Source organism: Burkholderia sp. FERM BP-3421, assembly GCF_028657905.1.
Classification (GTDB): domain Bacteria; phylum Pseudomonadota; class Gammaproteobacteria; order Burkholderiales; family Burkholderiaceae; genus Burkholderia.
This window is the reverse complement of sequence record NZ_CP117781.1, coordinates 1777716-1834350: the sequence shown is the minus strand read 5'-3', so window position 1 is coordinate 1834350 and position 56635 is coordinate 1777716. Positions and strand designations below refer to the sequence as shown.

Annotated in this window: 50 protein-coding genes and 1 pseudogene (2 of these 51 only partly in view); 31 read left to right on the top strand and 20 right to left on the bottom strand. The window is 66.0% G+C overall.

Annotation, left to right across the window (positions count from 1 at the left end; all coding sequences use genetic code 11):
* Together Bsp3421_RS11110 and Bsp3421_RS11105 are read right to left on the bottom strand one after the other, a co-directional pair.
* Positions 1 to 3141, bottom strand: partial view of an efflux RND transporter permease subunit gene (locus tag Bsp3421_RS11110; RefSeq protein ID WP_273996016.1) — the 5' portion only. The gene continues 33 nt to the left of window position 1, outside the view; 3141 of the gene's 3174 nt are visible here — the first part of the coding sequence; its start codon is at positions 3139 to 3141; its stop codon lies beyond the left edge, outside the window.
* A 13-nt stretch (positions 3142 to 3154) separates the two neighbouring features.
* Positions 3155 to 4321: an efflux RND transporter periplasmic adaptor subunit gene (locus Bsp3421_RS11105; RefSeq protein WP_443111507.1), complete on the bottom strand. Its 1167-nt coding sequence runs from the start codon at positions 4319 to 4321 to the stop codon at positions 3155 to 3157.
* 89 nt (positions 4322 to 4410) lie between these two features.
* On the opposite strand from Bsp3421_RS11105, the gene soxR reads away from it, so the two are divergent.
* A complete protein-coding gene (gene soxR, locus Bsp3421_RS11100; protein ID WP_273996012.1) occupies positions 4411 to 4881 on the top strand; it encodes a redox-sensitive transcriptional activator SoxR in 471 nt (156 codons plus the stop codon).
* Positions 4882 to 4924: 43 nt separating this feature from the next.
* Here soxR and Bsp3421_RS11095 read toward each other — a convergent pair whose 3' ends face one another.
* From Bsp3421_RS11095 to Bsp3421_RS11085, 3 genes are all read right to left on the bottom strand, one after another.
* Entirely contained in the window at positions 4925 to 5656 is a 732-nt protein-coding gene (locus Bsp3421_RS11095) for a trypsin-like serine peptidase (protein ID WP_273996010.1), read from the bottom strand.
* Positions 5657 to 5700: 44 nt separating this feature from the next.
* Positions 5701 to 6066, bottom strand: a complete 366-nt coding sequence (locus Bsp3421_RS11090; protein WP_273996008.1) for a hypothetical protein — start codon at positions 6064 to 6066, stop codon at positions 5701 to 5703.
* A 333-nt stretch (positions 6067 to 6399) separates the two neighbouring features.
* A complete protein-coding gene (locus Bsp3421_RS11085; RefSeq protein WP_273996006.1) occupies positions 6400 to 7695 on the bottom strand; it encodes a cystathionine gamma-synthase family protein in 1296 nt (431 codons plus the stop codon).
* 176 nt (positions 7696 to 7871) lie between these two features.
* Between Bsp3421_RS11085 and Bsp3421_RS11080 the strand changes: the two genes are divergently transcribed.
* The 5 genes from Bsp3421_RS11080 to Bsp3421_RS11060 all read left to right on the top strand — a co-directional run bounded on the left by Bsp3421_RS11080 (position 7872) and on the right by Bsp3421_RS11060 (position 12870).
* A complete protein-coding gene (locus tag Bsp3421_RS11080) occupies positions 7872 to 8351 on the top strand; it encodes an Lrp/AsnC family transcriptional regulator (protein ID WP_273996004.1) in 480 nt (159 codons plus the stop codon).
* Between the two features lie 113 nt (positions 8352 to 8464).
* Entirely contained in the window at positions 8465 to 9439 is a 975-nt protein-coding gene (locus Bsp3421_RS11075; RefSeq protein WP_443111431.1) for a zinc-dependent alcohol dehydrogenase, read from the top strand.
* A 125-nt stretch (positions 9440 to 9564) separates the two neighbouring features.
* Entirely contained in the window at positions 9565 to 10020 is a 456-nt protein-coding gene (locus tag Bsp3421_RS11070) for a universal stress protein (RefSeq protein ID WP_273996003.1), read from the top strand.
* A gap of 58 nt (positions 10021 to 10078) precedes the next feature.
* Positions 10079 to 10318 (top strand): hypothetical protein, encoded by a 240-nt coding sequence (locus Bsp3421_RS11065; RefSeq protein ID WP_273996002.1) that lies wholly within the window; start codon positions 10079 to 10081, stop codon positions 10316 to 10318.
* A gap of 734 nt (positions 10319 to 11052) precedes the next feature.
* The gene (locus Bsp3421_RS11060) at positions 11053 to 12870 is read left to right on the top strand and encodes a S53 family peptidase (RefSeq protein ID WP_273996001.1); all 1818 of its coding nucleotides are present in this window, start codon (positions 11053 to 11055) and stop codon (positions 12868 to 12870) included.
* 88 nt (positions 12871 to 12958) lie between these two features.
* On the opposite strand, the gene Bsp3421_RS11055 is transcribed toward Bsp3421_RS11060, so the two are convergent.
* Positions 12959 to 13630, bottom strand: a complete 672-nt coding sequence (locus Bsp3421_RS11055; protein WP_273996000.1) for a TetR/AcrR family transcriptional regulator — start codon at positions 13628 to 13630, stop codon at positions 12959 to 12961.
* Positions 13631 to 13691: 61 nt separating this feature from the next.
* Between Bsp3421_RS11055 and shc the strand changes: the two genes are divergently transcribed.
* The 9 genes from shc (at position 13692) to Bsp3421_RS11010 (ending at position 21529) form a co-directional block, all read left to right on the top strand.
* Positions 13692 to 15695, top strand: a complete 2004-nt coding sequence (gene shc / locus Bsp3421_RS11050; RefSeq protein WP_273995999.1) for a squalene--hopene cyclase — start codon at positions 13692 to 13694, stop codon at positions 15693 to 15695.
* Between the two features lie 145 nt (positions 15696 to 15840).
* A complete protein-coding gene (locus Bsp3421_RS11045; RefSeq protein WP_273995997.1) occupies positions 15841 to 16440 on the top strand; it encodes a TetR/AcrR family transcriptional regulator in 600 nt (199 codons plus the stop codon).
* A 151-nt stretch (positions 16441 to 16591) separates the two neighbouring features.
* The gene (locus tag Bsp3421_RS11040) at positions 16592 to 17749 is read left to right on the top strand and encodes an iron-containing alcohol dehydrogenase (protein ID WP_273995996.1); all 1158 of its coding nucleotides are present in this window, start codon (positions 16592 to 16594) and stop codon (positions 17747 to 17749) included.
* 37 nt (positions 17750 to 17786) lie between these two features.
* Complete coding sequence (locus Bsp3421_RS11035) at positions 17787 to 18821, top strand: NADP-dependent oxidoreductase (protein ID WP_273998349.1); 1035 nt, start codon at positions 17787 to 17789, stop codon at positions 18819 to 18821.
* Between the two features lie 31 nt (positions 18822 to 18852).
* Positions 18853 to 19059, top strand: coding sequence for a putative quinol monooxygenase (locus Bsp3421_RS11030; RefSeq protein WP_443111430.1), 207 nt, complete (start codon positions 18853 to 18855; stop codon positions 19057 to 19059).
* Between the two features lie 167 nt (positions 19060 to 19226).
* Positions 19227 to 19475, top strand: coding sequence for a DUF4148 domain-containing protein (locus Bsp3421_RS11025; RefSeq protein WP_273995995.1), 249 nt, complete (start codon positions 19227 to 19229; stop codon positions 19473 to 19475).
* Positions 19476 to 19583: 108 nt separating this feature from the next.
* Entirely contained in the window at positions 19584 to 19712 is a 129-nt protein-coding gene (locus tag Bsp3421_RS11020; RefSeq protein ID WP_273995994.1) for a hypothetical protein, read from the top strand.
* Positions 19713 to 19803: 91 nt separating this feature from the next.
* On the top strand, positions 19804 to 21009 hold the full coding sequence (locus Bsp3421_RS11015) for an MFS transporter (RefSeq protein WP_337995256.1): 1206 nt from the start codon (positions 19804 to 19806) through the stop codon (positions 21007 to 21009).
* Positions 21010 to 21091: 82 nt separating this feature from the next.
* Positions 21092 to 21529 carry a nuclear transport factor 2 family protein gene (locus tag Bsp3421_RS11010; RefSeq protein WP_273995993.1) on the top strand — a complete coding sequence of 146 codons (438 nt, stop codon included), beginning with the start codon at positions 21092 to 21094 and terminating at the stop codon, positions 21527 to 21529.
* A gap of 61 nt (positions 21530 to 21590) precedes the next feature.
* Here the strand turns inward: Bsp3421_RS11010 and Bsp3421_RS11005 are convergent, their stop codons facing one another.
* The gene (locus Bsp3421_RS11005; protein WP_273995992.1) at positions 21591 to 23285 is read right to left on the bottom strand and encodes a tetratricopeptide repeat protein; all 1695 of its coding nucleotides are present in this window, start codon (positions 23283 to 23285) and stop codon (positions 21591 to 21593) included.
* A gap of 376 nt (positions 23286 to 23661) precedes the next feature.
* Positions 23662 to 24372 carry a response regulator transcription factor gene (locus tag Bsp3421_RS10995; protein ID WP_273995991.1) on the bottom strand — a complete coding sequence of 237 codons (711 nt, stop codon included), beginning with the start codon at positions 24370 to 24372 and terminating at the stop codon, positions 23662 to 23664.
* A 499-nt stretch (positions 24373 to 24871) separates the two neighbouring features.
* Here Bsp3421_RS10995 and Bsp3421_RS10990 point away from each other — a divergent pair, with 499 nt between their 5' ends.
* The 3 genes and pseudogenes from Bsp3421_RS10990 to Bsp3421_RS10980 all read left to right on the top strand — a co-directional run bounded on the left by Bsp3421_RS10990 (position 24872) and on the right by Bsp3421_RS10980 (position 33013).
* Positions 24872 to 25159: an H-NS histone family protein gene (locus tag Bsp3421_RS10990; protein WP_273995990.1), complete on the top strand. Its 288-nt coding sequence runs from the start codon at positions 24872 to 24874 to the stop codon at positions 25157 to 25159.
* A 1492-nt stretch (positions 25160 to 26651) separates the two neighbouring features.
* Positions 26652 to 31763, top strand: a pseudogene (locus Bsp3421_RS10985) (beta strand repeat-containing protein); the annotation flags it as partial.
* Positions 31764 to 32164: 401 nt separating this feature from the next.
* Positions 32165 to 33013 carry an EAL domain-containing protein gene (locus Bsp3421_RS10980; RefSeq protein ID WP_273995987.1) on the top strand — a complete coding sequence of 283 codons (849 nt, stop codon included), beginning with the start codon at positions 32165 to 32167 and terminating at the stop codon, positions 33011 to 33013.
* A 13-nt stretch (positions 33014 to 33026) separates the two neighbouring features.
* Here the strand turns inward: Bsp3421_RS10980 and Bsp3421_RS10975 are convergent, their stop codons facing one another.
* Complete coding sequence (locus Bsp3421_RS10975) at positions 33027 to 33635, bottom strand: GntR family transcriptional regulator (RefSeq protein ID WP_273995985.1); 609 nt, start codon at positions 33633 to 33635, stop codon at positions 33027 to 33029.
* A gap of 598 nt (positions 33636 to 34233) precedes the next feature.
* Here Bsp3421_RS10975 and Bsp3421_RS10970 point away from each other — a divergent pair.
* Entirely contained in the window at positions 34234 to 34959 is a 726-nt protein-coding gene (locus tag Bsp3421_RS10970; protein WP_273995983.1) for a response regulator transcription factor, read from the top strand.
* 260 nt (positions 34960 to 35219) lie between these two features.
* Here Bsp3421_RS10970 and Bsp3421_RS10965 read toward each other — a convergent pair whose 3' ends face one another.
* The 3 genes from Bsp3421_RS10965 to Bsp3421_RS10955 all read right to left on the bottom strand — a co-directional run bounded on the left by Bsp3421_RS10965 (position 35220) and on the right by Bsp3421_RS10955 (position 36793).
* Positions 35220 to 35420 (bottom strand): hypothetical protein, encoded by a 201-nt coding sequence (locus Bsp3421_RS10965; protein ID WP_273995982.1) that lies wholly within the window; start codon positions 35418 to 35420, stop codon positions 35220 to 35222.
* Positions 35421 to 35759: 339 nt separating this feature from the next.
* Entirely contained in the window at positions 35760 to 36236 is a 477-nt protein-coding gene (locus Bsp3421_RS10960) for a hypothetical protein (protein WP_273995980.1), read from the bottom strand.
* Positions 36237 to 36385: 149 nt separating this feature from the next.
* Complete coding sequence (locus tag Bsp3421_RS10955; RefSeq protein WP_273995978.1) at positions 36386 to 36793, bottom strand: hypothetical protein; 408 nt, start codon at positions 36791 to 36793, stop codon at positions 36386 to 36388.
* A gap of 150 nt (positions 36794 to 36943) precedes the next feature.
* On the opposite strand from Bsp3421_RS10955, the gene Bsp3421_RS10950 reads away from it, so the two are divergent.
* The gene (locus Bsp3421_RS10950) at positions 36944 to 37174 is read left to right on the top strand and encodes a hypothetical protein (protein WP_273995976.1); all 231 of its coding nucleotides are present in this window, start codon (positions 36944 to 36946) and stop codon (positions 37172 to 37174) included.
* Positions 37175 to 37290: 116 nt separating this feature from the next.
* Here the strand turns inward: Bsp3421_RS10950 and Bsp3421_RS10945 are convergent, their stop codons facing one another.
* Positions 37291 to 38004 (bottom strand): methyltransferase family protein, encoded by a 714-nt coding sequence (locus tag Bsp3421_RS10945; protein WP_443111429.1) that lies wholly within the window; start codon positions 38002 to 38004, stop codon positions 37291 to 37293.
* A 605-nt stretch (positions 38005 to 38609) separates the two neighbouring features.
* Between Bsp3421_RS10945 and Bsp3421_RS10940 the strand changes: the two genes are divergently transcribed.
* From Bsp3421_RS10940 to Bsp3421_RS10925, 4 genes are read left to right on the top strand one after another with little or no spacing between them, the layout of a single operon-like run.
* Positions 38610 to 39653, top strand: coding sequence for a sugar ABC transporter substrate-binding protein (locus Bsp3421_RS10940; RefSeq protein ID WP_273995974.1), 1044 nt, complete (start codon positions 38610 to 38612; stop codon positions 39651 to 39653).
* Entirely contained in the window at positions 39650 to 41203 is a 1554-nt protein-coding gene (locus Bsp3421_RS10935) for a sugar ABC transporter ATP-binding protein (protein WP_273995973.1), read from the top strand. Before Bsp3421_RS10940 ends, Bsp3421_RS10935 begins: the two co-directional genes overlap by 4 nt.
* Entirely contained in the window at positions 41200 to 42213 is a 1014-nt protein-coding gene (locus tag Bsp3421_RS10930; RefSeq protein WP_443111428.1) for an ABC transporter permease, read from the top strand. Before Bsp3421_RS10935 ends, Bsp3421_RS10930 begins: the two co-directional genes overlap by 4 nt.
* Positions 42206 to 43177: an ABC transporter permease gene (locus Bsp3421_RS10925; RefSeq protein WP_273995972.1), complete on the top strand. Its 972-nt coding sequence runs from the start codon at positions 42206 to 42208 to the stop codon at positions 43175 to 43177. The genes Bsp3421_RS10930 and Bsp3421_RS10925 overlap by 8 nt, the downstream gene beginning before the upstream one ends.
* A gap of 12 nt (positions 43178 to 43189) precedes the next feature.
* Here Bsp3421_RS10925 and Bsp3421_RS10920 read toward each other — a convergent pair whose 3' ends face one another.
* From Bsp3421_RS10920 to Bsp3421_RS10905, 4 genes are all read right to left on the bottom strand, one after another.
* On the bottom strand, positions 43190 to 43936 hold the full coding sequence (locus tag Bsp3421_RS10920) for a hypothetical protein (protein ID WP_273995971.1): 747 nt from the start codon (positions 43934 to 43936) through the stop codon (positions 43190 to 43192).
* Positions 43937 to 43970: 34 nt separating this feature from the next.
* Positions 43971 to 46442, bottom strand: a complete 2472-nt coding sequence (locus tag Bsp3421_RS10915) for a TonB-dependent siderophore receptor (RefSeq protein WP_273995970.1) — start codon at positions 46440 to 46442, stop codon at positions 43971 to 43973.
* Between the two features lie 103 nt (positions 46443 to 46545).
* A complete protein-coding gene (locus tag Bsp3421_RS10910) occupies positions 46546 to 47529 on the bottom strand; it encodes a FecR domain-containing protein (RefSeq protein WP_273995968.1) in 984 nt (327 codons plus the stop codon).
* The gene (locus Bsp3421_RS10905) at positions 47526 to 48035 is read right to left on the bottom strand and encodes a sigma-70 family RNA polymerase sigma factor (protein WP_273995967.1); all 510 of its coding nucleotides are present in this window, start codon (positions 48033 to 48035) and stop codon (positions 47526 to 47528) included. The genes Bsp3421_RS10910 and Bsp3421_RS10905 overlap by 4 nt, the downstream gene beginning before the upstream one ends.
* Positions 48036 to 48247: 212 nt before the next feature.
* Here Bsp3421_RS10905 and Bsp3421_RS10900 point away from each other — a divergent pair, with 212 nt between their 5' ends.
* The 4 genes from Bsp3421_RS10900 (at position 48248) to Bsp3421_RS10885 (ending at position 52217) form a co-directional block, all read left to right on the top strand.
* Positions 48248 to 49168 (top strand): AraC family transcriptional regulator, encoded by a 921-nt coding sequence (locus Bsp3421_RS10900; protein ID WP_273995966.1) that lies wholly within the window; start codon positions 48248 to 48250, stop codon positions 49166 to 49168.
* A gap of 127 nt (positions 49169 to 49295) precedes the next feature.
* Positions 49296 to 49997, top strand: a complete 702-nt coding sequence (locus Bsp3421_RS10895; protein WP_273995964.1) for a fumarylacetoacetate hydrolase family protein — start codon at positions 49296 to 49298, stop codon at positions 49995 to 49997.
* 469 nt (positions 49998 to 50466) lie between these two features.
* Positions 50467 to 51255 carry a DUF3050 domain-containing protein gene (locus tag Bsp3421_RS10890; protein ID WP_273995962.1) on the top strand — a complete coding sequence of 263 codons (789 nt, stop codon included), beginning with the start codon at positions 50467 to 50469 and terminating at the stop codon, positions 51253 to 51255.
* A gap of 95 nt (positions 51256 to 51350) precedes the next feature.
* Positions 51351 to 52217, top strand: coding sequence for a CPBP family glutamic-type intramembrane protease (locus Bsp3421_RS10885; RefSeq protein ID WP_273995960.1), 867 nt, complete (start codon positions 51351 to 51353; stop codon positions 52215 to 52217).
* 15 nt (positions 52218 to 52232) lie between these two features.
* On the opposite strand, the gene Bsp3421_RS10880 is transcribed toward Bsp3421_RS10885, so the two are convergent.
* Positions 52233 to 52901, bottom strand: coding sequence for a MarC family protein (locus tag Bsp3421_RS10880; RefSeq protein ID WP_273995959.1), 669 nt, complete (start codon positions 52899 to 52901; stop codon positions 52233 to 52235).
* A gap of 252 nt (positions 52902 to 53153) precedes the next feature.
* Between Bsp3421_RS10880 and Bsp3421_RS10875 the strand changes: the two genes are divergently transcribed.
* On the top strand, positions 53154 to 53432 hold the full coding sequence (locus Bsp3421_RS10875; RefSeq protein ID WP_273995957.1) for a type II toxin-antitoxin system RelE/ParE family toxin: 279 nt from the start codon (positions 53154 to 53156) through the stop codon (positions 53430 to 53432).
* Positions 53433 to 53453: 21 nt separating this feature from the next.
* Positions 53454 to 53759 carry a HigA family addiction module antitoxin gene (locus Bsp3421_RS10870; protein WP_273995955.1) on the top strand — a complete coding sequence of 102 codons (306 nt, stop codon included), beginning with the start codon at positions 53454 to 53456 and terminating at the stop codon, positions 53757 to 53759.
* 126 nt (positions 53760 to 53885) lie between these two features.
* Here the strand turns inward: Bsp3421_RS10870 and Bsp3421_RS10865 are convergent, their stop codons facing one another.
* Together Bsp3421_RS10865 and paaH are read right to left on the bottom strand one after the other, a co-directional pair.
* The gene (locus tag Bsp3421_RS10865) at positions 53886 to 54689 is read right to left on the bottom strand and encodes an enoyl-CoA hydratase-related protein (protein ID WP_273995954.1); all 804 of its coding nucleotides are present in this window, start codon (positions 54687 to 54689) and stop codon (positions 53886 to 53888) included.
* 73 nt (positions 54690 to 54762) lie between these two features.
* The gene (gene paaH / locus Bsp3421_RS10860; protein ID WP_273995953.1) at positions 54763 to 56352 is read right to left on the bottom strand and encodes a 3-hydroxyacyl-CoA dehydrogenase PaaH; all 1590 of its coding nucleotides are present in this window, start codon (positions 56350 to 56352) and stop codon (positions 54763 to 54765) included.
* Between the two features lie 251 nt (positions 56353 to 56603).
* Here paaH and Bsp3421_RS10855 point away from each other — a divergent pair, with 251 nt between their 5' ends.
* On the top strand, positions 56604 to 56635 hold the 5' end (the start) of the coding sequence (locus Bsp3421_RS10855; RefSeq protein WP_273995952.1) for a calcium:proton antiporter. 1054 nt of this gene lie beyond the right edge of the window; 32 of the gene's 1086 nt are visible here — the first part of the coding sequence; it begins with the start codon at positions 56604 to 56606; its stop codon lies off the right edge, out of view.

The following is a 56635-nucleotide window of genomic DNA, read 5'->3' as shown; positions in this document are numbered from 1 at the left end:
ATCCTGTCGTGCGATGAGCTTGCGGTGCGCGAGCTTGCGGATCGTGACGTAGAACACGGGCGTCAGGAACAGGCCGAACAAGGTCACGCCGAGCATGCCGGCGAACACCGTGATGCCGGTGGCCGCGCGCACCTCGCTGCCTGCGCCGGTGCCGATCAGGAGCGGCACCGAGCCCGCGATGAACGCGACCGAGGTCATCACGATCGGGCGCAGCCGCAGGCGGCAGGCCTCGAGCGCGGCGTCGACGATGTTCATGCCCTGCATCTCCAGCTCGCGGGCGAACTCGACGATCAGGATCGCGTTCTTGCATGCGAGCCCCATCAGCACGACCAACCCGACCTGCACGAACACATTGTTGTCGCCGCCGGACAGCCACACGCCGAACAGCGCCGCGAACATGCAGACCGGCACGATCAGGATCACCGCCAGCGGCAGGGTCCAGCTCTCGTACAGCGCGGCGAGCACGAGGAACGCGAGCATCACGGCGAGCGGGAACACGATGACCGCCGCGTTGCTCTGCGTGACCTGCTGGTAGCTCAGGTCGCTCCATTCGAGCGTGATGCCGGGCGGCAGCACCTGTTTCGCGATCTGCTGAAGCTTGGCGATCGTCTGCCCCGACGACAGCTGCCGCGGATCGGCTTCGCCGATCAGGTCGGCGGCCGGATAGCCGTTGTAGCGCACGACCGGATCGGGTCCGTAGGTCGGCGCGATCGTCACCATCGAGCCGATCGGCACCATCTCGCCCGCCGCGTTGCGCACGCGCAGGTTGCCGATGTCCTCGGGCGTCTGCCGGTGCGGCGCGTCGGCCTGCGCCATGACCCGGTAGACCCGCCCGAACAGGTTGAAGTCGTTCACGTACACCGAGCCGAGGTACACCTGCAGCGTGCTGAACAGATCGGTCAGCGACACGCCCTGCGCCTTTGCCTTCACGCGGTCGACCTTGATTTCGAGCTGCGGGATGTTCGCCTGATACGAACTGACGGGGTAGGTCATGCCCGGCGTCTTGGCGACGGCCGCCTGGAACGCGCCGAGCGCATCCTGCAGCGCGCCGTAGCCGAGCCCCGCGCGATCTTCCAGGTACAGCGAGTAGCCGGAGCCGTTGCCGAGGCCCTGGATCGGCGGCGGCAGCAGCGCGTAGGCGAAGCCGTCCTTGATGCCGGCGAAGCGCGCGTTCAGCTCGGCGCTGATCTGGGCGGCGCTGCGATGGCGTTCGCCGAACGGCTTGAGGATGATGTACGAGTTGGTGATGTTCGGCGTGTTGACGCCTTGCAGCGCATTGAGGCCGGCATAGGCGGGCACCATCGACACGCCGTCCACCTGGTGCGCGATCTCGACCATCTGACGCGTGACCGCATCGGTGCGCGCGAGCGAGGCGCCTTCCGGCAGCTTCGCGCCCGCGAACAGGTAGAGCTTGTCCTGGGTCGGGATGAAGCCGCCCGGCACCCGCTGGAACAGCAGCGCGGTCGCGCCGAGCAGCACGACGTACACGACGAACACCATGCCGCGCCGTCCGAGCGAGCGTGCGACCGCGCCGTGATAGCGATCCGAGCTGCGCTGGAAGAAGCGGTTGAACGGCGCGAACAGCCAGCCGAAGCCGCGCTCGATCGCGCGCGACAGCGCGTCCTTCGGCGCGTCGTGCGGCCGCAGCAGCTTGGCCGCGAGCGCGGGCGACAGCGTCAGCGAGTTGATCGCGGAGATCACGGTCGAGATTGCGATGGTCACCGCGAACTGCTTGTAGAACTGCCCGGTGACGCCCGACAGGAAGGCCATCGGCACGAACACCGCGCACAGCACCAGCGCGATCGCCATGATCGGCCCCGACACCTCCTTCATCGCCTGGTGCGCGGCGGCGCGCGGCGAGAGCCCGCGGCCGATGTTGCGCTCGACGTTCTCGACCACCACGATCGCGTCGTCCACCACGATGCCGATGGCGAGCACGAGCCCGAACAGGGTCAGCGTGTTGATCGAGTAGCCGAGCACGTAGAGCCACGCGAAGGTGCCGACCACCGACACAGGCACTGCGAGCAGCGGAATGATCGACGCGCGCCAGGTCTGCAGGAACAGGATCACGACGAACACCACCAGCACGACGGCCTCGATCAGCGTGTGCTGGACCGCGCGGATCGACTCGCGCACGAACACGGTCGGATCCCACACCGGCTGATAGGCGATGCCCGCGGGGAAGCGCTTCGACAGCGCGTCCAGCTTCGTGTACACGGCGCGCGCGACGTCGAGCGCGTTCGCGCCCGGCGAGAGGAAGATGCCGACCGTCGCGGCATTGCGGGTGTCCTGCAGCGAGCGCAGCGTGTAGTCGCCGGCGCCCAGCTCGATGCGTGCGACGTCGGACAGGCGCACGACCTGCCCGTCGCCGCCGTTCTTGAGCACGATGTCGCCGAATTCCTGCGGCGTGCGCAGCCGGCCGCGCACGTTGATCGACACCAGCAGGTCGCGCGCCTGCGGCGACGGTTCCGCGCCGAGCTGGCCGGCCGACACCTGCACGTTCTGCTCGCGGATCGCGTTGACCGCGTCGCTCGCGGCGAGCCCGCGCGACGCGAGCCGGTTCGGGTCGAGCCACACGCGCATCGCGTAGTCGCCGGAGCCGTACAGGCCGACGTCGCCGATCCCCGGCAGGCGCGACAGCTCGTCCTTCACGTGCAGCGTCAGGTAGTTGCGCAGGTACAGCGAGTCGCGGCTGTTGTCGGGCGAATAGAGGCTCACGTACATGAGCGGCGTCGGCGACTGTTTCTGCGTGGTCACGCCGTACTGCCGCACCTCGTCGGGCAGGCGCGAGAGCGCCTGGCTCACGCGGTTCTGCACGCGCACGGCGGCGGTGTCGGGATCGACGCCGGGCAGGAACGTGACCACCACCTGAAGGCTGCCGTCCGAACCCGCGACGGATTTCATGTACATGATGCCCTCGACGCCGTTGATTGCTTCCTCGAGCGGTTCGGCGACCGATTCAGCGATGTCCTTCGGGTTCGCGCCCGGATAGGTGGCGCGCACCACGACATTGGGCGGCACCACTTCCGGGTACTCGCCCGCGGGCAGCATCGGAATGGCGATCAGCCCGAGCGCGAAGATCACGATCGACAGCACGACCGCGAAGATCGGCCGGTCGATGAAGAATTTCGAAAAGTCCATGACGGTGTGCTCGTTACTGCGCGGTGGCGGATGACGCGGCGGCGCTCGCCTCGGGCCGCGCGGGCAGCGCCTTGGGATGCACCGGCGCGCCCGGGTAGTAGATCTTCTGCAGGCCCTCGACGATCACCGTGTCGCCCGCGCGCAACCCGGTGCGGACGATCCGCTCGTCGCCGATCTGCCGGCCGAGCGTGACATCGCGGCGCAGGGCCTGATTGTTCGGGCCGACCACGTACACGTACTTGCGATCCTGGTCGGTCAGGATCGCGCGGCCGTCCACCAGCAGCGCCTCCGGATCCTGCGCGCTCGACAGCTGCACGCGCGCGTAGAGGCCCGGCGTGAAGCGCCCGTCGGGATTGGCGAGACGCACCCGCGCGCGGATCGTGCCCGTGGCCGGATCGACGCGGTTGTCGAGGAAGTCGACCGTGCCCGCGTGCGGGAAGCCGGTTTCGTTCGCGAGCCCGATCCGCACCGGGTTCGCGGCCAGCGCCGGCCCGCCCGGGTTCGCGCGCTGCGCGTTGTAGCGCAGGTAGCTTTGTTCGTCGCAGTCGAAGTAGACGTAGACCGGGTCCTGCGACACGACCGTGGTCAGCAGCGTCTCGTCGGCGCGCGCGAGGTTGCCGGTGGTCGCGAGCGCCCGGCCGGCCCGGCCGGTGATCGGCGCGCGGACCTCGGTGAAGCCGAGGTTCAGCTTCGCGTCGTCGACCGCGGCTTGCGCCGCGTGCAGGTCCGCGCCGGCCTGGGCGTCGGTGGAACGGGCGGTGTCGAGTTCTTCCTGGGAAATCGCCTTCGCGCCGATCAGGGTCTGCGCGCGCTGCAACTGGATCTGCGCGAGGCGCGCGGCGGCGCGGGCGCGTTCGAGCTGGGCCTGCGCGCGTTCGAGCGCGATCCGGTAAGGGCGGGGATCGATCAGGAACAGTACCGTCCCTTGCGCGACCCGATCGCCTTCGCGGTAGGCGACCCGCTGCAGGTAGCCGCTCACGCGTGGCCGCAAATCCACTGCGTCGACCGCCTCGACGCGGCCGTTGAAACCGTCGACGAGCGCGACGGACCGGGGCGCGACGCGCGCGACGCCGACCTCGGGCGGCGGCGGGGCGGGATCCTTGGGTTGGTCATGGCAGCCGGCGGCGGCCAGCAGAAGGGCGCCGACGGCGACCCAGCGCGGCGTCGCGCGCAAGGAGATCAGGTGCATTGGGCATCGTCATGGATTAGACTGGGCGCACAGTCTACAAATTGAAGTTAACTTTAAGTAAAGTACCCGGAGGCGAAAAAATGCGTTCCACTGGTGAGAGTAATGACCCGATGCTGTCGATCAGCGAGGTGGTCGCGCGCAGCGGGGTCAATGCCTCAGCCTTGCGCTTCTATGAATCGCGCGGGCTGATCAGCTCGGTCAGGCGCGGCTCGACGCGCCGCCACTACCCGCGTTCGACGTTGCGGCTCGTCGCCTTCATCGTGTTCGCGCAGCGGATCGGCTATTCGCTCGACGAGATCGCCACGCAGCTGGCGAGCCTGCCGGCCTGCACGCTGCCGAGCAACAAGGACTGGCAGCGGCTGTCGCGCGAGTGGAAGAAGCGGGTGAACGACAAGATCGAGGAACTGCAGCGGCTCAATATCGAGCTTGATCACTGCATCGGTTGCGGCTGCCTGTCGCTCAAGCGCTGCAAGCTGTCGAACCCGGACGACCGGGCGGGGCGCAACGGCCCCGGCGCGCGGCGCTGGCTCGGGGATCCGCCGGTGGTGTGACGGCCCGCGCGGGGCCGGGGTGCGGCGCGCGCGGGCACGCGGTTCAGCAGCCTTCCGCGTTGCAGAGCATCACGATGTTGTTGCTCGTGAATTGCGGGCCGTTGAAGACCTGGCCGAAGGTGCCCGTGCACGACTGGCTGATGTAGCCGTGGACGGTCGCGTCGACGTGATTGCCAGTGCCGTAGTCGCGGATCCACGGGCCGCCGCTCGATCCGTAGGTCATGTTGCAGGCCATGTTCAGCACGCCCGAACCGCAGCTGCCCGGCTGCGCCGAACTTTGCGATTCGCAGTGCTCGAGGCTGTTCGCGTTGCCGATGTTGCCCGGATAGCCGAACGCGTGCATCGGCTGCGACGGCGGGTAGTTCCAGGAGCGTCCGAGCCAGCCCGTGTAGTAGGTGATCGGATGGCCCGCCGAATCGTTCTGGAGCCGGATCAGGCAGACGTCGGATGGGATGTCGCCGTTATTGATCCACGAGTTCGGCACGCGCGCGTCCGACCAGTTGAACGTTCCATAGGGCGCCTTGCCGTTGTTGTAGCCCGGCGCGAACGACCAGCCGCCGATCCAGCCGTTCTTCGAGCGGTCCCAGCAGCAGTGGGCGGCGGTGACGATGATGTTCTTGCCGCTGACCACCGAGGCGGAGCAGGTGCCCTCGCTCGTGAACAGCTTGCCGATCGCGGCGGTCTGCGCATGCGCGGGCCCCGCGCAGAGGCACGCACAGAACGCGGCGGCGGCGAGCCAGCGCGCAAACACGGACGCATTGAGCCTGGTGACCATGATTGTCTCCTTGCTTGACGACGAGATCCGGCCGACGCAACGTCTTATTTCCAGTCGTCCGGATGGAGCCTGCGTGCTTCTTCTTCCGCTTTCGGGTCGGGGCCGCCGCCTGCCGAGGCGCCGCGCCGCGCGTTTTGCAGCGCCTTGCGTTCCTTGGCCGTGAGCGTGCGCGGGGTGGGCTTGCCGATGGTCTTGTTCCAGTCCAGCGGCTGCGCGGCTAGGCGTTCCTCGCGGGTCTGGAACGACGGCTCCTTCAACTCGCGCGCCTTCTCCGAATCGTGCTGGATCGATTGGCTGTCACCGTTCGGCAGGGTCTGCGCGACGCCGGGCATCGCGGCCGCGAACACGGCCAGCCCCGTGGCCATCGCATAGCTGAGGTGACGGCCAGTGAGACGGGATGGGGATGACATGGAAGTCTCCTGTCTGGCTTGTTATGCGCATTGGGCGCAACCACGCCCGCGTCGCGCACGAGCGGAGCGAGGGTCGCGTCGCCGGTCGGCGAGGGGGCCCAAGGCAATTCCTGTTATAGAAAGCGCTTTGTATTTGTCAACCGCGTTGCGCGTCCGGTCGTGGTTCGGCGTGGAGCGCGCCGTGGTATTCATCGGGATTCGTCAGGAGGCCGATACGTTGTCGGCGAGGCCGGTTTCCGGCAGGGGCGTCATGCGCCGCGGGGGCGTGACGGCAGGCGGGAGAGCGGGACAGGCGCCGCGCGGATGGTGGTCCGCCCGCGCGGCGTGGCAGCGTCAGCGCGTTGCGCCGGCGATCATGTGGCGGAATGCATTGTCCAGATCGGCGATCAGGTCATCCTCGTGTTCGAGGCCGATCGAGATCCGGATCAGGCCCTCGGACACGCCCGCCGCCTTGCGCGAGGCTTCCGGCACGCCCGAGTGGGTGGTCGATGCCGGATGGCAGATCAGCGATTCGGTGCCGCCGAGGCTCACCGCCGACTTGAACAGGTGCAGCGCGTTGATGAAGCGGAACGCGTCGGCGCGGCCGCCGTCGAGCACGAACGCGAAGGTCGAGCCCGCGCCGGTGCACTGGCGCGCATAGGCTGCGCGGTACGCGTCGTCCTCGATGAATTCCGGATGATAGACGGCCACCTTCTGATGCGGATTCGTCGTGAACCACTGGGCGACCTTGCGCGCCGTACGTTCGGCCTGCTTCATGCGCAGCACGACCGTTTCCATCGAGCGGATCAGCATCCACGACGAATGCGGATCGAGCTGCGAGCCGAACGCGCTGCGGATCAGGCGGATCTTGCCGATCAGGTCCTTGCGGCCCGTCACGCCGCCCGCGACGAGGTCGCTGTGGCCGCCGACGTACTTGGTGAGCGAGTAGACAGACAGGTCGACGCCGTGCTCGCCCGGCTTCTGGAAGATCGGCCCGAGCATCGTGTTGTCGCACACCGAGATCGGGCGATAGCCGTGGCGCGCCTCGAACGCGTCGAGTTCGCGGCGCAGGCCGTCGAGATCGATCAGCGAGTTGGTCGGGTTGGCCGGCGTCTCGACATAGCAGATCCGCACCGGGCCTTGCTTGGCCGCCGCTTCGAGCGCCGCGCCGATCGCTGCCGGCGACAGGCTGTTCTCGATCGGATGCGCGGTCACGCCCCATTCCTTGAAGATCTTGCCGATCAGGGTCTCGGTGCCGCCGTACAGGGGCACCGATTGCACGAGCTGGTCGCCCGGACGCAGGAACGCGAGGAACACCGCGCTGATCGCCGACATCCCGCTCGACGTGACGACTGCGGCTTCGGTGCCGTCGAGCAGCGCGAGGCGGTCCTCGACGATCTCGAGGTTCGGATGGTTGAAGCGGCTGTAGACGAGCCCCGCGGCCTCGCCTTGCGGCAGGGCTTTGCGACCGGACACGACATCGAAGAAATCGGCGCCGTCCTCGGCCGAGCGGAATGCGAACGTCGAGGTCAGGAAGACCGGCGGCTTGACCGCGCCCTCGGACAGGAACGGGTCAAAGCCGTACGACATCATCTGCGTTTCAGGATGCAGCGGATGGCCGTTGATGTCCTTCTTGTGATAGTTCGTCATGTTGGGGCTCCTCGGTCGGAAGATCAGGCCGGCCCACGCAGCGTCGGGCCGGCGGCGAAGTCGCTCAGTGTAGAGAGCCGAGCGAAAAATAGTCTTTCCATTTGATTCCCGAATCGGCCATCATTCAGCAGAATCTTCTATCTTGAAAAAATTTCATAAAAGGAAAGACGCAGCGGATGCAACTGGACGAAACAGATTTGAAGATAATGTCAATCCTGCAGCAGGAAGGGCGCTTGAGCAACGCCGAGCTGGCGGAACGCGTGTCGCTGTCGGCGTCGCCGTGTTGGAAGCGCCTGCGACGGCTCGAGACCGAAGGCGTGATCACGGGCTATCAGGCGAATCTCGATCGCCGCGCGCTGGGCTTCGGGGTGGTCGCGTTCGTCAATATCTCGCTCGACAATCATACCGAGAAGACCTGCCGTGCGTTCGAGGCCGGCGTGATGGCGATGCCGGAAGTGGTCGCCTGCCACAACACGACTGGCCAGCACGACTACCTGCTGCAGATCCTCGCTCAGGACTTCGATTCATTCTCGAGCTTCCTGCTGAATCGGCTGCGCGCGCTGCCGGGCGTCAAGGAACTGCTGAGCACCGTGTCGATGCGCGAGCTGAAATCGACCAGCCGCCTGCCGCCGTTCGAACCGAAGCACAGCCGCTGAAGCGTCGATCCGCGGCACCCGTGCGCGCGCTGCCGCGCTTGATGCGCATCAAGCACCGACACGCGGATACTGGGCCCCATCCTCGACTGACTGGGGCGACACATGGGCAGTACATGCAGGCGGCGGTGGTGCATGCATTCGGCGAACCGGTGCGGATCGAAGCGGTGCCGGTGCCCACGCCCGGCCCCGGCCAGATCCTCGTCAACATCAAGGCGTCCGGCGTCTGCCATACCGATCTGCATGCGGCCGACGGCGATTGGCCCGTCAAGCCGACGCTGCCGTTCATCCCGGGCCACGAGGGCGCGGGCGTGCGGCATCTGAAGGGGGGCGACCGGGTCGGCGTGCCGTGGCTGTACACGGTCTGCGGGCACTGCGAATACTGCCCAGACCGGATGGGAAACGCTGTGCCACGCGCAGCAGAACACCGGCTATTCGGTCAACGGCAATTATGCGGAATACGTGCTGGCCGACCCCGACTACGTGGGACGGCTGCCCGATACGGTCGGCCTCGACGAGATCGCGCCGATCCTGTGCGCCGGCGTGACCGTCTGCAAAGGCACCGCGTCACGGACACCCGGCCCGGGCAATGGCTCGCCATTTCCGGGATCGGCGGGCTCGGGCATGTTGCGGTGCAATACGCGGTGGCGATGGGACTGCACGTGGCCGCCGTCGATGTCGCCCCGGAGAAGCGCGAACTCGCTCGGCAGCTGGGCGCCGAACTGGTCGTCGATGCCGCGCGCGAAGATCCCGCCGAGGCGATTCGCCGGGCGCTCGGCGTACTGGTAACGGCGGTGTCGCGCGGCGCATTCGCCCAGGCGCGCGGCATGGTGCGGCGCGGCGGAACCGTCGCGCTGAACGGCTTGCCGCCCGGCGGGTTTCCGCTGCCGATCTTCTCCACCGTGCTGAACGGCATCACCGTGCGCGGCTCGATCGTCGGCACGCGGCGCGACCTGCAGGCGTCGCTCGACTTCGCCGCCGAAGGCAAGGTGCGCGCGCGCATCCACCATGAGCGGTTCGACCGCATCAACGAGGCGTTCGCCGCGCTGCGCAGCGGCTCGGTCGACGGCCGGATCGCGCTGACTTCGTAAGCGGCGCCGCACGGCCATTGACGGGCATCAACGCCGCGGCGGCGGAACCCTTGATGATGAACACTGTGCGCGACCGGTTGCTTACCTGCATGCCGCGCGCATGTTCATACGGATGAGGGAATGTCATGTACAAGAAAATCATGGTGGCGCTCGACGGGAGCGAAGTGGCGCAGCGGGGACTGCGCGAGGCGATCCGGCTCGCGGTCGCGACGGGCGGCCGGCTGGATGCGGTCTATATCGTCGATCGCTCGGCATTGTTCAGCTATGCGAGCCACTTCGATCCGGATGCGTTGCTCGCGGCATCCCGCGACGAGGGTGTCCGGGTGCTCGGCGAGGCCGAGCGCGCGATGCGCGAGGCCGGCGTCGCGGGAGAAGGCCTGCTGCTCGAAACCGATCTGCTCGACGAGGAAATCGCCGAACGCATCGCACGCGGTGCGCAGGAACTCGACGCGGATCTCGTGGTGCTCGGCACGCACGGCCGGCGCGGAGTGAAGCGGGCGGTGCTGGGCAGTGTCGCAGAGCGCTTCCTGCGCGTCTCGGCGTGCCCGGTGCTGATGGTGCGCGGCGAACGCGCCGCATAGGTCGACAGGATGTCGGCGGCGGCCGGTGCGCCGCGGCCGATGCCGACGGGAGCGGGTGATGACGATGCATGGCGAAATTCATGACGGCGACTGGGAAGTCGACGTGGCGACATCGCGTCGCGACGACGGCCGCTTCGCTTGCTGGATCCGGGTCGCGCACCGGCTCCAGGACACGATGTTCAAACGTGAATTCCAACACGCCGAGACCTTCGCGAGCGAACGCGACGCGATGGTCGCGGGCTTGCGTGAAGGCATGATCTGGATCGAACTGAAGCGGTGCCATACGTTCGACATATGAAGCAAGTCAACGAACCCGCGCGCGCGGTAAGCGAGCGCCGCCGGGCCCCGCATCCGCCACGCGGCCGCTCGTTCGAAGCGGCCCTCGAAGTGCCCTTTCCTCGATAGTCCTGCATGACCGACGCATTCTTGCCAACAGGGCAGGGATCTATGCGCACGGTCCTCGATTGCCTAACGGCGCCCGAATATTACAAAAGCATTTTATTATTACTATTTGCTTTCTTCCATGGCTATTTAAATTAATTAGATTCCATCAAAAAAAGTTTGACGACCGGATTTTGTTCTTGATATTGTTGGCCGCATGCAATCTGACGGATTGCAAACAAAGCAATCAGTATTCAAACAGCTGCCTTTCTTTTTTGTAGGGCCACTTGCCGCACACCGGTCGAGACGGCCTGTTGCGCTGCAGAACAGCAATCTTCGAGGTACTTCGTTCGCGCAGGGGCCATCTTTGCGCGCGAGCCGTTTTCTCAATATGTAGGATAACGCATCGATTTTTCGGGATCCGCCATTTTTCATCGTGGCGGAGGTATCGCGCATTCTGATTTTATAAACAAAGGACTGCGAATCAATATGGTGGCAACCCACCCGGCCGGCAGGCGTGCCGGCCGACGAGGCAAGCGCGGCGAACGTGAGGGGAAGTGAAGGGCGCCGCGCGGCAACGGAGTGCGTCGATACGCATCCGGGCAAGACGTCGTTCGTGACATGTGATCATTAACCGAGAGGGTAATTCAGATGAAACGTATTTCGAACAAGACACACAGGCACCTATCGATCCTCGCGCTCGCGGCCGCCGCGACGGCGGCCATTGGCACGTCGAGCGCGCATGCGGCCGATGCCGGCTGGACGGAAACCCGCACCAAGGGCTTCCTGCCGCTGGTCCAGATCAACCAGAACAGCAGGGCGGCTGGCGGCGCCGCGGCAAGCGCGGCGGCCGCCGCGGTCGAGCTGGCGCCCGGCGAATCGATCGACGTCGTGCTCGGCCTGAACCTGCGCGACGAGGGCCAACTCGACACCTTCCTGCACGACCTGCACACGCCCGGGTCGCCCCGGTACCGTCAATACCTGACACCCGAGCAGTTCGCGGCGCGCTATGCGCCGACCGAGCAACAGGTGGCCGCCGTCGTCGCGCACCTGCGCAAGGCCGGCTTCGTCAATGTCGTCGTCGCGCCGAACCGGCTGCTCGTGTCCGCCTCGGGTACGGCCGCCACCGTCAAGTCGGCGTTCCGGACCTCGCTCAAGCGCTTCAACAAGGACGGCCGCAGCGTCTATGCGAACACCGACGCCGCCCAGGTGCCGAACGCGATCGGCGGGGTGGTGAGCGCGGTGCTCGGCCTGCAGAACGTGGAAGTCATGCATACCGGCGCGACCAGCAAGCCACAAGGCAATACGAGCAACCTGACGATTCCGGCCGGCGCGTCCGCGGTGCCGCACAATCCGGTCGAATTCTCGTCGATCTACGGCGGCGCGAGCACGCCGAGCGCCGCGCAGACGACGGTCGGGATCATCACCGAAGGCGATCTCACGCAGACCCTCGCGGACCTCGGCACCTTCGCCGCGAACAATGCGCTCGGCACGATCAGCACCTCGGTCGTGAAGACCGGCTCGTCCGGCAGTTCGTATACCGACACGAAATGGACCACCGAGTGGAATCTCGACAGCCAGTCGATCGTCGGCGCGGCGGGCGGCAGCGTGCAGCAGATCGTGTTCTACGACGCGCCGTCGATGTCGCTGGCGGCGATCACCGCGGCGTACAACAAGGCGGTGACCGACAACGTCGCGAAGGTGATCAACGTATCGCTCGGCGTATGCGAGGCCTCCGCGCACAGCGCAGGATCACAGGCGACGGACAACACGATCTTCAAGCAGGCGGTGGCCCAGGGGCAGACCTTCTCGGTGTCGGCGGGCGACCACGGCGCGTACGAGTGCGCGGGCGGCGCCCCGTCCCGGTCGACCTACACCGTCAGCGAACCCGCGACGTCGCCGTACGTGATCGCGGTCGGCGGCACGACGCTGTTCACCAACACGTCGAACAACGCGTACAACAGCGAGATCGTCTGGAACGACCCGAGCTGGGAGCCGGGGACGGTGTGGTCGACAGGCGGAGGCTTCAGCAAGTACGAGCGCGCGCCGGCATGGCAGCCGTCGAGCCTGACCGGCTCGACCACCCGCGCGCTGCCGGACATCGGCTTCGACGCAGACCTGCGGACAGGCGCGATCCTGGTGCTGAACGGCAAGACGTCCGATACGCTGTGGGGCGCCGGCTACCTGAACAACGAGGGCGGCACGAGCCTCGCCGCGCCGATCTTCACCGGCATCTGGGCGCGCCTGCAATCGGCGAACGGCAATGCGCTCGGCTTCCCCGCGGCGAGCATCTACGAGTACTTCCCGTCGAACGCCGCGGTGCTGCACGACGTCACGTCCGGCAACAACGGCAGCGGCGGCTATGGGTATAAGGCGAAGGCGGGCTGGGATCCGGTCACGGGCTTCGGCAGCGTCGACATCGCCAAGCTGAACACGTTCATCCAGAGCACCCCCGACTTCGCGCGCTAAGCACGTCGCGCGCGGCGGCGGGCCGGATCGCGAAACGCGGTTCGGCCCGCTGTCTTTGCGGGCATCGAATAAACCGGGCCTGCTGTTCTCAGCCTGGATCGGGCGCGGCCGGCGGCGGCATGCGCGTCATCTGATCCAACTGGCGCACGACTTCGTCGCGCAGCGCGCGCGACATCGACTGATAGCCGAGGACGTCGGCGAACCACAAGCCGTCGGCGGCAAGGCGGCAGATCATCGCGATCGCGGCCTGCGCGAGCGGCAGCTGATCGGGTTGCAGGCCATCGCGCAACGGCGCCGACCAGCGCGCGCGAACGTCGGGATCGCTCATCATCGAGGCGACCAGCACGCGCAGCACATCGCCATCGGCGATCGGGTCCTCTTCGTCGACACTCACGTGCAGGTAGGCCCGCGCCTGGGCGCCGGACGGCATCGGATCCGCCGCCGCGCGCTCGGCGACGCGCCGCTGGAAACCGATGATGGTCTGTTCGAACAAGGCGTCGAGCAGGGCCTGCTTGCTGCGGAAGTGGTATTGCAGGCCGCCCTTGCTGACCGCCGCGCGCTCGGCGACCGCGTCGAGCGTGACCGCCTGCGCGCCATGCTCGCGCGCGAGATCGGACGCGGCCTGCAGCAGTTTCGCGCGCACCTGCGCGGGCGCCTTCTTGCGCCGGCTGCCGGACGCCGGCGGCGAGGGAGGGGAAGCGGGTTGCGGCGCGGCCCGGGCCGCGGGAGGGCGACGGGTGGCGCGGGGAGTATTGGCCATGCGCCATCTTAGCACCCAGGCCTCGACATAAAACAATCCGTCCGGATGGTATGATGCGCGCATGAATCCGCACCTTTCCCCCCAGCTTCCCGCACTCGACGCCGCGATCGTGCGCGGCCGCGACGCGCTCGTCCGCCGCCAGCAAGCCGATGGCAGTTGGTGTTTCGAACTGGAATCCGATGCGACGATCACCGCCGAATACATCCTGATGATGCATTTCATGGACAGGATCGACGAGGCGTTGCAGGAGAAGATGGCGCGCTACCTGCGCGCCACGCAGCGGCTCGACACGCACGGCGGGTGGGCCCTGTACGTCGACGGTGCGCCCGACGTGTCATGCAGCGTCAAGGCGTATTTCGCGCTGAAGGCGGCGGGGGATGCCGAGGACGCGCCGCACATGGCGCGTGCAAGAGAGACGATCCTCGGCCTGGGCGGCGCGGCGAAGTCGAATGTGTTCACGCGGATCCTGCTCGCCACCTTCGGCCAGGTGCCGTGGCGCGCCACGCCGTTCATGCCGATCGAATTCGTGCTGTTCCCGAAGTGGGTGCCGATCTCGATGTACAAGGTCGCCTACTGGGCGCGCACGACCATGGTGCCGCTCCTCGTGCTGTGCTCGCTCAAGGCCCGCGCGCGCAACCCGCGCGGCATTTCGGTCGCCGAACTGTTCGTGACGCCGCCCGACCAGGAGCGCAGTTATTTTCCGAAGGCAGGGGGCGCGCGCCGCGCCTTCCTCGCGCTCGACCGCGTGGTGCGCCACCTCGAACCGCTGATCCCGCGCCGCCTGCGCGCGCGCGCGATTCGCCACGCCGAAACCTGGTGCGCGGAACGGATGAACGGCGAGGACGGGCTCGGCGGGATCTTCCCGCCGATCGTCTATGCATACGAGATGATGCAGGTGCTCGGCTATCCCGACGATCATCCGCTGCGGCGCGACTGCGAGGCGGCGTTGCAAAAGCTGCTCGTCACGCGTGCGGACGGCAGCGTGTACTGCCAACCCTGCCTGTCGCCCGTGTGGGATACCGCGTGGAGCACGATGGCGCTCGAACAGGCATGCGTGGTGACGGATACGCCCGAGGCGGTGCGCGCGACGCGTCAGCGGATCACGCGGGCATACGACTGGCTCGCGATGCGCCAGGTCGATGGGCTGGACGGCGACTGGATCGAGAATGCGCAGCCCGACACGCCGCCCGGCGGCTGGGCGTTCCAGTACGCGAATCCGTACTACCCCGACATCGACGACACCGCTGTCGTGGCCGCGATGCTGCATCGGCGCGGCCGCGCGCAGCAACGGGTGACGGGCACGGATCCGTACGCCGCGCGCGTGGCGCGCTCGCTCGACTGGATCCGTGGCCTGCAGTCGCGCAACGGCGGCTTCGCCGCGTTCGATGCGGATTGCGACCGGCTCTATCTGAACGCGATCCCGTTCGCCGATCACGGCGCGCTGCTGGATCCGCCGACCGAGGACGTCTCCGGCCGCGTGCTGCTGTGCCTGGGCGTGGTGGGGCAACGGGGCGACCGCGCGGTGATCCGCGATTGCATCGCGTACATCAAGCGGACGCAGCAGCCGGACGGAAGCTGGTGGGGACGCTGGGGCACGAACTACCTGTACGGCACCTGGAGCGTGCTGGCCGGGCTCGCGCTGGCGGGCGAGGCCCCGTCGCAACCGTACATCGCACGCGCGCTCGCGTGGTTGCGCGCGCGGCAGCATGCCGACGGCGGCTGGGGCGAGACGAACGACAGCTATAGCGATCCGACGCTCGCCGGCACGAACGGCGGCGAAAGCACGTCGAACTGCACCGCATGGGCGCTGCTCGCACAGATGGCGTTCGGCGACGGCCAGTCGGAATCGGTGCGGCGCGGGGTGGCCTATCTGCTGTCCGTGCAGCAGGACGACGGTTTCTGGTGGCATCGTTCGCACAACGCGCCGGGCTTCCCGCGCATCTTCTATCTGAAGTACCACGGCTACACCGCGTACTTCCCGCTGTGGGCGCTCGCGCGATACCGGCGCTTGAACGAGACGGCAGTCGATACCGCGCCCACGCGGATCGCGGAAGTCGCGGCCTGAGTCGGTTGTCCGCGCGCATGCGGGCATCGCCGGGCGTCACGACCGGAGCGGCGGCCTCGCAATCGAGCCCGCCGCGAACCCGGTGAAGCGAAACCCCGCCCATTCATTTAGACGACCGGTCTAATTCGATGCTATCATCCGCGGCATGAGCGCAAGCACCGCCGCCGACGTGCGGCAACACATCCTCGACACCGCCAAGCCCATCATGCTCTGCAAGGGGTTCTCGGGCGTGGGTCTGAACGAGATCCTGGCCGCCGCGGGCGTGCCGAAGGGCTCGTTCTATCACTACTTCGGCTCGAAAGAGGCGTTCGGCGAAGCCATTCTCGAATCGTACTTTGCCGATTACATCGAGCATATCGACCGCCTGTTCAAACCCGATGCCCAGCCCGCCGCGGTGCGCTTCATGCGCTACTGGAGCACCTGGCAGGCGATGCAGGAGGGCAAGGATCCCGAAGGAAAATGCCTCGCGGTCAAGCTGGGCGCGGAAGTGTGCGACCTGTCCGAGGCCATGCGCGTCGCGCTGAAGCGCGGCACCGACCGTATTGTCGATCGGCTTGCCGCCTGCCTGGCCGTCGCGCTCGAAGACGGTTCGCTCACGGTCGACATCGAGCCACGGGAAACCGCCGTGATGCTCTACGAACTGTGGCTGGGCGCGACCTTGCTGGAAAAGATGCGCCGCGACGGCTCGGCATTGCAGACCGCCATGAAGACGACCCGGCGGATGCTGCGACTTCCCGGGCACTAGGGAAAGAGCAGGGCGGCGGCTTGCCGGTCGGCGTCCAATCCGGCGCCCTCGAGAACGCCGCCAGTAGGACACACACGTACTTCGATACGCTCACGCGTATCTTTTTTTGATCGCCAAACTAGACGACTGGTCTAATATATCGGAACGCACGATGCAGAATTTCAGCTACTACAACCCCACGCGCATCCTCTTCGGCGAGAACACGGTGGCCCGCCTCGACGAACTGATTCCTCGCGACGCCCGCGTTCTCGTGCTGTACGGCGGCGCGAGTGCGCAAAAGACCGGCACGCTGGACGAAGTGCGCGCCGCGCTCGGTGCGCGCGAGGTCGAAACGTTCGGCGGCATTGAGCCGAATCCGACCTACGAGACGCTGATGAAGGCGGTCGAGCAGGTGAAGGCGAAGCGCATCGCGTTCCTGCTCGCGGTCGGCGGCGGCTCGGTGATCGACGGCACGAAGTTCGTCGCCGCCGCTGCGCTGTTCGATGGCGAACCGTGGCAGATCCTGGAAACGCATGGCGCGAACGTGCGCGACGCACTGCCGTTCGGCAGCGTGCTGACGCTACCCGCGACCGGCTCCGAAATGAACAGCGGCGGCGTGATCACGCGCCGCGCGACCCACGCGAAACTGGCGTTTCGCAGCGAGCACGTGTTCCCGGCGTTCTCGATTCTCGATCCGACCAAAACCTACACCTTGCCGGCGCGGCAGATCGCGAACGGCGTCGTCGACGCGTTCACGCATATCGTCGAGCAATACCTGACCTATCCCGCCGACGGCCTCGCGCAGGACCGCTTCGCGGAGGGCCTGCTGCAGACCTTGATCGAGATCGGCCCGAAAGCGCTGGCCGAGCCGCACGACTATGCGGTGCGGGCCAACCTGATGTGGGTCGCGACGCTCGCCCTGAACGGCCTGATCGGCGCGGGCGTGCCGCAGGACTGGGCGACGCACATGGTAGGCCACGAGCTGACCGCGCGCTACGACATCGATCACGCGCGCACGCTCGCGGTCGTGCTGCCCTCGATGCTGCAGGTGCGGCGCGACAGCAAGCGCGCGAAGCTGCTCCAGTACGCGGCGCGCGTATGGAACATCACCGACGGCACGGAAGACGCGCGCATCGATGCGGCGATCGACGCGACGCGCGCGTTTTTCGAACGCCTCGACGTGAAGACGCGCCTGGTCGATTACGGCGTTGGTGCAGAGGCAATCGACCAACTCGTCGCGCAACTCGGCGAACACGGCATGACGCAACTGGGCGAGCACAAGGATGTCACGCTCGACGTCAGTCGACGCGTGCTGGAAGGCGCGTTGTAACCCATCGCAAGCCATCGTCTCATCGAAGAGGACATGTATGCCGCAAATCGAATCCATCAACCGCCGCATCGTACTGGCCGCCCGTCCGTCCGGCGCGCCGACGCCGCACGACTTCCGTCTCGAAACCCATGAGGTGCCGACGCCGCGCGACGGCGAAGTGCTGCTGCGCACGCTCTATCTGTCGCTCGATCCGTACATGCGCGGCCGCATGAGCGATGCGCCGTCGTATGCGCCGCCCGTCGAGCTGGGCGACGTGATGGTGGGCGGGACCGTCAGCCGGGTCGTCGCGTCGAATCACGCGCGGTTCGCGGCCGGCGATCTCGTGCTCGGCGCAAGCGGATGGCAGGATTACGCCGTGTCGAACGGCGTCGACCTGATGCCGCTCGGCCGGGACGTCGCGCATCCGTCGCACGCGCTGGGCGTGCTGGGCATGCCGGGGTTCACCGCGTATCACGGCTTGTTGAATATCGGCGAGCCGAAAGCGGGCGAGACCGTGGTCGTCGCGGCCGCGAGCGGCGCCGTGGGCTCCGTGGTCGGACAGATCGCCCGGCTGAAAGGGTGCCGGGTGATCGGCATCGCGGGCGGCGCCGACAAGTGCCGCTACGTGACTGAAACACTGGGCTTCGATGCCTGCATCGACCGCCGCGCGCCGGATTTTGCCGACCAACTCGCGAAGGCGTGTCCCGACGGCATCGACGTGTACTTCGAGAACGTCGGCGGCGCGGTGTTCGACGCCGTCCTGCCCTTGCTCAATGCCGGCGCGCGCGTGCCGGTTTGCGGCCTCATCGCGCACTACAACGCCAGTGCGCTGCCGCCGGGGCCGGACCGTTTGCCGTTGCTCGCGGGCGTGCTGCTCGCGAAGCGGGTCCGCATGCAGGGCTTCATCATCCTCGACCACTACGCGAGCGGCTACGCGGCATTTCTCCGGGAAATGGGCGAGTGGGTGGAGGCCGGCAGGGTCACGCTGCGCGAGGATGTCGTCGACGACCTCGAACAGGCGCCGCACGCTTTGATCGGCCTGCTCGAAGGCGAGAACTTCGGCAAGCTCGTCATCAAGGTGGCTGACGCCTGAGGCCCGGCGCACCGCGTGAGGAAGCCCATCCATGCGCATCCATCTCTTCGTCAGCCTGATCCCGAAGCCGGAACATGCAGCCGCGGTCGAGGCTGAACTCCGGCGCATGGTGACGGCGACCCGCGCCGAACCGGGCAATCTTCGCTACGACCTGTTCCGGCAGGCGGACGGACAACCGGGATTTCACCTGTTCGAAACCTGTCGGGACGAAGCCGCGATCGACGCGCACCGCGCCTAGCGCGCCAAGGTAGCGGATTGGCTGGTCGAGGCGCCGGACGTGAAGGCCCTCCTGGCGGCCGATGTCGCGGAGCAGGCGACCGATCGGTGAGCAGGCGGGCGAAACAAGGTCGCGGTGCGCGCCGGCTTGCAAACCGGCGCGCACCGTCGTGCGAACGAGAGGAAGCGATGCGTATCAATACCGTGTTGTCCATATGCGTGATGGCTTGCGCGATGACTTCCGCATTCGCGGAAACGCAGAGCGCGCTCACGCGGGAACAAGTGAGGGCGGAGCTTTATCAGGCATTTCTGGATGCCAGGCTGCCGCAGGACATGAAGCAAACGTATCCGTCGCCGCCCATGAATCAGGCCGATATCGCCGCCAACCGGCGACGCGACGTCGCGCGCAACGACGCCTATGCGCACTTCGTCCGATAAACCCGAATGCTTGCTCTAAAGACGGGACGGCGCGGAGGCCGTGCCGGCAGCCGCACCCGGCACGGGTGAACGACGCGCATGCGCTATCCGGAAAGAAGTCGATATGGCATGCTGTCGCTCCACGCGATACGCGACGGCTTGCGCGGCGATTCACCCGCGCGCGTCCCGCCCGATTGCGCACCGCAGAAACAGAATAACGATGCGCCGTATCCGTTGCTGAAAATCATCGAGGCATGACCGCGCGCGTGCGGCCATGTCATCGCGCGTCACCCGGCGCGGCTCGCCACGCAGTCCCTCGAATGCGCATTCCACGATAGACGATAGAGTGATGACATCGACTTTTCATGCCCGGCATCCGGCGGGCGCATTCGCGATGTTGATCGCGGCGTTCGCGATCAACATGAGCGGAACCACGTTGCCGACCGCGATCTACGGGCACTATCAACACCATTATGGGCTGACGCCCACCCTCGTCACGACGATCTACGCCGTGTATGCGGCCGGCGTGCTGGGCGCGCTGCTCACGGTCGGCAACTGGTCCGATCAACTGGGACGGCGGCGCATGCTGCTTGCCGGGCTGCTTGCCTCGGCCTTGTCGTCCGTCGTGTTCCTGCTGAGCGACGGCGTGTCGACACTGATGCTCGCGCGGTTCCTGTCGGGCCTGTCCGCCGGGCTCTTCACCGGCACCGCCACGGTAGCGGTGATCGAAGCGACGCCGCCCGCGTGGCGCACGCATGCGACCCTGGCGGCGACTGCCTCCAACATGCTCGGCCTGGGCTGCGGCCCGCTGCTCGGCGGCATGCTGGTCGAATGGCTCCCGTGGCCGATGCGCCTGCCGTATGCAGCCCATCTGCTGCTCGTAGGTGTCGCGGCGGTGGGCGTGTGCCTGGTGCCCGAGACCGCACGCTTGCCCGCGCGCAGGAAGCTCGGCCTGCAGCGCCTTTCGCTTCCCGATGCCGTGCGACCGGTTTTCATTCCCGCGGCCATGGCCGGCTTCGCCGGATTTGCCGTCGTCGGCTTTTTCGCCGCGGTCGCGCCGCAACTGATCCGCGCCTCGCTGCATCTTCACAACGGCGTGCTGATCGGCGCGATCGTGTTTCTCGTGTTCGTGTGCTCCACCATCGGGCAGATCGCGCAGGCGCGGATCGCCGCGCGCTGGCGCTTGCTGGCCGGATGCGCCGGGCTGATCGGCGGCTTGCTGGCCATCGCGCTCAGCGTGCGGGAAAGCTCGCTGGACGCGTTGCTGGTCGGAAGCGTGCTGGCCGGAATCGGGCAGGGCATTTCGCTGCGGTCCGGCTTGAGCGAGATCGCCACGGCTGCTCCGCCGGACCGGCGCGCCGAAGTGACGTCGCTGTTCTTCGTCGTGCTCTACGTCGCCATTTCACTGCCGGTGATCGCACTCGGCGTGGCGGTGCAAAAAGTCGGCATCGAACGGGCCACGTTGATTTTCGCCGGCGCGACGATCGTGCTGGTGGGATTGGCGTTGAGCATTTCGCTCGCGACCCGGCGCATGGAACAGCCGGGTGCGGCTTGACGCCCGCGTCTCGACGCATGGACCCGCCTGATCCGATCAAATGAAAATCGCCGCTGAAGGGCGGCCTATCTGGGAGAGGAGCATGCAGCCACCGAAACACCTTCATCCGGTCGTGGTCGATTCGCTGAATCTGTGGCATCGGATGGTCGAGCAGCAAGATTTGAGCGAGTTGGCATCGATCGTCGCCCCCGGCGCGGAGTTTCGCTCGCCCATGGCTTTTTCGGCTTACCAGTCGGCCGCGGCGCTGACACTTGCATTGAATACCGTCATCCGCGTGCTCGAGGATTTTGCCTACCATCGCCAACTGGTGAGCGACGACGGGCTCAGCGTCGTTCTCGAATTCAGCGCACGGGTGGGCGAACGCAAGCTCAAGGGCGTCGATTTCATCCGCTTCGACGCGCACGGCAAGATCGCCGAATTCGAGGTGATGGTGCGCCCGCTGAATGCGCTGCAGGCGCTCGGCGCCGAGATGGGAGCGCGGCTGGGCGACAAGCTGCCCGCCTACAAGGCCGCGACGTGAGCGGCAGCGGCCATTGATCGGACTGGCATCCGCTCCGGTTCATGATGCGTGCGAACACGCATCATGCAGACTCATTGCGAGAACCCGCTTGTGCCTGCGCGACCCGGCTGTCGAGCGCCGCGACGACCTGCCGCACGACCTCGTCCCAGTCGCCGGGACGGCTCTGCCGAAACAGACGCAGCGCCTGCGGATACCACGGCGAATCGCTGCGCGACTGCATCCAACGCCAGTCGGTCCAGTATTTCGACAGCAGCACCCAGCACGATTTGCCGAGCGCACCCGCCAGATGGGCGACGGCGGTATCGACGGTGATGACCAGATCCAGTTGGGCGATCACGGCTGCCGTGTCCGCAAAGTCCGCGAGGTCCGGCCCGACCGGCATGACAGGCAGATGCGCAGGCGCGCGAGCGGCTTCTTCCTCTGCCGCGCCCTTCTGCAGGCTGATGAAACGCACGCCCGGCACCGACCATAACGGCGCAAGCGTCATAAGGCCCGGCAACGAGCGGGCGTCGTCGTTCTGATGTCCCGTGAAGCCTCGCCAGACGAGCCCCACCTTGAAGCCTTCGGCGGGCAAGCGGTTGCGCCAACGCTCGAGTCGCGCCGGTGGTGCGCGCAGATATGGCAGCGACGCGGGGATCGTGTCGACCGTCGTACCGAGATACAGCGGCAGGCTCATGAAGAACGACCAGTAGTCGTAGGTGCGCGCAGGCTTGAGCGACGTCGTGACCTCGTCCACTCCATCGACCGTCGCGAGCAGCGCTGCGAGCGGTTCCGGGCAAATCAAGGTGAGATGCTTTACACCTCGTGCCTTCAGCAGCGGCACATAGCGCACGAACTGAAGGTAGTCGCCATAGCCCTGCTCAGGCCAGATTGCGAGCGACTTGCCGATCAGCGCCTGCCCCTGCCATTGCGGGTAGTGGAGCTGCGGGACCGAGGCATCGGCGCGCGTCGTTCTGCCCGCACGGTAACGAAACTCACCGTGCGGCCAGCCCTCCTCGTAGCGCCCCTGGGCGAGCAGCAGGATCGCGAGGTTCCAGTGCGCATCGGCGAAATCCGGCCTGCACCCGAGCACTTCGTGGTACGCCGCCTCGGCTTGTGCTGGCCGCTCGAGCAGTCTGAGTGCCGTACCGAGATTGTTGCGCGCGTCGACATGCGCGGGATCGATCACGAGTGCCTGGCGCAAGGCCGGTTCTGCTTCATCAGGGCGATCGGTGCGCAACATCAGCAGGCCGAGGTTGTAGTGCGTGTGCACCAAGTGCGGATCGACTTCGAGCGCCCGTCGAAACACCGCGTCCGCGTCGGAAAACCGTTTGTCGCGCACGTAGATCGTGCCGAGATTGTTCATCACGCCGGTCGCGTGGGGATCGATTTCGAGTGCGCGCAGAAATGCCGCTTCCGCTTCGACGAAGCGCTGACGCTCCATCAACACGTTACCGAGGGTGTAGTACCCCCGCATGTAGCAAGGCCCCAGTTCGACTGCGCGGCGGCACATTGCTTCGGCCTCTTCGAGACGGGCTTGCTTCAAGAGCAGATTGCCGAGGTTGACGAGATAGACAGGGGCTTCGCTCTGCACCAGTGCCCGACGCATCAATGCCTCGCCACCGGCCAAATCGCCCGCGTCGGAGCGTAGCAGGCCGAGCAGATGCAGCGCATCGGCGTGCTCAGGTTCGTGCGCGAGCACCTGGAGATAGCCGTCGGCAGCCTCCTGGAAACGCCCGGCTTGATGCATGGCATATGCGGTCAGGAACAGGGACATGAATGAGAGTGCGTATGCGTGGGTTCGATAGGGGCGCATAGCCCAATGACGCTTTCGCGATCGTGCGAGCGGTACTGCTACGTATCGACGTCGATATTCAAGTATCCAGAAAGTCTAGCACCGACGCGCTCGCGAGACTCGGGATCGACCATGTGGCGGCCCTCGGCCAAGCAGGGCGAATCGTCAGATTTCCGCGCTTTCAGATCACCAGCCCGAAGCGCGCCGCGCACCAGGCGCGATAGATGATGTCCGGCGAACCGTTCGGCGCGATCAGCGCGCCAAGCAGCACATTGGTGTGCTGCAGCTAGCCTCCCGTTCCGTTCCCGCGACTGGATCGCTCATGCAACCTGCCTGGCGGCGGGGGCCCGCGGAGGGTCTACTCGACGCTCTCCGATTCCTTTGCATCGAGCAGCTCCAGCCGGTATCCATGATTGTAGACAGCGCGGAGCCGGACGCCGTTTTGCGGGCCGAGGTGGAGCTTGGTGCGCACGCGATAGATGTGCGTGTCGAGCGTGCGTGATATCTGATCGGAGTCGCGGCCCCAGATCGATTTGATCAAACGCTCTCGCGGCATCACGCGGCCGCAATTCTGGAATAACGCGACGGCAATGCCGAACTCCCGGAAGGTCAGCTTGATCGGCTCGCCGTCCAGGAACACGGTTCCGCCTGCAATATCGAGCCGATAACGGCCCACTTCGAGCGACATGGGCGCCGAAGTGACGGGATAGGCGCGTCGCAGCAGGGCGCGGACTCGCGCAACCAGCTCATTCCGCCGGACCGGCTTGACCATGTAGTCGTCGGCGCCAGCCTCGAGCGCGACGACGAGCTGGTCCTCGCGCACCCGGTTGGTCAGGAACAGCACGGGAAGGTCTCTGCCGACCCGGGCGCGGATCCAGGCGAGCACCTCCAGCCCGGACATGTCCGGCAGGTTCCAGTCAAGCACGACCAGATCGAAGATGTCGGTTTCGAGGAAACGTATGGCTTCGGCGCTGGCGACAGCGCTCCGTACATCAAATCCTTCGGTGATCAACGTCTCGCGGATAAGTTGTGCCTGTGATGGCTCATCATCAAGGGACAGTATTCTCATTGCGACCGCTTTCCTTCGGGTTGCACAGATTTGCAAAAACTGGTTTGCATAAGTGTCGATTCATTCCTCCGGCAAGATGAACCGCTCTTGCCGGGAAATTGTTTCAAATAATTTCAAATCATTTGACCATGTGGTACGCGCTGAAGAATCGCACTTTTCACGGCATGATTTGTCAACATTTCTGAATGAAAGCCATATTCTTATTCTGTACATCTCGATGTGACAAATGTTTTCAATTGGCGACGGTCATGCCTATAGCCTGTGGTCTAAAGGTTGTTGCCATGAATTTAAGGGTTTGATGTTGACCATTCTTGTCGTTCGAGCTTGCTCGTACGATGAGGCATGTTGGAAGTCATGTTCTCGTCGTACAGATTGCCGGTGCGCCATGCGGCATCGTGAAGGGCAGGGCAAGCGTCCCGTGACCGGGGAGCATGAAGTACAAGATGTCGGCGTCTGCCTGTTCTGGCCATCGGAAATCAGATAACCGCGAGCATGCAGCATGGAATCCTATCGACAATACCTAGAGCAGAAATCTAAACTGGAGTCGCAGTTTGCCGAAGAGCGCCGGATCGCGGCGGAGGCCATTCTGCAGGAAATTCAGTATTGCATTCGAGAGTTTAGTTTCCTGCCGGAAGATATTTTCCCTGCGGAAATCCTCCGGCGCGCGACCAAGCGACGGGTCCGCTACTTCGACCCGGTCAGCGGCGCCACGTGGTCGGGATCAGGGCGCGCACCCGACTGGATTCGCGACAAAGATCGAAAGCAATTTGAAATAAATAATTTCTGATCGGGTCGGATCAGCGCCCCCCGGTTGATTCAATTCGCCGATCGGGCGGGCCGCGTTCGCAGCGTGACATGGTCTCGGAAAGGCATCGAAGAGCCTCGTTAGGCCGATCGCTGCGAGAGAAGGGCTCTACTCGCGCATTGGCCAGCGGCGCGGTTATCGGCCGGAATCTCGCCTGCCTATAGGCATGACGGTAATAGATTCGTCGAAGTACGTTTCACCTCATAACCCATCAAGCATTCCCCTCGGCACGGGCGAACCTCGATGCCAAGGATGAGTCGGGCATAGGGTTCCGCACGGCTTTCGGTCAGCTGCGTCCTGCGATTCTCATTGTCCTCCCCAGTCTGACGTGCCCGACGCGATTCAGATGCCCCGTTGACCAATCCTTCTTCCATCCAGCGCAGCCCCCATCTTGAGGCGCACTGTTTCGATGGCAATTCCTGGTTTCGCTCCCTTATTTCACACCAATACGCTGTCCCTGGTAAATCCGCCAGGTTTGCGGCAAGCGCGCCTTTGTCGAGTCTTAAATCATTAGGGCAATCGATATGACTTATATATGGGGCGAGATGACAATTTGAACTGATTGTCATAATTTACATTTTTTAAAAATTTTCGTGACAAAAGTTTTCTTTGCGCGATCCGTCGATAAATATCATCCAATCGAATCATAAAAGAGATGGGGCCACCAGGCGCACGATCGAATCCGATTAAAGATAAGCCCTCGATCTCATGCCGTGCGCCGGAAGATGCTCCCATTCTTTAAATACCTCTATCTATTTGAGCGTTGCCAGTTGCAGGTTCGCATGTTATTTCGCGCGTGACGAATGATTCGTCTTTGTAGTAAGGGGGGGAGCTTGATCGCTATGCCGCCATGCCGACTTGGAAAGCCACACGGCAGAAGTACAGCTTTTAAACGTTGTTGCTTGCGGCAAGACTTGAGCCGACACCTGTGGTCACGCTGCTGATAGTTCTTATATAAGGGGTATATATTTTGAATAAATCATACAAGACGATTTGGAATGAGTCGCTCGGCGCGTGGGTGGCTGCGTCGGAAATTGATTCCTCTAAGGGCAGAAAGGCGAAGGTGGCGCGCGCGATTGCGGTTGCACTGCCAAGTGCGAAAGGGCGGGGGGCCACAGTCCGGATGCTGACCGCCGCGGTGTTGGGAGGGGCCGTAATCTTCGCACCGACCTCGGTGTTTGCCGCCGCATTTACCGTTTGCGCCAACGGAACGGCCTACGGCTTGTCTTCCACCGGCACCGGTACCTACAACATGGACTGCACGACGGGCAGTGACGTGCTCTACATGGGTGGCGCGGCAAGCGGCCCCGGAGGCAATGCGATAGCGGGTCCGACAGTCACGTATATCACGGTCAACAACGCCACGACAACCAGTTCGGACACAACGGGCTCTGTGCCGGGGCAGACGATCGAGCTGAATGCCCCGGGCAGCATCATGCTGAGTGGCAGCAATACTGACGTAACCGGTCACAACATCATCAACCTTGCGAACGGTGCCGTTACCGCGACCAGCACCGACGCGATCAACGGCAGTCAACTGTTTTCGCTGTCGACTTCAACCTCGACCGGTTTGTCGTCGGCCAATAGCAGCATTGTCTCGCTGTCCACGTCGACGTCGACCGGCATCAGCTCGCTCTCGACAGGTCTCAGCACCACCAACAGCAGAATCACCTCGCTGTCCACGTCTGCGTCGACCGGCATCAGCTCGCTCTCGACGGGTCTCAGCACGACCAACAGTACCGTCACGTCGCTCTCGACTTCGACGTCGACCGGTCTCTCATCGGCCAATAGCTCGATCACCTCTCTGTCCACGTCTGCATCGACCGGCATCAGTTCACTCTCGACCGGCCTGAGCACCACTAACAGCACCGTCACGTCGCTCTCGACCTCGACGTCGACCGGTCTCTCGTCGGCCAACAGTTCGATCATCTCGCTGTCCACCTCGACGTCCACCGGCATCAGCTCGCTCTCGACCGGCCTGAGCACCACCAACAGCACCGTAACGTCGCTCTCGACCTCCACGTCGACCGGTCTCTCGTCGGCCAATAGCAGCATCGTCTCGCTGTCCACGTCGACTTCGACCGGCATCAGTTCGCTCTCGACCGGCCTGAGCACCACCAACAGTGCCGTCACGTCGCTCTCGACCTCGACGTCGACCGGTCTCTCGTCGGCCAATAGCTCGATCGTTTCGCTGTCCACCTCGACGTCCACCGGCATCAGCTCGCTCTCGACAGGTCTCAGCACGACCAACAGCACCGTCACGTCGCTCTCGACCTCGACGTCAACCGGCCTGTCGTCGGCCAACAGCAGCATCGCTTCGCTGTCCACCTCGACGTCGACCGGCATCAGCTCGCTTTCGACAGGTCTCAGCACCACCAACAGCACCGTCACGTCGCTCTCGACGTCGACGTCAACCGGCCTGTCGTCGGCCAACAGCAGCATCGCTTCGCTGTCCACCTCGACTTCGACCGGCATCAGCTCGCTTTCGACCGGCCTCAGCACGACCAACAGCACCGTCACGTCGCTCTCGACCTCGACGTCGACCGGTCTCTCGTCGGCCAACAGTTCGATCACCTCGCTGTCCACCTCGACGTCGACCGGCATCAGCTCGCTCTCGACCGGCCTGAGCACGACCAACAGCACCGTAACGTCGCTCTCGACGTCGACGTCGACCGGCCTGTCGTCGGCCAACAGCAGCATCGTTTCGCTGTCCACCTCGACGTCGACCGGCATCAGCTCGCTTTCGACCGGCCTGAGCACCACCAACAGCACCGTAACGTCGCTCTCGACGTCGACGTCGACCGGCCTGTCGTCGGCCAACAGCAGCATCGCTTCGCTGTCCACCTCGACGTCGACCGGCATCAGCTCGCTGTCCACCGGCCTGAGTACCGCTGTCTCAGCCACGAACAACCTCGGCACGAGCACCGCCTCGGCGCTCGGCGGCGGCGCTGCCTATAATCCGGCGACCGGCACGATCTCGGCGCCGTCGTACACCACGTACAACGCGAACGGCACGACCACCACGGCCAACAACGTCGGCGCCGCGATCGACAACATCAACAGCCAGGGCATCAAGTACTTCCACGCGAATTCCACCGCGGCGGACAGCCAGGCTCTCGGCACCAACTCCGTTGCGATCGGTCCGAACGCCGTCGCCCAAAATGCCGGAGACGTCGCGCTCGGCAGCGGCTCGGTCACCGCCGCCGCGAATCCGACCGCCAGCGCCACCATCGCCGGCACGAGCTACTCGTTTGCCGGCACGACGCCGACCAGCGTCGTGAGCGTCGGTGCGGCCGGCTCCGAGCGTCAGGTTACCAACGTCGCTGCCGGGCAAATCACCGCCACCAGCACGGACGCGATCAACGGTTCGCAACTGTTCGCGACGAATACGGCGATCAACAGCCTGTCGACTTCGACGTCGACAGGCCTGTCGACGTCGAACAGCTCGATCGCATCGCTGTCGACGTCGACGTCAACCGGCATTTCGTCGCTGTCGACGGGCTTGTCCACGACGAATAGCACGGTTGCCTCGTTGTCGACCTCGACCTCGACCGGTCTGTCGACGGCAAACAGCTCGATCGCCTCGCTGTCCACCTCGACGTCGACCGGCATCTCGTCGCTGTCGACGGGCTTGTCCACGACGAACAGCACGGTTGCCTCGCTGTCGACCTCGACCTCGACGGGTCTGTCGACCGCAACCAGCTCGATCTCGTCGCTGTCGACGTCGACGTCGACCGGCATCTCATCGCTGTCGACCGCCGTCAACGCGGCAAAGACGCACTACTACAGCGTCAACGACAACGGCACGCAGCAAGGCAACTACGCCAACGACGGCGCGACGGGCATCAACGCGCTGGCGGCGGGCACGAACGCGACGGCCGCGGGCGCAAGCGCGGTGGCGGTGGGCGATGGCTCGAACGCCAGCGCGGCCGGTTCGGTCGCCCTGGGTCAAAACGCAGTCGCCAGCATCGCGAACAGCGTGGCGCTGGGTTCGAACTCGGTGACGGCGGCAGCCAATCCGACGGCCACGGGCACGGTCGGCGGGGTGACCTACAACTACGCAGGCACGACCCCGGTGGGTGTGGTGAGCGTGGGCGCGCCGGGCGCGGAACGCCAGATCACGAACGTCGCGGCAGGCCAGGTGACGGCAACGAGCACGGACGCGATCAACGGTTCGCAACTGTTCGCGGCGAACACGGCGATCAACAGCCTGTCGACCTCGACGTCGACCGGCCTGTCATCGGCAAACAGCTCGATCGCATCGCTGTCGACGTCGACGTCAACCGGCATTTCGTCGCTGTCGACGGGTTTGTCCACGACGAACAGCAACCTTGCCTCGCTGTCGACGTCGACGTCGACCGGCATCTCGTCACTGTCGACGGGCTTGTCCACGACGGATAGCAACCTTGCTTCGCTGTCGACCTCGACTTCGACGGGCCTGTCGACCGCAAACAGCTCGATCTCGTCGCTGTCGACCGCTGTCAACGCGTCGAAGACGCACTACTACAGCGTCAACGACAACGGCACGCAGCAAGGCAACTACGCCAACGACGGCGCGACGGGCATCAACGCGCTGGCAGCGGGCACGAACGCGACGGCCGCGGGCGCGAGCGCGGTGGCAGTGGGTGACGGCTCGAACGCCAGCGCGGCCGGTTCGGTCGCCCTGGGCCAAAACGCAGTCGCCAGCATCGCGAACAGCGTGGCGCTGGGTTCGAACTCGGTGACGGCGGCAGCCAATCCGACGGCCACGGGCACGGTCGGCGGGGTGACCTACAACTACGCAGGCACGACCCCGGTGGGTGTGGTGAGCGTGGGCGCGCCGGGCGCGGAACGCCAGATCACGAACGTCGCGGCAGGCCAGGTGACGGCGACGAGCACGGATGCGATCAACGGTTCGCAACTGTTCTCGACGAACACGGCGATCAACAGCCTGTCGACTTCGACGTCGACCGGCTTGTCATCGGCGACCAGTTCGATCGTGTCGCTGTCCACCTCGACGTCCACGGGGATCGGTTCGTTGTCCACGGGCTTGAGTTCGACCAACAGCAGCATCGTTTCGCTGTCCACGTCGACCTCGACCGGCATCAGTTCCTTGTCCACGGGCTTGAGCACGACCAACAGCACGGTCCTGTCGCTGTCCACGTCGACCTCGACCGGGATCAGCTCCTTGTCCACCGGCCTGTCGACGACGAACAGCAATATTGCGTCCTTGTCGACGTCGACCTCGACCGCGATTAGCGCCGCGAAGACGCACTACTACAGCGTGAACGACAACGGCACGCAGCAAGGCAACTACAACAACGACGGCGCGACGGGCACCAACGCGCTTGCCGCGGGGACGAATGCGAGCGCCTCGGGCGCGAGCAGCGTCGCGGTGGGCGACGGCGCGAACGCCTCGTCGAGCGGCGCGGTCGCGATCGGGCAGGGCGCATTGGCAAGCGGCAGCCAGGCCGTGTCGATTGGCGCGGCGAGCGTGGCGAGCGGCAATGACGCGCTGGCGATCGGCAATGCCAGCACGGCTGCCGGCACGGGCTCGATCTCCTTCGGCAACACGGCGACGGCAGTCGGCGCCGGCTCGCTCGCGTTCGGCTCGAATGCGGTCGCGAACAACGCCAACGACGTCGCGCTCGGTTCCGGCTCGGTCACGGCCGCGCCGAACCCGACGGCCAGCGCCACGATCGGCGGCGTCTCGTACGGCTTCGCGGGCACTTCGCCGACGAGCGTCGTGAGCGTGGGCGCACCGGGCGCGGAGCGTCAGGTCACCAATGTCGCCGCCGGCCGGGTCTCCGCGACCAGCACGGATGCGGTCAACGGCAGCCAGCTGAACGCGACGAATCAGGCGCTCAACAGCCTGTCGACGTCGACGGCGACCAACATCAGCTCGCTGTCGACGGGAGTCACCTCACTGTCGACGGGTTTGAGCACGACCAACAGCACGGTGGCACAGCTGTCCAGTTCCACGTCGACCAGCATCGGTTCGTTGTCGACCGGGGTGGCGAACATCAACAACCAGTTGACGTCGCTTTCGACCTCGATCAACAACACGACGCTTTCGCAGAACTCAACGGGTGTCGCGGCCGACATGAACGGCACGGGTTCGGACAAGCCGACCGTCACCGCCGGCTCGAACTCGGTGGCGATCGGCTCGAATTCGACGGACGGCGGCCGCTCGAACGTCGTGTCGGTCGGCAGCGACACGCAGCAGCGGCAGATCATCAATGTCGCGCCCGGTACGCAGGGCACCGATGCGGTCAACCTGAATCAGCTGAACGCCGTGCAGTCGACCATGTCGACGGCGCTGTCCAGCCAGCAGGTCCAGATCAACAGCCTCAGCTCGCAATTGCAGCAGACCGACCAGATGGCGCGGCAGGGTATCGCAGCCGTCGGCGCGATGGCGTCGATCCCGCAACTCGACCGCGACGCCAACTTCGGGATGGGGGTCGGCACGTCGACCTTCCTCGGTCAGAAAGCGATGGCGGTCAATATGCAGGCACGGATCACCGATAACCTGAAGGCGTCGCTCAACGGCGGCTTCAGCGGCGGCCAGAAGGTGATCGGGGCGGGCATGTTGTATCAGTGGAAGTAACGCCAGCCGTCCGACCGGCGCGCTCAGTTGGTGCGCGCCGGTCGGCGTTTCAAGCTACAAGCCGTCGAAATCCGTGCTGAATGCGGTGAATTTCCAGAACCGGACAGCGTCGCCGGGTATATGCGGCACGCCGACACTCGGCGTTGCCTCCACCCCCGCGGCACTGCCGCTACTCGCCTTGACACGCTCCCTCGGTTTTTGGATTCGGATATCTGAAGCGCAGGGAAGGGCGCCCAGTCAAAGCGTGGCAATCGTTCACAGTCGCCCTGAATTCGCTCTATTACTATGCAAAAAGTACTTTGCTCCACGTTTCGGTTGCAACGCAGAGGCTTGGCGTCAAACCTGGGAATAGCGTGTTGCGGCATGGTCGGACCGGAGCTTGAGCGAACAGCGAGAGCATTTTGTCAAACACCGGAAAACGTGGCATAGGGACCGCAGCGTCGACCATCGGCAAGGCAGCCGAACTCGGCTGCCCGCGTACCCTGGTCAACGATGCCGCGCGTGGACTGGATGAGAAGGAGTTTTTCTTTGTTTTTCAGCCCAAGCTGCGGCTCCAGCCAGGATTGCTGTCCGGCTTCGAGTCGCTGATACGTTGGCGCCACCCGACGTACGGCGTCCTGATGCCGTCTGCATTCATCGAACTCGTTGAAAACTCGCCGCTGACGCAGCGCTTCACGGAGTTCGCCATCGCGGAATCGGCGAGGGTGCTCGCCAGCTGGACTGCCTGCGGTTACGGCAGCCTCTCGTTGTCCATCAATCTACCTGCCCAGGAAATCATGCGGCCCGGGATGGCCGATGAATTGGCCGTGACACTCGCTTCTCGCGCGGTGCGGGCCGAACGGCTTCAGATCGAAATCACGGAATCCAACGATCCCGGCCCGATCGACATGTTTGCGTCTGCCGTCACCTCGGTCCGGAACATGGGTGTGAGCGTCGCAATCGATGACTTCGGCGCAGGATGCTGGTCACTCATCGCGCTGCATCGGCTTTCGATCGACACGATCAAACTGGACCGATCCTTCATTCGCGATATTCCCGAGAATCCGGAATCAAGAGCCGTGGTCGAGGCGCTTATCTCGCTTGGGCGCCGTTTAGGCAAACAGGTCGTCATCGAAGGGATCGAGACGGAAGCGCAGTTCGCATGGCTGAAAACCATGACGCCGGTTGATTGCCAGGGGTATTACGTCTCCGAGCCTGTGCAGGAGGCGGAAATCAGCGGGCTGGTGGCGAAGCATGGCGTGCTGATTTGAGCCGCCGCGACGATCAAGCGCGATGCGGCTCGAAATCCCGCGTAAAAGAGTCGCGTGTAAACATCTCGATGTAGTCCAGCATCGCGTCCGACGCGCCCCCGGCTTCCTGTTCGTCCCCGTCGACGATGGCTCGCGCAACCCGCGCGTGATACTGGCTTGCCAGCGGCAGGTCGTTCAAATACTTGTGATGCATGAAGTAGAAGCGCCGCGAAAGCGCATGCAGCGGGGCGATCGCCTCGGCCGCAAACCGATTCCGCGCCAGCTCGGCCATCAGCTGATTGGCTCTGTACACGCTTCTCAGGTAGGCGACGACATCGTGTGATTCGCCGGCTGCCTCGAGTTGCTCAACCGTCTCGCGCATCCGTTCGCGCTCCTCGGGCAAGGCGCGCCGCGCCGCGCGCTGCGCGATGAGGCGTTCGAGTTCGCGACGCGTTTCGAGCACCAGCAACTGATCATGGATGCTGGGAACCGTGACCATGATGCCGTGACGCGGCACGATCTGCAGGAGATGCGACGCGGCCAGGCGTTGCGCGGCCTCGCGAACCGGCGTTCGACCCGTGTTCAGCTTGTCCGCGAGCGACACCTCCGACCAAACGCTGCCCGGCGCCAGCTCCAGCGTCACGATCAGTTCCTCCAGCTTCTGGTGGGCTTGATCCGCAAGGGAAGCACTTATCTGTCCGTTCATGTCCGCTGCCAAGTTAGAAGAATATCACTGACATATTAGCGTGATCCTCCGTTGTTTCCAACTCCATCTTTAAGGGCTCCAGTCCTTATACGGGTTTACAACCTTTGACCCGCTGACCGATCATAAGTATTCTACTGATATGTCAGTGACATCCAGATGATATGTCCAGATTTGAAATGTCAAGAAGCAGGGCAGGCGAGGTCGGCCTGATCTTATGGATAACGGTGCCTGATCATTTTGGCATCAGGCCGATGTTGCAGCCGCCCGATCGTCTGGCAACGGGTACGAGAGGGCCTCGTCTGGGTGACGGCAGTGCCTGCCGTTGCGTCGACGGATGGAATTCCCCGGATATGCGACACGCATATTGGAATAGACGTCATTGACGCAAGACCATTTCTTTACAAAAACAATTGATTTATTCAGGGTAGGGTGGTTTTCCATTAGCGGGAAATCACGGTATGCGTCTGTTTTTGCGCAAAAAATGATTTTCAATTAACCAGGGATCATTCGGACAGAATGAATTTTGGAGAGTGCGATGAGCATCTTGCTAGTGGAAGACGATCTTAATCAAGCCGCAGCCATCGAAAAGGCGTTGCGTGCATCCGATCGAGAAATTTCGAGAGTCAAGGATAATACGCGGGCAGTCCAGTTCCTCCGGGAAAATGTGGTGGATCTGGTCGTGCTGGATTGGCGGATTCCGGATACCAGCGGTCTCGATTTGCTGCATTGGATTCGTGCGAATCTCGGCGACGGGCCTACGGTCTTGTTTTTGACGGCCAGAACCCTCGAGATAGACGTGGTCGCGGCGCTGAATGCGGGAGCGGACGAGTACATCGCCAAGCCATTCCGGGAGGTCGAGCTGGCCGCGCGGATCAATGCTCTGCTGCGTCGGAACAGCCGCAACAAGAAAAACGCAAATCGAATCGAGGTCGGCGGTTATGTCTTGGATTCGGTGACGCGGACCTTGACCTTCCGCGGCGAGATCGTTGAGTTGACGACGAAAGAGTTTTCCCTGGCAAACTGCTTGTTCAATAATCTTGGCAACGTCGTTTCCCGGGATCTTTTGTCGACGCTGGCATGGGGCAGAACGCTTGATGGCACGTCTAGAAGTCTTGATACGCATATTTACCGGCTTCGGCAAAAGTTGGCCATTCGCCCCGAGAATGGCCTTCAATTGGGCGCCGTGTATATGCATGGCTATCGGCTCGATATGATCAACTCGTTCACGGCGGCGGCGGCGGGTGCTGCACTGCCTTGTTGACAGGGAGCCGCGTCGACCTCAACCGAACGGCGGTCCCACCTCGCACCGGCGCGGCGTCCTTGCCGTCGATCTTGATCAGTTCGCCTAGGCAGGGGCAGGCCCGTCCGCACGTGGCTGGCAGCCTGGGCAGCCACGTCCGGTGCGGAATCCACAATCCGACCTCCGTCATGAGCTTGCCAGCCGTTACCTTCGCCAGCCCCGGGTCATGGCATTCCCGGAGCTTCTCACGAGCCAAAGTCGGGCCGAAATCCGGATAACGCTCACGAGTGATGATCAAGGCCCGGATGGCCAGACCTTCGTCCGGCTTCCGGTTGCCCGGAACGATTCAGCCCGGCCACGCCCGCGGCCTGGTAGCGCAGCACCAGCCGCTCGATCTGCCGCACGCTCAACCCCAGCCGTGCGGGCTTGAGCCGCGCTTCGGTCACCGGCTGGATGACCTTGAACCGGTCCATCTTGCGCATCGTCAGCCACTGCAATTAGTTTTGATAATTTACCTTATGTCAAATATCATGCGCAAGCTTGTCGATGCGATGCGGGCAATCAAAGCAACCCTGCTGCTGGCGATCTCGCGCCCGGCAACAGCGTAGCAGTCCCAGAATCGCCTCCTTTGAGAGGCCTGCCATGAGCAGGCGTTTTTTGAACCGCGATCGCGTACGCCCGTCGCCGCCGCGCGTCGTGGACACCGCGCCTCGTGTTGCGGATCGTCCAGTACAGCCGGCGGATCTCCCTGGCAACTTCACTCAACTCACGCTCCGAAAGTTCCGGGCGCTCCAGCAGCTCCGACGGGCCCAACTCATCACCTATTGACTTGCGCCGACCTCTACGGCCTTCACCAGCTCGAAGCCCGATCCGCCCAACTGGTAATAGTACGTGCCCGAGCCAGTCTCGTTACGGCTCCCGTGAAGGATCAGCAATCGGCTGTTAGCGCGAAACTCGATCGGCACGTCAATCTCAGGAGCCCAGCAACACAGCGTGAACGGCAGCCACGTCGTCTGGCCTGTCTTCGCGTCAACGGCCACCGTTGTGACGCACGAAGCGCCACAACCCCAGCTACTCAAGATGTAGTGCCCGGCAAAATTCGGTTTGCCGTGAGTGACCTCTCGCAAGCGAGTCGCAAATTCCCGGTCCTTTGATGACTGGATCCGGACCTTCGCAACCCTCCCCTTGAACCCGTCGGCGACCGGGTACGCGTCAAAACTTGGCAGCTGCGCATCGGCGTAGACACGTCCGAAAGCGCACATGCCCAACGCGAGCGCAACCAGAAGATGCTTTTTCATTCAGCCAATACCAGTGACTACGCGCTCTATCCGAAATCGCGTCACGTGTCGCCGAGGGTGCGTGCTTTCATCGATTTCGTGGCGGATCTCTACGGCAAGACCGATCCGCAATAGGCAGCAATAGGTCGCAATCGCCCTGCTCGTCCGGACTATGCGCTGCCCGCTTCGTCAGTGACGACGGTCAACGTGACGGAGCCCCAGTTGTTCCAGTAATAGCCGCTGCGGTCGTTCGCGAATACGAAGAGAACGCCATCCGAAGTCGCGACGTGGTCGCTCTGGGCGCCCATGCGAAACGTCTGCGTCGGATCGTCCTCGGCCGGTGCCGCGTCGCTCGGCGCAATGCGCCCCATCAGACGAAAATACCGACCGTCGTCGGGGATTCGCGGCGGATGCCCTGTCGTGTAGAACAGTGGCGCCGGATACCCTTCCGCGGTACATGGAATGACCGCATCCACCCATACCCCGATCGCTCGGCATTGCAGACGCATCCCCGCTTTCACACGTATGCCGGTATTGACCCAAGGATCTTGTGCGGGCACCTGTACGACGTGAGCCATGTTTCACCTCGATCGGCTGGGGCAAGGCAATGCACGCTCCCGTGCGGGAAACATCACCTTTTCGGGTTGGTGTGCTTATTCGAACTTCTCGTCGGTCGCCCTTCCCGGCAGGCTTACAATTGCGGCGACAACAATGACCGAGGGGCCGCCATGAGTCTTGACGATCGCGACTGGTATCGCGAAGCCATTCGGGAGAAACAGGCGCAACAGGACAATCCCGCGCCACCGCCTCGTCCGGCACATCCCGCGCCATCCGGCCCACAAGGCAGCAAGCCGAGGTGGGAGCCATCATGGTTCATCATTCCACCCATCGCACTGCTGGCCGGCGGCCTTGCCTACCTGCTCGTCTATCAGGTCCTGAGCCATTTCGGTGCGAACTGAAACCCGGCGCCCTCGCGCACCGAGCGCGCGCGGTCAGTCGGAACGTGGCGCCACGCGGTCGCATTCGCTCCGCGACACCCGCTCGCGAAGGCGAACCGCATCAAGTGCCGAAACCGTCAGAACACCCCGGGAATGACCCGATACCTGACCTTGGCCTTGTAGGCGAGATAAGCGCCGTCCTCCGACAGAATCCGCTCCTCGCGATAGATCCGTCCGACCTGGAGCAACACCTGCAGGCACACCGCGAGCACGTTCTGCACGCTGAAATTGGCCAACAGGAAGCCGACGTCGATCATCAGGTAACCGAGGTACATCGGATGGCGGACGAAGCGATACGCGCCGCGCGAAACAACGCCGCGGTTGGCGGGAAGAATGCCGAACGAGCGCCGCAACGACAGCTTCGCGAACAATTGCCAGGCGAGCCCGACAACCTGGATCGAGGCGGCAATGTCTTCCGGGATGATTTTCTGGCTGGCCGACAGTTGGAACAGCAGATAGTAGAACGTGCCGGCGACCGAAAAGAAAACGGCGAACGGGCTCCAGTCCCGCTTGGTCGGCACCTTCGAGAATAAGGACAGGCCCACGCTCAGCGCCGCCGTGATCACCAGCAGCACCAGCGTGATGCGCGACGGATCGGCGATCCATTCGATGTACGCGGCATAGCCGAATATGCCGAGCGCAAGCCCGGCCGCCACGCGCGCCGCGACTTCGACGCTGACGCTGAACCAGTTCTCGGGCACTGTCGGCGCGATCGGCCGCGCGCGCGCGATGGACTGACCTCCCACGCGCGGAGCACTCGTGATTACCTCGTGTTCGCTGACCGGTGTCATGACCACGATCCCCCTGCGGTGCCGGATGAACGCGGATGACCCGAAGGGCCATCCGCGCGCATTCAAAGCGTCGACTCATGCCAATAGCCGGATGCAGTATCCCGACATCAAAACCCCGGCCGCCTTTTGCCATTCTATTTCCGGCTTTCAACCCGGATATTTTTCAAACTTCCCGTCCCGCCGGGCGCGCACCGGCCTGCGCGCCCGTTCCACTCGGCTCCCCCGTCTTCGCTACCCTTCCAGGCCCGCCCCCGCTGGCCGTCGATTATTTCGGCGCGTGCGCCGATTACCCTTTCCATTTGTCGAACAGTGAATAAACCGCTCAAAACATTCAACATTTTGTTACTCCACATTACGCAAATTTACGCATAAAGGAAATCCATCTTTCCCCGGTCGAGGGTTAAACCCGATCATTACATTCTTTCATTTTCATGACGATTTCGATGCAACACGCGACGCATGAACGCCCCCGTCGCGCAGCCGGTCCCGTTTCGCCATGTGCGCCCGGCGCATAACCAAAGCGCGAATCGATCGTTCCGTTCCCGGCCCGGGTTGCATACAGTGATCGCTCGTCCAACGCCGGCTTCCTCGCTTCGTCTCCCGCCATGATCGCTGCCCCGCCTATCCTCGACCGCCGCCAGTTCATCGCGCTGGGCGCCGCCGCGCTCGCCGCCGGGCTGGGCCGCCCGGGCAGCGCGCGCGCCGATGCCGCCGCCGGCACCGCGCCGCCTTCGCTCAAGGGCAAGCGGATCGGCATCAGCGCGGTGGGCACCGATCATTACTGGGACCTCAAGGCCTACCAGGGCGCGATCGACGAAGTGAGGCGGCTCGGCGGCACGCCGATCGCGCTCGATGCCGGGCGCAGCGACAGCCGCCAGATCGCGCAGATCCAGACGCTCATCGCACAGAAACCCGACGCCATCATCGAGCAGCTCGGCACGGCTTCGGTGCTCGAACCCTGGCTCCGGAAAATCCGCCAGGCCGGCATCCCGCTCTTCACGATCGATACCGCCTCGCCTTCGAGCCTGAACGTCGTCACGTCGGACAACTTCCTGATCGGTTCGCAGCTGGCGCTCCAGCTCGTCAACGACATGCGCGGCGAAGGCAACCTCCTCGTGTTCAACGGCTTCTACGGCGTACCGGTCTGCGCGATTCGCTACGACCAGCTGAAGGCCGTGCTGAAGTGGTATCCGAAGGTGCGCATCCTGGAACCGGAGCTGCGCGACGTGATCCCGAACACGGTGCAGAACGCCTACGCGCAGATCAGCCAGTTGCTGCAGAAATACCCGAAAGGATCGATCTCGGCGATCTGGGCCGCGTGGGATGTGCCGCAGGTCGGCGCGACACAGGCGGTCGACGCGGCGGGCCGGCGCGAGATCCGCACCTACGCGGTCGACGGCAGCCCCGACGCCGTGGCGCTCGTCAAGGATCCGAAGTCGAGCGCGGCCGCCGTGGTCGCGCAACAGCCGGCGCTGATCGGCCAGACCGCCGCGCGCAATGTCGCCCGCTACCTGGCCGGCGAGCGCGCGCTGCCCGCCTACACCTATGTGCCGTCGGTGCTCGTGACCAAGGACAACGCCGGCGTCGCGCAACAGACGCTCGGGCAGCACGCGAACGCGGCCGTCCTCCCCGGGACCGCCCGCGCATGACGCGCGGCGCCTCCGCGCTCACGCTGCACGGGATCGTGAAGCGCTTCGACGGCGTGACCGCGCTGCGCGGCGCGTCGCTCGACGTCGCGCGCGGCGCCGTGCACGGTCTCGTGGGCCAGAACGGCGCGGGCAAGTCGACGCTCATCAAGATCCTCGCCGGCCTGTACGCGCCCGACGCGGGCACGATCGCGATCGACGGCGCCCCACAGCGGGCCGATCCCGCCACGCCGCTGCGGACGGCCGGAATCGGTTTCATCCATCAGGAGCGTCTGCTGCCGAGAACGCTCACGGTCGCCGAGGCGCTGTTCCTCGCGCAGCCGCCGACCTTCGGCCGCGGCCCCGACCTGCTGCGCGCGTTGCTGCCGCTCGACTTGAAGCGGATGCGGCGCGAATGCCGCGCCCGTCTGCACGAACAGTTCGCGATCGATCTGCCGCCCGACCGCCTGATCGGCGAGTTGAGCGTCGCCGAACAGCAGATCGTGCAGATCACGAGCGCGCTGATCCGGCGCAAGTCGATCCTGGTGTTCGACGAACCGACCGCCGCGCTCGTGTCGGGCGAGATCGACCGGCTGCTGCGCACGATCGAACGGCTGCGCGACGACGGCGTGACGGTGCTCTACGTCTCGCATTACCTGGCCGAGATCGCCGCCGTGTGCGACCGCGTGACGGTGCTGCGGGACGGCCTCGACATCGCCACCTTCGATGCGCGCGCCACGCCGGCCGCCGCGCTGGTCGCGGCGATGGTCGGCGACGCCGCGCGCGGCCGTGCGGTCACGACGCCGCGCCGCCACGGCGAGATCGTGCTGGCCGCGCGCGGCCTCGCTCGGCCGGGACATTTCGGACCGCTGTCGTTCGAGGTGCGGCGCGGCGAAATCGTCGGCGTAACGGGCGCGCTGGGCTCCGGCGCGAAAGCGCTGGTGCGCGCGCTGTTCGGCATCGAGCCGGCCACCGAGGGCAGCCTGTCGATCGCGGGCCGCGCCGTCCGTCTCCGGCGCCCGCGCGACGCGGTCCGGCACGGCGTCGCGCTCGTGCCGGAGAACCGGCACGCGCATGGCGTCGCGGCGACGCTGAGCGTGCGCGAGAACGCTCTGCTGGCCAACCTGTCGCGCTTCGCCCGCGTCGGCCTGATCCGCCGCCGCGATGAAACCACCGCGGCACGGGCGCTGATCCGGCGTCTCGACATCCGCCCCGCCGATCCGGAGCGCGCGGTGCGTTTCCTGTCGGGCGGCAACCAGCAAAAAGTCTCGCTCGCCAAATGGCTGAGCCGCGCGTCGACGATCTATCTGCTGGACGAGCCGACGGTCGGCGTCGACGTCGCCGCGAAAGCGCAGATCTACCTGCTCGTCGATGAACTCGCACGGACCGGCGCGGCGATACTCGTGCTGTCGAGCGATCTCGACGAGCTGCTCGCGCTCACCGACCGGGTGCTCGTGATGGCGCGCGGCCGGATCGTCGCCGCCTGCCCGTCCGCGCGCACCGACGCCGCGACCTTGCTCGCGTGGACCACCGGCGCCCGCGCGCCGCACCCGCCCGATGGCGTGCCGGCATGAACGCGGTACCGGACACGCCCCTCGGCGCGCCACCGATGCCCCTTCGGGCGCGCGCCTGGCTCAGGCAGGGCGCGTGGCTTGCCGTCGCACTCGTCTGCGCCGGCTTCGCGCTCGGCTCGCCGCTGTTCCTGACGCTCGCGAACCTCGGCAATGTGCTGCAGCAGAGCGCCGTGACCGGGCTACTGGCGCTCGGCCTGACCATCGTGATGATCGGCGGCGGCGACGATGCGATCACCGGCGGGCTCGACCTGTCGATCGCGGCCAACCTCGGCTGGTGCGCGGCCGTATTCGCGGTCGCGACGCGCGCGGGGCTCGGCGATGCGCTCGCCTGCGCGCTGACCTTCGGCGCGGGCGCGGCGGTGGGCGCGCTCAACGCGTGGGCCGTCACGCGGCTGCGGATCCTCCCCCTGCTCGCCACGCTGACGACGATGAACCTGTGCGCGGGTCTCGAACTGGTGTTGACGCAGAACACCGCCGTGGAAGCCGCCAGCCCCCTGCTCGGCGCCTTGCTCGAAGACGGGCCGTTCGGCGTGCCGCGCATCGGTTGCGCGCTGCTCGCCGCGGCCGCGGTGCTCGGCGTCGCCGTGCACCGCACGCCGTGGGGGCTGCACCTGCGAGCCGTCGGCGCGCACCGCGCGGCCGCGGCGGCGGCGGGCATCCCGGCTGCGCGCCGGATTGCCGCCAGCTATGTGGCGAGCGGCATCGCGGCGGCCTTCGCCGCGCTCGCTTCGGGGGCCCTCCTGAGCGGCAGCGCCCCCGGTTCCGGCGACAACCTGCTGCCCGTCGTCGCTGCCGTGCTGCTCGGCGCGGTGTTTTTGCGACGCTTCGTGCCGACGATCCCGGGCACGCTGGTCGCCGTGCTGTTCGTCGGCATGCTGGTCAACGGTTTCCAGCTGAACAACCTGTCGAGCTATTGGGTCAACGGGGTCGAGGGGGCACTGATCCTGTTCGTCGTCGCCGCCACCGCATTCATGCGGCGGCGTCATGCGGGAGGAAGAGCCGATGGCTGACTGGTTCGCGCAGTCGCGCCGCTTCGCGGTGCTCGGCGCGCTGTTCATCGTGCTCGCGGGTTTTGCCGCGACGGCGCCCGGGTTTGCGACGCTCGCCAACATCGAGCGGGTGCTGGTCGACAACGTCGCCCTGCTCGCGATCGCGGCGCTCGGCATGACGCTCGCCTTGTCGATCGGGGCGATCGACCTCTCGCTCGGCACCTCGATCGATGTCGCGGGCCTCGCGTTCGTCGTCGCGCTCGCGCACGGCCTGGGCGTCGCGCCCGCCGCCTGCGCCGGGCTCGCGGCCGCGCTCGCGGTCGGTGCATTCAACAGCGTGCTGGTTGCGCGGCTCGGCATCGCACCGTTTCTCGCCACCCTGGGCACGCTGTTCATCGGCCAGACGATTCAGCAACTCGCGACCGACGGCGGCCAGCCGATCTACCTGCTGAGCGTCGCGCTGCCCCCCGTTTTCGACACGCTCGCGCATGGCGGCGCGGCCGGCGTCGCCGCGCCGCTGTGGATCGTCGCGGGCCTCGCGCTGGCGCTCTACGTCGCGCTCGCGCATACGCGCTTCGGACGCGCGGTCGCGGCGCTCGGCGCCGCGCCGGGCGTCGCCCGCTACTCGGGCCTGCCGGTCGGCGCGGTCACGGCCGCCGTGCTGGTTGCGAGCGCACTGATCGACGGGGTGGCCGGGATCGTGCTGTCGTCGACCGTGCGCGCCTATGCGCCGCTCGCCGGCAATGCCTATCTGCTCAATGCGATCGGCGCGGTATTCATCGGCGCGACGCTGTCCAGGCAGGCGCGGCCCAATGTCGGCGGCACGCTCGTCGGCGTGCTGCTGCTCGCCTTCGCCGCGAACGGCCTGTTGCTGATCGGCTGGAACTTCTACTGGCAGCAGGTCGCCACCGGCGTGCTGATCTTCGCGGTCCTCGCGCTCGGCTCGCTCGCCCAGCCCACCCGCGCACCGCGGCGCGCGGGTTGAGCGGCGCGCCGCTCAGCGCAGCCCGGCCGCCCAGTCCACCGCGCCGTCGAACAGCATGAGGCCGTCCGCCGACAGGTTCTCGAACGTCGTGTTGTTCAGGAACAGCATCACCCGGCGCGCGGGCGCGAGCGATTCGTAGTCCATCGTCGCGCCGGTCTCGTAGGCGAAGATCGCGGCCTTCTCCGGCTGCCCGTAGACGGTCGCGATGATCGACGCGCCGAGCCCCGGCTTGCCCCAGCTCATGCTCGCCTGGCGGCCGTACACGTTGGTCGCGCCCGCGCGCAGCCCGGCCGCGATCGGATGCGGCGCGTTGACGATCCACAGGTAACGCTCCTTCCCGGTCTCGCCGAAATCGGCGTCGTGCCGCTTGCCGGTCATCGCGAGATCGTCGAGCAGGTCGTTTTCCCAGGTGACGAGCGGCTTCGCGAGCGTGCGCCAGCCGCTCGCGACGTGCTTCGACGCGACGGTCGACGAAATGATGACGAGATCGGCATCGGCGGCGGCCTCGACCGGCTGCGCCTCGTCGACGAGGCGCACCACGTAGCCGCGCGCCGCCAGATGCGCCTGCGCGCGCGCGTCGACTTTCAGGTCGGGACCGTGCAGTTGCACGAGCATCACGACGCGCTTGCCGGCGCCGGGCTGCGCGGGCGTCTGCGCGTATACCGGCGGCAGCGCAGCCGGGAACGCGAGCGCCGCGCCGGCGGCCGCGCGCAGCAAGGCGCGCCGCAAGGGTTTGAAGGAACGGAAATGATCGGACATGGTAAATCTCCTGGTCGGCTCGCTGGACGGTGACTCAGAACTGCAGGGTCGTCAGCAACGAGACCTGCCGCGCATCGCCGATCGCGACGAAGTAGCGGTTCGCGCTCGACGGGTAGTAGGTGCGGTTGAACAGGTTCTTCACGTTGAGCTGGAACTGCAGCTTCTGCTTGCCGATCCGCGTGTCGTAGCTGGCGAACGCATCGGCGATCACGTAGGACGGCAGCGTGAAGCTGTTCGCGGAATCGCCGGGGCGCGCGCCCACGTAGCGGCCCGCCGCGCCGATCCGCAGATCGTCGCCGCCGAACACGGTGCCGACGTCGTAGACGGCCGCGAGCGACGCCGTGTGCCGGGCGACATTCCACAGCTGGTTGCCCGCGTACAGCGGATCCTCTGTGGTCTTGGCGTCGATGTACGCGTAGCTCGCGATCACGTTCCAGCGTTCGCCGATCTGGCCGGACACGTCGAGTTCGACGCCGCGCGAACGGGCCTTGCCGGCGGTGCGCCAGTCGGTGAGCTTGGTGGCGTCGTTGAATTGCGACACGAGCACGTTGCGCTTGTCGATGTTGAACAGCGCGAGCGTGCCGGTCAGGCCGGCCGGCAGGTCGAGCTTGCCGCCCAGCTCCCACGACGTCGACTGTTCCGGCAGCATCGCCGAGTCGATCACGGTGTTCGAGCCGAGCGGCGCGATCGTCGAATTCGGTTTCAGCGACTGTGTATAGCTGCCGTACAGCGAGAACGCGTCGTTCCACTTGTAGACGAGGCCCGCGCGCGGCAACCACTTGCGGCCGTCGATATCGGTATTGCGCTGGAACGGCCGGCCTCGGCCCGCCACCTGGTTGTAGGTCAGGAAGCGCACGCCGCCGACCAGGATCCACTTGTCGGTGAGCTTCACGCTGTCCTGCACGAAGAACGAGGCGTCGTGCAGCGTGTCGGTCTGGTCGCTGTCGCCCGCCGACACCGTGCTCGACGCGCCCAGGCCGCCGTACACCGGATTCAGGTAGCTGAACGGCGTCTTGACGGCCTGGCGCAGCAGGTCCGCGCGATAAATGCGCCGGTACTCGCTGTCGACGCCGACCATCACGTCGTGCTCCATGCCCGCGACGCGCAGCTTCCCGTTCGCATACGCGATGCCGTAGCTGTCGGTGCTGAGCGAGCCGTGCGTCGCGTCGTTGCTGCGCGTGAGCGTGCCCTTGCCCGGATTGATGCCGGTGATGCGCAGCTGGTTCGCGTCGTAGGTCTCGCGGTTGTAGCTGTAGCCGAGATGCACCGACCAGTCCGGATTGATCCGGTGGTCGATCATCAGCTGAGCGAGGTGCGATTCTCCCTCCATATTGTTGAACGGCTCGTCGAGACGACGGCGCGCGGGAATATCGAGGGGCGCGTTGGTGCGCGGATCGAGCGAGGTGCCGCGATCGAACGGCGCCAGGAATGTGCGGTACTGGTAGGACAGCGACACCTGGGTGTCCCGGCCGTACCACGCGAGCGAGGGAGCGACGAGCGTTCCGCGATTGGTGCCGAAGTTGCGCCAGTACGGCTCGTCGCTCTGGTTCACGATGAGCCGGTACGCGAGCCGCGAGTCGCCGATCGCGCCGGTCGAGTCGAACGTCACGCCCGCGCCGTTGCGTCCATGGCCGTAGGTCGAGCCGAGCACCGAGATCGCGTTGTAGCGGGTCAGCGACGGCTGCTTGCTGACGACGTTGATCACGCCGCCGGGATCCATGATCCCGTACAGCAGCGACGCCGGCCCCTTGAGCACCTCGACGCTGTCGGTGGTCTCGTTGAGCGCGCGGCCCTGCACGAGCGGCATGCCGTTCTGCATCACCGAGCCATCGCGATTCGCCCCGAAGCCGCGCTTCATCAGCGTGTCCTGGGTGCCCGCGAGTGTGTTGCCCTGGGTGATGCCGCTCACGTTGGCGAGCGCGTCGTCGAGGTTGCGCGGCCGCTGGTCGCGCAGCACCTGCGCGGGGACGACGTTGATCGCCTGGGGCGTGTCGAGAAGCTTCGCGTCCGAGCGCGTGATCGACGCCTCTTCGGCGGGCCGATAGCTGTCGGCCTGCGGCCCGCTCGCGCGTACGGCGACCGCGGGCAGCGCGGTTTCGGCGGCGACGCCGCCCGTCGTCGCCCCCGGCGCGCCGGCCCGGATCAGCGTGTAGCCGCCGCCGGGCTGGCGCACCGCGATCAGGCCGGTGCCGGTCAACAGCCGGTCGAGCGCGGCCGCTGTATCGAATTCGCCCCGCACGCCCGGGCTGCGCAGACCGTCGGCCTGTTCGCGCGAGAACGCGAGCAGGATCCCCGCCTCGCGGCCGAAACGGTTGAGCGTCGCTTCGAGCGGACCTTCCGGGATCGCGTAGGCGCGGCGCGCGGCGCGCTCGGCGGCGGACGGTGTGCCGTCCGGGGAGGCCCACGCGGCGGGCGGCGCGAGGGCCGAGACGAGCGCGGCGGCGGCGAGATGCTGGACGATCCGCCACGGCGCGCGGCGAGGAGGGAGGCGAATGAACGAATTCATGATCGGTGACGGATGGGACGTTGGGCGAAGTGCTGCTTTCATTTCCCATGTCACGCGAACATCGAAAAACAGCTCACCCCGGCCGAAAATATTTTGATAGGGCTCAGGTCCGGGCCGGCACGACCCTGACCCAGTAGCGCGTGAACGACGCGATCCCGACGGGCAAGGTCGCGCGCAGCACCGTGAGGATCCGGTCGGTGTCGTCGAGCGGATAGGTGCCGGAGACGCGCAGGTCCGCGACCGCCGCGTCGCAGTCGAGGCGGCCCGGGCGATAGCGATCCAGCTCGGCGATCAGGTCGCCGAGCCGCATGCCGGCCGCGACCAGCATCCCATCGGTCCAGGCCGCCGCGTCGTCGGCGAGCGGCGCAACGGGTTCGAGCGCGGTGCGCGTGAAGCGCGTGGTCTGGCCGGCGTCGACGACGCGGGCAGCGGCGGGCGCATCGTGCGGCGTGGCGCGCACGGCGCCCTGGAACACCTCGATCCGGGTTGTCGCGGCCTGTCCGCGCACCGCGAAGCGCGTGCCGAGCGGCTGCAGCGCGCCCTGCTCCGTGACGACGGAAAACGGGCGGGCCGGCGCATGCGGATCGTGGCCACTCGCGACCATGATTTCGCCGCGTACCAGCCGGATGGTGCGCGAGAACGCATCGAAGTGGAGATTGACCGCCGAATCGGTATTGAGCGTGAGCACGGTCCGGTCGGCGAGCGTGACGGCGCGGCGCTCTCCGACCGCGGTGCGCAGGTCGGCGCGCCAGGCCTGCCAGGGCGTGCTGCGTTCGGTCATCCACGCCGCGCCGCCCACGCCGAGCAGCACGCTCAGGGTCTTGAGCGCCGCCCGGCGCCGCGCGGGCGCGAGCAGCGCGGCGCGGGCCGCCTCGGCGCCGGACCCGCCGGCGAACCGGGCGAACCCGCTGTTGACCTTCTCGATATGACGCCATGCGGCCTCGTGCAGCGGATCCTGCGCGCGCCAGCGCGCGAGGCCTGCGCGGGTGGCGTCGGTGGCGCGCCCCGATCCTAGCTCGACCCACCATTCGACGGCACGCTGCGCCACCTCGGGCGGCACGCTGGGCCAGGATGTCGCCGTCCTCATGCGGCCAGCGCGAAGAAGCACTGCGCGCCCGCCTTGACCAGATGGCGCTTCACGGTCGACAGCGAGATGCCCAGCTCGGCGGCGATCTCGGTGTGCGTGAGCCCGTCAAGCTGGGACAGCAGGAACGTGCGTTTCACGACGACGGGCAGGCCGTCGAGCAACTGGTCGATCTCGATCAGGGTTTCCAGCAGGATCGCGCGCGTCTCGGGCGAAGGTGCATGGGCTTCCGGCAGTTGCTGCAACGCATCCAGGTAAGCGCGCTCGACCTGCTCGCGCCGCCAGTGGTTGAACAGCACGCGCTGCGCGACCGTGGTCAGGAACGCGCGCGGCTCACCGGCGTCGATCGGCTCGTCGCGCGCGAGCAGCCGCATGAAGGTGTCGTGCGCAAGGTCGGCGGCCCGGTGCGCGCACCCCACCTTCCTGCTCAGCCAGCTGTGCAGCCAACGATGGTGGCCGGTATAGAGCGTGCCGATTTCCTGATGCAGCAGCAGTTTGTTTGCCGACATGAGCCGTCTGTTCCCGAGGTGACCGGGGTGCGAGTTTGTAAATGAGAATGATTATTATATACAGTTTACGAAACTGACCAAGGAGGAAGACGCGCGACGCCCGCCCGGCCCGGGCCCGGGTCGTGCGGGTGGCCGGGTATGGCCAAAGGCCGCCCGCACGGAGCGCAACCGCTGTACCATCGCGACTCGCACGCATTTCACGCACCACCGTCATGTCTTCCGATTCCCAGCCGCGCATCTACGCGATGCCCGAGCGCAGCGATCGCCTCGATTTCTACATCCGCGATCAGACCACGCGCCAGGCGATCACCGAGCCTCATCGGCATGCGTATTTCCAGATCCAGTTCAACCTGGGCGGCGACACCGAGCAGCGCATCGGCGGCGTCACGCGCCCGTTTCCGCGCGGCGCGCTCGCGTTCGTGCCGCCCTACCGCGAGCACCTGATCCCGCATCCGCCCGGCGCGCATTTCGTGGTCGTCAATTTCTCGCTGGCCTTCCTGCGCGCCGACCTCGACGTCGACCCGCTCGACCTCGACGATCTGCCCGCGCAACGCGCGCCGGAGCTGGCGCCGTTCCGCGTCCAGGAGCATCTCGATTTCATCCTGACGGGCGCCGCATTCGACGAGGCGCGCCGGCTCACCGAACGCATGCTCGATGCGGACCGCGCGCGCACGTTCGGCTCGGTGCCGCTGCTGCGCGGCTACCTGCTGCAGCTGATCGGCCTCGTCTGCATGCAATACGCCGGGCCGCTCGAACGGCTCACGCACGGCGGCGCGCCGCGCGCGGGCCGGCGCGATGCGCTCGCCCGCGTGCTGCGCCATGTGCGCGCGAACCTGACCAACGGCGAGCTGACGCTCGCGGGCACCGCGGAGGCGGCGTTCCTGTCGCCCAACTATCTGGCGCACCTGATCCGCAAGGAAACCGGCAGCACCTTCACCGATCTCGTCACGGATCGCCGCATCGCACTGGCGCAATCGTTGCTCGCGCACACGACGCGGCGCATCACCGATATCGCGCGGTCGGTCGGGTTTCGCGACGAAGCGTACTTTTCGCGGCGCTTTCGCGCGCGCGTCGGCCTGTCGCCGAAGGATTACCGGGAGGCCAACAGCGCCGGCGGGCCGCCCGGGGCGTAGTTATGTCCATGAATCAGCCACTTGCGTCGCGGTGCCGCCGCCCCAGTCTTGCTATCGTGACGGCAGAGCGGCGCGCGGGCCCACGCGGGCCGGCCGCGCCGATGTCCCAACCAGACAGGAACCGAACATGACCGACTTTGCCGTGCCGCCGCCCATCGCGCCTTCCGTCGAGATCGCCGGAAGCACGTCCCGCTTCCCCGTGCGCCGGGTCTTCTGCGTCGGCCGCAACTACGCGGACCATGCCCGCGAGATGGGCCACGATCCTGACCGCGAACCGCCCTTCTTCTTCACCAAGCCGGCCGACGCGATCGTGCCCGCGCGCGACAGCGTGCCTTACCCGCCGCTGACCGCCGATCTGCACCACGAGATCGAACTCGTGATCGCGATCGGTCGCGCGGGCCGCGCCATCCCGGCCGCCGCGGCGCTCGACCACGTATGGGGTTATGGCGTCGGCGTCGACCTGACCCGGCGCGACCTGCAGGCCGAGGCCAAGAAGCTCGGCCGGCCGTGGGATTGGGCCAAGGGCTTCGACGCCTCGGGGCCGCTGAGCCCGCTGCACCCGGCCGCGACGCTCGGCCATCCGTCCGCCGGCCGCATCTGGCTCGCGGTCAACGGCGAATTGCGCCAGCAAGGCGATCTCGCGGACCTCATCTGGCCGGTGGCCGACATCATCAGCCACGTGTCCCGCTCCGTCGAACTGCGCCCGGGCGACCTGATCTTCAGCGGCACGCCGGCCGGCGTCGGCGCGTTGCAGCCGGGCGACCGCGTGACGGGTGGCGTCGACGGGGTCGACGCGTTCGAATTCGTGCTCGGGGCCCGCGCCGAATAAGCGCCGAATAAGCGCTGATCCGCGCGCGCCCGCCGCGGCGTGCATGGTCTCAAGCGGGGAGTCGCCGGTGCAGGCTGACTCCCCGTATTTGTTTTGTTACGTCGGATTGCGACGGGCATGCGGGGCGCGACATCGCCGGGATGAATAAAATTCCGCGCGCCCCGGATTAACAAAATTTATATTTTCGACCTGTGCTTGCGCAAAGCACGCCAGATCGCACGGACAAAAATCAATAAAAAAATCCACCTGGCTGAGTAAAAATCCCTTCGCAGGCTGGCCGGGCCTTGGTCACCCAGATCGCTTCACCGTCAGTCGAAAAGGCATTGCCGCGAGCTTCCGACTTATTAATATGGAGGCGCGAGCCGGGCCGCATGACACACTGTTCCGCTCGCCATGACGGGTAACGATCTTCCCGCGATCTTTTTCCCGGCATCAAAACATAATCCGATTTTCATCAAGGGATAACATCATGGCCAAGATTGAATTGCTCGAATCGAAGCTTGCCGCGCGGCATGACGCGCTGGCCAATCACCCGGTTTTCCATTCGATTCGGTCGATCGAGGAGCTGCGGACGTTCATGGAGTGGCACGTGTTCGCGGTGTGGGATTTCATGTCGCTGGTCAAGCGGCTGCAGGCAGACCTGACGACGGTGTCGGTGCCGTGGATCCCGCCCCTCAACATCAACGCGGCGCGGCTCATCAACGAGATCGTGCTCGGCGAGGAATGCGACGAGACGCCGCGCGGGTACATGAGCCACTACGACCTCTATCTGCATGCGATGCGCGACATCGGCGCGTCGACGGAGCAGATCGAGCGGCTGATGGCGCTGCTGCGCTCGGGCGTCGGCATCGGCGCCGCGCTCGACACGGTCGCGCCGCCGCCGCCCGTCCATGCGTTCGTGGTGGAAACGATGCGGGTCTGCATGTCGGCCCCGACCCACGAGGTGCTCGGCAATTTCTTTCATGGCCGCGAGAACGTGATTCCGGACATGTTCCGCACACTGCTCGACGTCTGGCATGTCGACCGCAAGGACGTGCCGCTGCTCGCCTACTACCTCGACCGCCACATCGAGGTGGATTCGGGCGAGCACGGGCCGGCTGCGCGCACCCTGATCCTGGAGGCCGCGGGCGACGATCCCGTCCGGCTCGAAGCGGCGCTCGAGGCGGGGCTCGCGGCGATCGAGGATCGCCTGAAACTCTGGGACGGCCTGCTCGCGCATCTGCATGACGAACGGCGCGCCCGCGCGCCGGCGTTGTAATCCCTCCGCCGTGCCGCCTTCCTTACGTTTCTTTCGCCTCGTGGAACGGACGCGTTATGATGTGCGGCCTTTCATCTGAACATTAGTACTTCTCTATGTCCGGCTCGACTCTCTGGCTTGCGCTTCCCTGGAGCGCCATCTTCCTCGCAGCGCTGGCGATCTGGATTCCACGGCTGCGCCGGCTCAGCCTCGGCGTATGCGCCCTCGGCTACGCAGGCGGCTTCATGACCGGGCAGCTTGCCCCGGCGGCCGTCGCGCCGCTTGCGCTGCTCGCCGCGGCCGCCTATCTCGTCGCCCCGCAGCGGCCCGTCGCCGCGCGCTGGTCAGGACACCTGCTGTTCATCGTGCTCGCGGTCGCGCTGACCCTGCACTGGCTGCCGGGCTTCCACAATCCACGCGTGATCGGCCCGGTGCGCTTCACGCCCGACGCCGTGCCGTTCACGATGTACCTGAATTTCGACAAGCCGCTCGTCGGCTTCTGGCTGATGTGGGTGCTGCCCTGGCTGCGGCCGGCCGTGCCCTGCGCGCGCAGCATGCGCATCGGCCTGGGCTCGGCGCTCGCCACTTCGACGGCATGTCTCTCGTTCGCGCTGGCGCTCGGGATGGTCGGCTGGGCGCCGAAATGGCCCGCGCTCGGCTGGCTGTGGCTGCTCAACAATGCGCTGCTCGTCACCTTCGCCGAGGAGGCGCTGTTTCGCGGCTATCTGCAAGGCGGCCTCGAGCGCCTGCTCGCGCCGCGGCGCGGCGGCGGCACGCTCGCGCTGGCGCTGGCCGCCGTCGCGTTCGGCGCGGCGCATCTGGCGGGCGGCTGGCCCTGGGCCGTGCTCGGCACCGTCGCGGGCGTCGGCTACGGGCTCGCCTACCGCCACGGCGGCCTGCGCGCCGCCGTGCTCGCCCACCTCGGCCTGAACCTCATCCACTTCACGCTGTTCACCTATCCGATGCTGCAGGCGGCGCGCTGAGGTCGCCGCGCGGCGTCAGCGGATCTGATCGGCGATCGGGCGCAGGAATTCCGAGAACCCGGTCAGCATGATCTGCACGCCGACGCACAGCAGCAGGAACGCTGAAACGCGCATCGCGACCTTGGTGCCCTCCGCGCCGAGGTAGCGGGCCAGGAACGCCGCACGGCTGTAGGTCTGCCAGATCACCACGGCGACGAGCAGCGAGACCGCGATCGACACGATGCTCGACAGCACGAACTCCGACAGCTTGTGCGTGCGGTTCGCATTGAGCGCGATCGCGGTGGCGATCGAGCCGGGGCCGGTGGTCAGCGGGATCGTCAACGGGAAGAAGGCGCGCGCCATCGCGCTGCGCGCATCGATCGGCTTGACCGCCGTGTCGCCGCCCGGCACGTCGGGCTCGTTGAGCATCTGCCAGCCGGACACCGCGACCGCGAAGCCGCCGCCGATGCGCAGCGCCTCCATCGAAATCCCGAAGAAATGCAGCACCGGCGTCCCGACGAAAAAGGCCGCCATCAACACGATGAACGCGTTGAGCGCGACCTTGCGCGCGAGCACGCCACGTTCGGCCTCGGTCAGCGATTCCGTGCGTTCGAGAAACAGGAAGGCGATGCCAAATGGATTGATGATGCCCATCAGGCCAGTGAAGCCGAACAGGATCTCGGAGATCAGACGGTCGACGATCATCGAATACGCACGAAAAGGATTGGCGGACAGGGCGCGACCCCGGTCGCGCCATTGTAGAGCAAGGCCCCATCACGTCACCCCGGATATGCCCGGCCCGGCGCGCGACACATTCGGCAAACATCTTCGGATTGACCGGACGGCCAGCTAGGCGCCCGCGCGATAGCGGATCAGAGTGGCTTGGCGTGAGCACCCTCGTGCCGTACTTCAGGTTCACGCATCAAATATTACTTTGAGCGTAATACCGGGAGCGTTATGATCCAATCGTTTCGTTGCAGGAATACCGCCGCCTTGTTTGCCGGCGCGCCGCCTCCCGCGTTTCGCGCGTTCGAACGCGTCGCCTGCCGCAAGCTTGCGATGCTCGACGCGGCGCACGCCCTGCGCGACCTGGCCGCACCGCCTGGAAACATGCTCGAAGCCCTGTCGGGCGATCGGCGGCACCAGTACTGCATCCGGATCAACCAACGCTGGCGTCTCTGCTTCGAATGGACGGAAAAAGGTCCGGCGCAGGTCGAGATCGTCGACTATCACTGAGCCCCGGCTCGAGGAAGGCCTATGAAAACCATCAACGCGATGCCCGCGATCCACCCGGGCGAGGTGCTGCGCGAGGAATTCCTCGCACCGCTCGCGCTCAGCGTGAATGCGCTGTCCCTCGCCCTCGTCGTACCCGCCACGCGCCTGCACGAAATCGTCAAGGAGCGGCGCGGCATCACCGCCGACACCGCCTATCGGCTCGCGCGCTATTTCGGCACGACCGCCGAGTTCTGGCTGAATCTCCAGATCGACTACGATCTCAAGATCCTGCCGACCCGCGACGAGATCAACCGCAAGGTCGAGCCGCGCGAACCGCACGAGGCGTGAGGCTTCGCCGGCGCGCCGGACACGCGAACGGAGAATCCCCATGCGTTTCGATCGACCGCCTCGTCGACAGCGCAACCGCCACGCCCGCGCGAGCCCGGCTGTGCGCCGGGGCCGCGCCGGGTCCCCTTACTCGCCGCCGCTCTCCCATGCGGGCGGACGCTTGGCGAAGAACGCCGCGAACCCTTCCTTCGCCTCGGCAGTCGCCCGCACGCGCGCGATCGTCTGCGCCGTGAACGCCGTGCGCTCGGGCGAAAGCGGATACTCGCCGACCACGTCGAAGAAACGCTTGATCTCCATCAGCGCCGCCGGGCCGTTTCGGCTCAGCTCGGCGAGCGTGCGCTCCAGCGCTTCATCGAGCGTATCGAGCGGCACGGCCTGATGCGCGAGCCCGATCTCGACCGCCTCGCGCGCGCTCAGCTGGGTGCCCGTCAACGCGAGCCGGCGCGCCTGCCGCTGGCCCACGGCTTCGACCAGATACGGCCCGATCACGGCCGGCAGGATCCCGAAACGGGCCTCGCTGACCGCGAAACGCGCGTGCTCGCTCGTGATCACGATGTCGCAGGCGGCGCATAACCCGACCCCGCCACCGAACGCATGCCCCTGCACGCGCGCGACCGTCGGCTTCGGACATTCTCGGATCGCCCGCATCATCGCGGCGAAGCGCTGCGCGTCGACGAGATTCGCCGCCGCATCGTTCATGCTCGCGCGGCGCATCCACTGCAGATCGGCGCCCGCGCAGAATGCTCGACCGTCCGCGCGCAGCACGATCGCACGCACCGTAGCGCATGCGCCGAGGTCGGTAAATACGCGCGTCAGCTCGGCGATCATCGTTTCGTCGAACGCGTTGAGCACGTCTTCGCGACGCAGGCACACGGTCGCGATGCCGCGGGCGTCGTGCGTGACCGACAGGGTTTGATGGGTATGCGTCACGGAATGGTTTCCTGAGGTGCTGATGAAATGAAGTCGATAGGCGGTCGTCCCGCCCGCCGCGCGGCGGCCCGCGTCAAGCGTGGAACGGCTGGCCGGCCGCGCGCAGCGCGGACAGCAGCGGCGACACCCGGTAGCGGTCTTCGCCGTAGCCCGATGCGAGATGCGCGAGCACGCGGTGCACGTACGCAACGCCGATCTCGTCGGCCCAGCCCAGCGGTCCGCGCGGGTAATTGACGCCCTTCTCCATCGCAAGATCGAGATCCGCCGGGGTGCAGACGCCCTGGTTCACCGCGTCCGCCGCCTCATTGATCAGCATCGCAACGGTGCGCATCACGATCATCCCCGGCACGTCGGCAAGCGTGACGACCGCGAAGCCCGCGCGCTGGAACAGGCCGACCGCGCGCGCATACGCGGCAGGGCTGCATTGGCGAGCACGGGTGAGCGCGATCGTCGTCGCCTGCGCGTAGTCGCGGGCGAGGTCGACCAGCACCAGGTTCGGCCGGCCGCTGGACGCGGCGCGCTCGGTGGCCGTGCGGCCGTCGGTCAGCGCGAGCGCAACGTCGTCGAACGTCGCGACGAGCGCGTCGGTATCGGCGTCGGCGGTATCGTGCGGGATACCGCAGGCCGCAAGCCGCGCATGCAGCGACGCGACCGGGCCGCCCCACGGATGGCCGCCCCGCGGATGGCCGCCCCGCGAGAACAGCGTCATATGTCCGGGCTCCTCATGCGCGGGCTCGATCGCGGGCGTCGGCGGGTCGGCCGCCTCGCCATAGGAATAGAAGCCACGCCCGGACTTGCGCCCGAGGAAACCGGCGCTGACCAGCTCCTGCTGGATCAGCGACGGCGTATAGCGTGGATCGTTGAAGTACGCGCGGAACACCGATTCGGTCACGGCGAAGTTCACGTCGTGACCGATCAGGTCCATCAGTTCGAACGGCCCCATGCGGAAGCCGCCCGCGTCGCGCATCACGGCATCGAGCGATGCGGGCGTGGCGCCCTGCTCGTTCAGTACGCGCAACGCCTCGGCGTAGTACGGCCGCGCGACCCGGTTGACGATGAAACCCGGCGTCGACTTCGCATGCACCGGCCGTTTGCCCCACGCGGTCGCCGTGTCATAGATCGTGCGCGCCGTCTCGGGCGAGGTCGCGAGGCCGCTGACGATCTCGACGAGCGCCATCAACGGCGCGGGATTGAAGAAGTGCATGCCGACCACCCGCTCCGGCGCGCGCAAGCCGGCGGCAATCGCCGTGATCGACAGCGACGACGTATTGGTCGCCAGGATGCAGGTGTCGGCCACGTGGCGCTCGAGTGTCGTGAAGATCTCGCGCTTGACGTCGAGCCGCTCCGCAGCCGCCTCGACGATCAGCCCTGCGTCGGCCAGCTGATCGAGCGCGCCGACGAGCGATACGCGCGCGCCGGCCGCCTCGGCCGCTTCGGCGCTCAGGCGGCCTTTTTCCGCGAGCCGCGCGAAATTCGCGCGAATGCCGGCCAGCGCCCGCGCCGCCGCCGCCTCGCTCAGGTCGAACAACCGCACCCGATGGCCCGCCGCCGCCGCGACCTGCGCGATGCCCGCGCCCATCGCGCCCGCGCCGATCACGCCCACCGGGACGGCGCGCCCGAGCGCCCGCGGCGCGTGGTCTGTGTTGTCTGGAGATCGGCTCATCGGACTGCACCCATGGTGATTGACGAGCGGAGATTATAAGCCGACCGGTCGGTATGTTTATATAAAAACATAAACACGTGGATTCCAGGGCCCGAACCATGAGAATTTGACGAAGTTGCGCGAGAAACTTGCGCGCATCCGGCACTTTTTAGTAAGTTCGACGGTCAACCCGTGGCACGGTCGATCACTGAAGCCGTTGTCCCGCCCCTGTTAGAATCCGCTCGCGTGAGCTGCCAATCAAGGACCCCAACATGCCCAACTCATCGCATGCCCTCCCGCGCTG

Coding starts and splice junctions, on each gene's coding strand:
- soxR (WP_273996012.1), top strand. CDS start 4,411: ATGCGTTCCACTGGTGAGAGTAATGACCCGATGCTGTCGATCAGCGAG.
- Bsp3421_RS11095 (WP_273996010.1), bottom strand. CDS start 5,656: ATGGTCACCAGGCTCAATGCGTCCGTGTTTGCGCGCTGGCTCGCCGCC.
- Bsp3421_RS11090 (WP_273996008.1), bottom strand. CDS start 6,066: ATGTCATCCCCATCCCGTCTCACTGGCCGTCACCTCAGCTATGCGATG.
- Bsp3421_RS11085 (WP_273996006.1), bottom strand. CDS start 7,695: ATGACGAACTATCACAAGAAGGACATCAACGGCCATCCGCTGCATCCT.
- Bsp3421_RS11080 (WP_273996004.1), top strand. CDS start 7,872: ATGCAACTGGACGAAACAGATTTGAAGATAATGTCAATCCTGCAGCAG.
- Bsp3421_RS11075 (WP_443111431.1), top strand. CDS start 8,465: ATGCAGGCGGCGGTGGTGCATGCATTCGGCGAACCGGTGCGGATCGAA.
- Bsp3421_RS11070 (WP_273996003.1), top strand. CDS start 9,565: ATGTACAAGAAAATCATGGTGGCGCTCGACGGGAGCGAAGTGGCGCAG.
- Bsp3421_RS11065 (WP_273996002.1), top strand. CDS start 10,079: ATGACGATGCATGGCGAAATTCATGACGGCGACTGGGAAGTCGACGTG.
- Bsp3421_RS11060 (WP_273996001.1), top strand. CDS start 11,053: ATGAAACGTATTTCGAACAAGACACACAGGCACCTATCGATCCTCGCG.
- Bsp3421_RS11055 (WP_273996000.1), bottom strand. CDS start 13,630: ATGGCCAATACTCCCCGCGCCACCCGTCGCCCTCCCGCGGCCCGGGCC.
- shc (WP_273995999.1), top strand. CDS start 13,692: ATGAATCCGCACCTTTCCCCCCAGCTTCCCGCACTCGACGCCGCGATC.
- Bsp3421_RS11045 (WP_273995997.1), top strand. CDS start 15,841: ATGAGCGCAAGCACCGCCGCCGACGTGCGGCAACACATCCTCGACACC.
- Bsp3421_RS11040 (WP_273995996.1), top strand. CDS start 16,592: ATGCAGAATTTCAGCTACTACAACCCCACGCGCATCCTCTTCGGCGAG.
- Bsp3421_RS11035 (WP_273998349.1), top strand. CDS start 17,787: ATGCCGCAAATCGAATCCATCAACCGCCGCATCGTACTGGCCGCCCGT.
- Bsp3421_RS11030 (WP_443111430.1), top strand. CDS start 18,853: ATGCGCATCCATCTCTTCGTCAGCCTGATCCCGAAGCCGGAACATGCA.
- Bsp3421_RS11025 (WP_273995995.1), top strand. CDS start 19,227: ATGCGTATCAATACCGTGTTGTCCATATGCGTGATGGCTTGCGCGATG.
- Bsp3421_RS11020 (WP_273995994.1), top strand. CDS start 19,584: ATGCTGTCGCTCCACGCGATACGCGACGGCTTGCGCGGCGATTCACCC.
- Bsp3421_RS11015 (WP_337995256.1), top strand. CDS start 19,804: ATGACATCGACTTTTCATGCCCGGCATCCGGCGGGCGCATTCGCGATG.
- Bsp3421_RS11010 (WP_273995993.1), top strand. CDS start 21,092: ATGCAGCCACCGAAACACCTTCATCCGGTCGTGGTCGATTCGCTGAAT.
- Bsp3421_RS11005 (WP_273995992.1), bottom strand. CDS start 23,285: ATGTCCCTGTTCCTGACCGCATATGCCATGCATCAAGCCGGGCGTTTC.
- Bsp3421_RS10995 (WP_273995991.1), bottom strand. CDS start 24,372: ATGAGAATACTGTCCCTTGATGATGAGCCATCACAGGCACAACTTATC.
- Bsp3421_RS10990 (WP_273995990.1), top strand. CDS start 24,872: ATGGAATCCTATCGACAATACCTAGAGCAGAAATCTAAACTGGAGTCG.
- Bsp3421_RS10970 (WP_273995983.1), top strand. CDS start 34,234: ATGAGCATCTTGCTAGTGGAAGACGATCTTAATCAAGCCGCAGCCATC.
- Bsp3421_RS10965 (WP_273995982.1), bottom strand. CDS start 35,420: ATGCGCAAGATGGACCGGTTCAAGGTCATCCAGCCGGTGACCGAAGCG.
- Bsp3421_RS10960 (WP_273995980.1), bottom strand. CDS start 36,236: ATGAAAAAGCATCTTCTGGTTGCGCTCGCGTTGGGCATGTGCGCTTTC.
- Bsp3421_RS10955 (WP_273995978.1), bottom strand. CDS start 36,793: ATGGCTCACGTCGTACAGGTGCCCGCACAAGATCCTTGGGTCAATACC.
- Bsp3421_RS10950 (WP_273995976.1), top strand. CDS start 36,944: ATGAGTCTTGACGATCGCGACTGGTATCGCGAAGCCATTCGGGAGAAA.
- Bsp3421_RS10945 (WP_443111429.1), bottom strand. CDS start 38,004: ATGACACCGGTCAGCGAACACGAGGTAATCACGAGTGCTCCGCGCGTG.
- Bsp3421_RS10940 (WP_273995974.1), top strand. CDS start 38,610: ATGATCGCTGCCCCGCCTATCCTCGACCGCCGCCAGTTCATCGCGCTG.
- Bsp3421_RS10935 (WP_273995973.1), top strand. CDS start 39,650: ATGACGCGCGGCGCCTCCGCGCTCACGCTGCACGGGATCGTGAAGCGC.
- Bsp3421_RS10930 (WP_443111428.1), top strand. CDS start 41,200: ATGAACGCGGTACCGGACACGCCCCTCGGCGCGCCACCGATGCCCCTT.
- Bsp3421_RS10925 (WP_273995972.1), top strand. CDS start 42,206: ATGGCTGACTGGTTCGCGCAGTCGCGCCGCTTCGCGGTGCTCGGCGCG.
- Bsp3421_RS10920 (WP_273995971.1), bottom strand. CDS start 43,936: ATGTCCGATCATTTCCGTTCCTTCAAACCCTTGCGGCGCGCCTTGCTG.
- Bsp3421_RS10915 (WP_273995970.1), bottom strand. CDS start 46,442: ATGAATTCGTTCATTCGCCTCCCTCCTCGCCGCGCGCCGTGGCGGATC.
- Bsp3421_RS10910 (WP_273995968.1), bottom strand. CDS start 47,529: ATGAGGACGGCGACATCCTGGCCCAGCGTGCCGCCCGAGGTGGCGCAG.
- Bsp3421_RS10905 (WP_273995967.1), bottom strand. CDS start 48,035: ATGTCGGCAAACAAACTGCTGCTGCATCAGGAAATCGGCACGCTCTAT.
- Bsp3421_RS10900 (WP_273995966.1), top strand. CDS start 48,248: ATGTCTTCCGATTCCCAGCCGCGCATCTACGCGATGCCCGAGCGCAGC.
- Bsp3421_RS10895 (WP_273995964.1), top strand. CDS start 49,296: ATGACCGACTTTGCCGTGCCGCCGCCCATCGCGCCTTCCGTCGAGATC.
- Bsp3421_RS10890 (WP_273995962.1), top strand. CDS start 50,467: ATGGCCAAGATTGAATTGCTCGAATCGAAGCTTGCCGCGCGGCATGAC.
- Bsp3421_RS10885 (WP_273995960.1), top strand. CDS start 51,351: ATGTCCGGCTCGACTCTCTGGCTTGCGCTTCCCTGGAGCGCCATCTTC.
- Bsp3421_RS10880 (WP_273995959.1), bottom strand. CDS start 52,901: ATGATCGTCGACCGTCTGATCTCCGAGATCCTGTTCGGCTTCACTGGC.
- Bsp3421_RS10875 (WP_273995957.1), top strand. CDS start 53,154: ATGATCCAATCGTTTCGTTGCAGGAATACCGCCGCCTTGTTTGCCGGC.
- Bsp3421_RS10870 (WP_273995955.1), top strand. CDS start 53,454: ATGAAAACCATCAACGCGATGCCCGCGATCCACCCGGGCGAGGTGCTG.
- paaH (WP_273995953.1), bottom strand. CDS start 56,352: ATGAGCCGATCTCCAGACAACACAGACCACGCGCCGCGGGCGCTCGGG.